The organism is Burkholderia sp. LA-2-3-30-S1-D2 (assembly GCF_001523915.2).
Lineage (GTDB): Bacteria > Pseudomonadota > Gammaproteobacteria > Burkholderiales > Burkholderiaceae > Burkholderia > Burkholderia diffusa.
This window is the reverse complement of record NZ_CP013383.1, coordinates 1,089,968-1,147,638: the sequence shown is the minus strand read 5'-3', so window position 1 is coordinate 1,147,638 and position 57,671 is coordinate 1,089,968. Positions and strand designations below refer to the sequence as shown.

General features: G+C 66.0%; 48 protein-coding genes, 2 pseudogenes and 2 other annotated features (3 of these 52 only partly in view). Of the genes and pseudogenes, 23 read left to right on the top strand and 27 right to left on the bottom strand.

Annotated elements, in window-relative coordinates; translation table 11 throughout:
* Window positions 1-853 (top strand): IS3 family transposase gene (locus tag WS66_RS05360; protein ID WP_108064622.1); it begins 385 nt to the left of the window's first position. Within the gene, window positions 1-853 belong to an annotated coding region that runs on past the window's edge; the region does not span the whole gene.
* Window positions 1-13, top strand: a sequence feature (AL1L pseudoknot); it begins 104 nt to the left of the window's first position. Its footprint overlaps the gene before it by 117 nt.
* A gap of 300 nt (window positions 854-1,153) precedes the next feature.
* On the opposite strand, the gene WS66_RS05355 is transcribed toward WS66_RS05360, so the two are convergent.
* The 3 genes from WS66_RS05355 to WS66_RS05345 form a co-directional block, all read right to left on the bottom strand.
* On the bottom strand, window positions 1,154-1,453 hold the full coding sequence (locus tag WS66_RS05355) for an ArsR/SmtB family transcription factor (RefSeq protein WP_082728813.1): 300 nt from the start codon (window positions 1,451-1,453) through the stop codon (window positions 1,154-1,156).
* Window positions 1,454-1,592: 139 nt separating this feature from the next.
* A complete protein-coding gene (ilvB, locus tag WS66_RS05350) occupies window positions 1,593-3,458 on the bottom strand; it encodes a biosynthetic-type acetolactate synthase large subunit (RefSeq protein ID WP_082728814.1) in 1,866 nt (621 codons plus the stop codon).
* A 368-nt stretch (window positions 3,459-3,826) separates the two neighbouring features.
* On the bottom strand, window positions 3,827-4,396 hold the full coding sequence (locus WS66_RS05345) for a DJ-1/PfpI family protein (protein WP_059599027.1): 570 nt from the start codon (window positions 4,394-4,396) through the stop codon (window positions 3,827-3,829).
* 514 nt (window positions 4,397-4,910) lie between these two features.
* Here WS66_RS05345 and WS66_RS05340 point away from each other — a divergent pair.
* Window positions 4,911-5,942, top strand: coding sequence for a GlxA family transcriptional regulator (locus tag WS66_RS05340; RefSeq protein ID WP_059599028.1), 1,032 nt, complete (start codon window positions 4,911-4,913; stop codon window positions 5,940-5,942).
* Entirely contained in the window at window positions 5,939-6,469 is a 531-nt protein-coding gene (gene mug / locus WS66_RS05335) for a G/U mismatch-specific DNA glycosylase (RefSeq protein ID WP_059599029.1), read from the top strand. Before WS66_RS05340 ends, mug begins: the two co-directional genes overlap by 4 nt.
* Here mug and WS66_RS05330 read toward each other — a convergent pair.
* Complete coding sequence (locus WS66_RS05330) at window positions 6,430-7,362, bottom strand: LysR family transcriptional regulator (protein ID WP_059599030.1); 933 nt, start codon at window positions 7,360-7,362, stop codon at window positions 6,430-6,432. The genes mug and WS66_RS05330 overlap by 40 nt on opposite strands.
* A 430-nt stretch (window positions 7,363-7,792) precedes the next feature.
* On the opposite strand from WS66_RS05330, the gene WS66_RS05325 reads away from it, so the two are divergent.
* The 9 genes from WS66_RS05325 to WS66_RS05280 all read left to right on the top strand — a co-directional run bounded on the left by WS66_RS05325 (window position 7,793) and on the right by WS66_RS05280 (window position 18,913).
* The gene (locus WS66_RS05325) at window positions 7,793-8,479 is read left to right on the top strand and encodes an antibiotic biosynthesis monooxygenase family protein (protein ID WP_059599031.1); all 687 of its coding nucleotides are present in this window, start codon (window positions 7,793-7,795) and stop codon (window positions 8,477-8,479) included.
* A gap of 52 nt (window positions 8,480-8,531) precedes the next feature.
* On the top strand, window positions 8,532-10,157 hold the full coding sequence (locus WS66_RS05320) for an MFS transporter (RefSeq protein ID WP_059599032.1): 1,626 nt from the start codon (window positions 8,532-8,534) through the stop codon (window positions 10,155-10,157).
* A gap of 11 nt (window positions 10,158-10,168) precedes the next feature.
* Window positions 10,169-11,245 (top strand): HlyD family secretion protein, encoded by a 1,077-nt coding sequence (locus WS66_RS05315; RefSeq protein ID WP_059599038.1) that lies wholly within the window; start codon window positions 10,169-10,171, stop codon window positions 11,243-11,245.
* Window positions 11,242-12,780, top strand: a complete 1,539-nt coding sequence (locus tag WS66_RS05310; protein WP_059599033.1) for an efflux transporter outer membrane subunit — start codon at window positions 11,242-11,244, stop codon at window positions 12,778-12,780. The genes WS66_RS05315 and WS66_RS05310 overlap by 4 nt, the downstream gene beginning before the upstream one ends.
* A 569-nt stretch (window positions 12,781-13,349) precedes the next feature.
* A complete protein-coding gene (locus tag WS66_RS05305) occupies window positions 13,350-13,649 on the top strand; it encodes a hypothetical protein (protein WP_236872925.1) in 300 nt (99 codons plus the stop codon).
* Complete coding sequence (gene arsD / locus WS66_RS05300; protein ID WP_059599035.1) at window positions 13,646-14,491, top strand: arsenite efflux transporter metallochaperone ArsD; 846 nt, start codon at window positions 13,646-13,648, stop codon at window positions 14,489-14,491. The genes WS66_RS05305 and arsD overlap by 4 nt, the downstream gene beginning before the upstream one ends.
* A gap of 9 nt (window positions 14,492-14,500) precedes the next feature.
* Window positions 14,501-16,264, top strand: coding sequence for an arsenical pump-driving ATPase (gene arsA / locus WS66_RS05295; protein WP_059599036.1), 1,764 nt, complete (start codon window positions 14,501-14,503; stop codon window positions 16,262-16,264).
* A gap of 81 nt (window positions 16,265-16,345) precedes the next feature.
* Window positions 16,346-17,428, top strand: a complete 1,083-nt coding sequence (locus WS66_RS05290) for an ArsO family NAD(P)H-dependent flavin-containing monooxygenase (protein WP_059599037.1) — start codon at window positions 16,346-16,348, stop codon at window positions 17,426-17,428.
* Window positions 17,429-17,792: 364 nt separating this feature from the next.
* Window positions 17,793-18,913, top strand: a protein-coding gene (locus WS66_RS05280) for an IS3-like element IS407 family transposase (protein ID WP_108064606.1) whose coding sequence is annotated in 2 segments (ribosomal slippage) — window positions 17,793-18,051 and window positions 18,051-18,913 — 1,122 coding nt in all. Because the reading frame shifts where the segments join, the coding sequence is not laid out codon by codon here.
* A 245-nt stretch (window positions 18,914-19,158) separates the two neighbouring features.
* Here the strand turns inward: WS66_RS05280 and WS66_RS05275 are convergent.
* Window positions 19,159-19,356, bottom strand: a pseudogene (locus WS66_RS05275) (IS3 family transposase); the annotation flags it as partial.
* 87 nt (window positions 19,357-19,443) lie between these two features.
* On the opposite strand from WS66_RS05275, the gene WS66_RS05270 reads away from it, so the two are divergent.
* Window positions 19,444-20,579 (top strand): IS3 family transposase gene (locus WS66_RS05270; RefSeq protein WP_442859285.1). Its coding sequence is split into 2 segments (ribosomal slippage): window positions 19,444-19,708 and window positions 19,708-20,579, totalling 1,137 coding nucleotides; the frame shifts between segments, so codons are not numbered across the junction.
* A 61-nt stretch (window positions 20,580-20,640) separates the two neighbouring features.
* On the opposite strand, the pseudogene WS66_RS05265 reads toward WS66_RS05270, so the two are convergent.
* The 3 genes and pseudogenes from WS66_RS05265 to WS66_RS05260 all read right to left on the bottom strand — a co-directional run.
* A pseudogene (locus WS66_RS05265) lies at window positions 20,641-21,683 on the bottom strand (IS3 family transposase); the annotation flags it as partial.
* Window positions 21,286-21,402, bottom strand: a sequence feature (AL1L pseudoknot). It overlaps the preceding pseudogene by 117 nt.
* Window positions 21,684-21,695: 12 nt before the next feature.
* A complete protein-coding gene (locus WS66_RS33550; RefSeq protein ID WP_159086516.1) occupies window positions 21,696-21,923 on the bottom strand; it encodes a hypothetical protein in 228 nt (75 codons plus the stop codon).
* 448 nt (window positions 21,924-22,371) lie between these two features.
* Window positions 22,372-23,241 carry a LysR family transcriptional regulator gene (locus tag WS66_RS05260; RefSeq protein WP_059607304.1) on the bottom strand — a complete coding sequence of 290 codons (870 nt, stop codon included), beginning with the start codon at window positions 23,239-23,241 and terminating at the stop codon, window positions 22,372-22,374.
* A 111-nt stretch (window positions 23,242-23,352) separates the two neighbouring features.
* Between WS66_RS05260 and WS66_RS05255 the strand changes: the two genes are divergently transcribed.
* Entirely contained in the window at window positions 23,353-24,339 is a 987-nt protein-coding gene (locus WS66_RS05255; protein WP_059607325.1) for a zinc-dependent alcohol dehydrogenase family protein, read from the top strand.
* A gap of 303 nt (window positions 24,340-24,642) precedes the next feature.
* Here WS66_RS05255 and WS66_RS05250 read toward each other — a convergent pair whose 3' ends face one another.
* The 3 genes from WS66_RS05250 to WS66_RS05240 form a co-directional block, all read right to left on the bottom strand.
* A complete protein-coding gene (locus WS66_RS05250; protein ID WP_236872924.1) occupies window positions 24,643-25,179 on the bottom strand; it encodes a LysR substrate-binding domain-containing protein in 537 nt (178 codons plus the stop codon).
* A complete protein-coding gene (locus tag WS66_RS05245) occupies window positions 25,145-26,713 on the bottom strand; it encodes a trypsin-like peptidase domain-containing protein (protein WP_059607302.1) in 1,569 nt (522 codons plus the stop codon). The genes WS66_RS05250 and WS66_RS05245 overlap by 35 nt, the downstream gene beginning before the upstream one ends.
* 238 nt (window positions 26,714-26,951) lie before the next feature.
* Window positions 26,952-27,827, bottom strand: a complete 876-nt coding sequence (locus tag WS66_RS05240; protein ID WP_059607300.1) for a LysR family transcriptional regulator — start codon at window positions 27,825-27,827, stop codon at window positions 26,952-26,954.
* 131 nt (window positions 27,828-27,958) lie between these two features.
* On the opposite strand from WS66_RS05240, the gene WS66_RS05235 reads away from it, so the two are divergent.
* Window positions 27,959-29,212: an MFS transporter gene (locus WS66_RS05235; protein WP_059607298.1), complete on the top strand. Its 1,254-nt coding sequence runs from the start codon at window positions 27,959-27,961 to the stop codon at window positions 29,210-29,212.
* A 47-nt stretch (window positions 29,213-29,259) separates the two neighbouring features.
* Here the strand turns inward: WS66_RS05235 and pdxR are convergent, their stop codons facing one another.
* Entirely contained in the window at window positions 29,260-30,732 is a 1,473-nt protein-coding gene (gene pdxR / locus WS66_RS05230) for a MocR-like pyridoxine biosynthesis transcription factor PdxR (protein ID WP_059607296.1), read from the bottom strand.
* A gap of 161 nt (window positions 30,733-30,893) precedes the next feature.
* Here pdxR and WS66_RS05225 point away from each other — a divergent pair, with 161 nt between their 5' ends.
* The gene (locus WS66_RS05225; protein WP_059607292.1) at window positions 30,894-32,093 is read left to right on the top strand and encodes a GNAT family N-acetyltransferase; all 1,200 of its coding nucleotides are present in this window, start codon (window positions 30,894-30,896) and stop codon (window positions 32,091-32,093) included.
* 23 nt (window positions 32,094-32,116) lie between these two features.
* Here WS66_RS05225 and WS66_RS05220 read toward each other — a convergent pair whose 3' ends face one another.
* Window positions 32,117-32,599: a DUF3331 domain-containing protein gene (locus WS66_RS05220; RefSeq protein ID WP_059607290.1), complete on the bottom strand. Its 483-nt coding sequence runs from the start codon at window positions 32,597-32,599 to the stop codon at window positions 32,117-32,119.
* Between the two features lie 564 nt (window positions 32,600-33,163).
* Here WS66_RS05220 and WS66_RS05215 point away from each other — a divergent pair.
* The 3 genes from WS66_RS05215 to WS66_RS05205 all read left to right on the top strand — a co-directional run bounded on the left by WS66_RS05215 (window position 33,164) and on the right by WS66_RS05205 (window position 36,044).
* Window positions 33,164-34,228, top strand: coding sequence for a 2,3-butanediol dehydrogenase (locus WS66_RS05215; protein ID WP_059607288.1), 1,065 nt, complete (start codon window positions 33,164-33,166; stop codon window positions 34,226-34,228).
* Window positions 34,229-34,448: 220 nt separating this feature from the next.
* Window positions 34,449-35,105, top strand: coding sequence for a VC0807 family protein (locus WS66_RS05210; protein WP_059607286.1), 657 nt, complete (start codon window positions 34,449-34,451; stop codon window positions 35,103-35,105).
* Window positions 35,106-35,177: 72 nt separating this feature from the next.
* Window positions 35,178-36,044: a CPBP family intramembrane glutamic endopeptidase gene (locus WS66_RS05205; RefSeq protein WP_059607284.1), complete on the top strand. Its 867-nt coding sequence runs from the start codon at window positions 35,178-35,180 to the stop codon at window positions 36,042-36,044.
* A 52-nt stretch (window positions 36,045-36,096) separates the two neighbouring features.
* Here the strand turns inward: WS66_RS05205 and WS66_RS05200 are convergent, their stop codons facing one another.
* The 5 genes from WS66_RS05200 to WS66_RS05180 form a co-directional block, all read right to left on the bottom strand.
* Entirely contained in the window at window positions 36,097-37,077 is a 981-nt protein-coding gene (locus WS66_RS05200; RefSeq protein ID WP_059607282.1) for an aldo/keto reductase, read from the bottom strand.
* A 231-nt stretch (window positions 37,078-37,308) separates the two neighbouring features.
* On the bottom strand, window positions 37,309-37,983 hold the full coding sequence (locus tag WS66_RS05195; protein WP_059607280.1) for a MarC family protein: 675 nt from the start codon (window positions 37,981-37,983) through the stop codon (window positions 37,309-37,311).
* 120 nt (window positions 37,984-38,103) lie between these two features.
* Window positions 38,104-38,904 carry an enoyl-CoA hydratase-related protein gene (locus WS66_RS05190; protein WP_059607278.1) on the bottom strand — a complete coding sequence of 267 codons (801 nt, stop codon included), beginning with the start codon at window positions 38,902-38,904 and terminating at the stop codon, window positions 38,104-38,106.
* A gap of 38 nt (window positions 38,905-38,942) precedes the next feature.
* On the bottom strand, window positions 38,943-40,265 hold the full coding sequence (gene paaK, locus WS66_RS05185) for a phenylacetate--CoA ligase PaaK (protein WP_059607276.1): 1,323 nt from the start codon (window positions 40,263-40,265) through the stop codon (window positions 38,943-38,945).
* A gap of 59 nt (window positions 40,266-40,324) precedes the next feature.
* Entirely contained in the window at window positions 40,325-41,881 is a 1,557-nt protein-coding gene (locus tag WS66_RS05180) for a 3-hydroxyacyl-CoA dehydrogenase (protein ID WP_059607273.1), read from the bottom strand.
* Window positions 41,882-42,426: 545 nt separating this feature from the next.
* Between WS66_RS05180 and WS66_RS05175 the strand changes: the two genes are divergently transcribed.
* A complete protein-coding gene (locus WS66_RS05175) occupies window positions 42,427-43,515 on the top strand; it encodes a calcium:proton antiporter (RefSeq protein ID WP_059607271.1) in 1,089 nt (362 codons plus the stop codon).
* Window positions 43,516-43,608: 93 nt separating this feature from the next.
* On the opposite strand, the gene WS66_RS05170 is transcribed toward WS66_RS05175, so the two are convergent.
* From WS66_RS05170 to WS66_RS05135, 8 genes are all read right to left on the bottom strand, one after another.
* Window positions 43,609-44,742, bottom strand: coding sequence for a transporter substrate-binding and LysM peptidoglycan-binding domain-containing protein (locus WS66_RS05170; RefSeq protein ID WP_059607270.1), 1,134 nt, complete (start codon window positions 44,740-44,742; stop codon window positions 43,609-43,611).
* A gap of 20 nt (window positions 44,743-44,762) precedes the next feature.
* Complete coding sequence (locus WS66_RS05165) at window positions 44,763-45,533, bottom strand: hypothetical protein (RefSeq protein ID WP_059607268.1); 771 nt, start codon at window positions 45,531-45,533, stop codon at window positions 44,763-44,765.
* A 631-nt stretch (window positions 45,534-46,164) separates the two neighbouring features.
* Entirely contained in the window at window positions 46,165-47,019 is an 855-nt protein-coding gene (locus tag WS66_RS05160; protein WP_059607266.1) for an amidohydrolase family protein, read from the bottom strand.
* Window positions 47,016-48,038 (bottom strand): NAD(P)-dependent oxidoreductase, encoded by a 1,023-nt coding sequence (locus tag WS66_RS05155; RefSeq protein WP_059607264.1) that lies wholly within the window; start codon window positions 48,036-48,038, stop codon window positions 47,016-47,018. The genes WS66_RS05160 and WS66_RS05155 overlap by 4 nt, the downstream gene beginning before the upstream one ends.
* Complete coding sequence (locus WS66_RS05150; protein WP_059607262.1) at window positions 48,035-49,111, bottom strand: LacI family DNA-binding transcriptional regulator; 1,077 nt, start codon at window positions 49,109-49,111, stop codon at window positions 48,035-48,037. The genes WS66_RS05155 and WS66_RS05150 overlap by 4 nt, the downstream gene beginning before the upstream one ends.
* A gap of 8 nt (window positions 49,112-49,119) precedes the next feature.
* Window positions 49,120-51,003: a TRAP transporter large permease gene (locus WS66_RS05145; protein ID WP_059607260.1), complete on the bottom strand. Its 1,884-nt coding sequence runs from the start codon at window positions 51,001-51,003 to the stop codon at window positions 49,120-49,122.
* 3 nt (window positions 51,004-51,006) lie between these two features.
* Complete coding sequence (locus WS66_RS05140; protein WP_059607258.1) at window positions 51,007-52,035, bottom strand: TRAP transporter substrate-binding protein; 1,029 nt, start codon at window positions 52,033-52,035, stop codon at window positions 51,007-51,009.
* Window positions 52,036-52,274: 239 nt separating this feature from the next.
* Window positions 52,275-53,183, bottom strand: coding sequence for a LysR substrate-binding domain-containing protein (locus WS66_RS05135; RefSeq protein WP_059607255.1), 909 nt, complete (start codon window positions 53,181-53,183; stop codon window positions 52,275-52,277).
* Between the two features lie 113 nt (window positions 53,184-53,296).
* On the opposite strand from WS66_RS05135, the gene WS66_RS05130 reads away from it, so the two are divergent.
* The gene (locus WS66_RS05130) at window positions 53,297-54,235 is read left to right on the top strand and encodes a 2-hydroxyacid dehydrogenase (protein ID WP_059607324.1); all 939 of its coding nucleotides are present in this window, start codon (window positions 53,297-53,299) and stop codon (window positions 54,233-54,235) included.
* Between the two features lie 70 nt (window positions 54,236-54,305).
* Complete coding sequence (locus WS66_RS05125) at window positions 54,306-55,682, top strand: MFS transporter (RefSeq protein WP_059607253.1); 1,377 nt, start codon at window positions 54,306-54,308, stop codon at window positions 55,680-55,682.
* 36 nt (window positions 55,683-55,718) lie between these two features.
* Here WS66_RS05125 and WS66_RS05120 read toward each other — a convergent pair whose 3' ends face one another.
* Complete coding sequence (locus tag WS66_RS05120; RefSeq protein ID WP_059607251.1) at window positions 55,719-56,687, bottom strand: LysR family transcriptional regulator; 969 nt, start codon at window positions 56,685-56,687, stop codon at window positions 55,719-55,721.
* Between the two features lie 365 nt (window positions 56,688-57,052).
* On the opposite strand from WS66_RS05120, the gene WS66_RS05115 reads away from it, so the two are divergent.
* Window positions 57,053-57,671, top strand: partial view of an HPP family protein gene (locus WS66_RS05115; protein WP_059607250.1) — the 5' portion only. The gene runs 557 nt beyond the window's last position; 619 of the gene's 1,176 nt are visible here — the first part of the coding sequence; the start codon lies at window positions 57,053-57,055; its stop codon lies beyond the right edge, outside the window.

The window sequence follows — 57,671 nt, the reverse complement described above, 5'->3', positions numbered from 1 at the left end:
GCGGATTGCCCCGTCGGGCTACCGACGCCATGCTGCGCAGCTTCGCGATCCGTCCAAACGCTGCGCCCGCGCCAAACGCGATGAGCTTCTGCAGCCGGAGATCAAGCGTGTCTGGCAGGCCAACATGCAGGTCTATGGCGTGCCGAAGGTCTGGAAGCAGATGAACCGTGAGGGCATCTTGGTCGCACGCTGCACGGTCGGGCGGTTGATGAAGCTGCAGGGCTTGCGAGGCGCAGTTCGCGGCAAGCGAGTTCGCACGACGACTCCCGATTCGAGCGCGCCGTGCCCGCTGGATCGGGTGAACCGGCAGTTCAAGGCTGAGCGACCGAATCAGCTTTGGGTGTCGGATTTCACCTACGTCTCGACATGGCGGGGCTGGCTTTACGTGGCGTTCGTCATCGACGTGTTCGCCCGTCGTATCGTTGGCTGGCGCGTCAGTTCGTCGATGACCACGGACTTTGTTCTGGATGCACTTGAACAGGCGCTGTACGCTCGCCAACCGGGTGACGACGGGACATTGATACATCACTCCGATAGAGGGGCGCAATATGTCAGCATTCGGTACAGCGAACGGCTGGCTGAGGCCGGCATCGAGCCGTCGGTCGGCAGCCGGGGCGACAGCTACGACAATGCGCTGGCCGAAACGATCAATGGCCTGTACAAGACGGAACTGATTCATCGGCGCGCCCCTTGGAAAACGAGGGAATCCGTCGAACTGGCAACGCTGCAATGGGTGGCCTGGTACAACCATCATCGGTTGATGGAACCGCTCGGCTATATCCCGCCCGCTGAGGCTGAGGCAAACTACTACAGGCAACTCAGAAATGCCGCTGACTTGCCTGCATTAACTTAAACCAACCGGCCTCCACGATTCCCGGCGCGGTTCAGTACACGAGTGTCAGCAAAGGCCGAATTGCGCGCTTAGCTCGTCCGTCAGGTTCCAGAGTAATGCAGCCGTTCCAACGGCGGGCTTCCCGGCTCGCTGAACGGCCGCACTTGGCCGAACGCGGCCGTCCGCCGCCCTGCGACGCGCGACCGACGCAGATCGACCCGAAGCGGATCTTCAGTGTACTTGCCTGGAAAGTCCGCAAACAGATGTATAAGAGCCGCCGACGTTAGACACTCGTCTGTCCGCGATGCACCAACGATCTCGTCAAAGATGCAAGTAGACATGCTTGCCGAACGCGCGTATTACCTCTTCATTACGAGACACAAAAATCCACTGACCCACTCGGTTCGAAACGAGAAGCCCGGCGTCAATCAACGTCGCGATATGTGCAGATACCGTAGACTGCGATAGACCGCTACGTGCATGGATCGCATTCGACGGCACGCCATGACGAAAGTCGACGACTCCTCTCGCGAATCCTCGATCCGGCGTTTTCAGCCACGCCAGAATTTCGCGCCTCAAGGGGTTTGCGAGCGCCTTATGAATCAGATTTTCGTCAATCATGATGTTCGACCAGGATCGGGATAGAAGTCGGCGATATGAAGCAAGGCGGGGGGGGCTGGCATACGATATGCTCCGCCCCGACCGCTCTGCTTCACGTTCGTGCACGCGTTAGGTGCCGCAGCGCCAGAGTGCAGCAGCATCAGAACATATCGGTCCGGTTCGGGGGGCCTTCGTGGTGCGCTCCACGCTCGATGCCCGCTCGGGCCGCGATAAAGGGCCCCGTGACCATCGTCGAATAGCTTTGACCCGGCCCGACCATTGGAAATACATCGGCATCCGGGTCGATCCTTACATCGAGGAAGGCTGGCCCCTCAAACTCAATGAATGCCCTAAGCTTCGCCTCCAATTCACTGATCGTATCGACGCGGCAAGCGAATTCGAATCCATCGGCCCGAGCCGCCATCACGAAGTCTTTTCGATGAAGCGCCTTGTCGCTCACGAACATCCGTCCATCAAAGAAGAGCCGCTGCCACTGCCGGATCATCCCGTCGCCGCAGTTGTTGAGAAGCAGCACCTTCACGGGCACACCATACGTACTCGCCGTCTCGAGTTCGCCGACATTCATCCGGATGCTGCCGTCACCGTCGATATCGATTACCAGGGCATCCGGCCTCGCCAACTGCGCACCGATCGCAGCCGGTAGCCCGAAGCCCATCGTGCCCATGCAGCCCGATGTGAGGAAGCTGCGCGGCTCGACGAAATCGAAATACTGAGCGGCCCACATCTGATGCTGGCCTACTCCAGTCGTGACGATCGCGCGCCCGCCCGTCATCTCGCTGAGTTTCTCGATCACGTACTGTGGCTGAATCGCTGACTTGTTCCGGTCGAAATTCATCCCGTGGCGGCGCTTGAGTTCCGCGACTCGATCTAGCCAGTCCGCGGAGCTTTGCACGATCCGGTCATGCGTTATCAACGACCGCAACGCGTCCTTCGCATTGCCGATGTGACTCCACTGCGCCCGCTTGACCTTGTTGATTTCCGCCTCGTCGATGTCGATGTGAGCCACATGCCGTGCGCGTGGCGCGAATCGATCAGGGCGGCCGCCCACGACCCGATCGTCGAACCGGGCACCCACTGCGATCAGGAAATCGCAGTCTTCGACCGCGTAGTTCGCGCAGGCGGTGCCATGCATGCCGAGCATGCCGAGCCCCAGCTCATATCGTGCGGGTATCGCACCGATGCCCATCAGCGTGGTCACGACGGGGATCCTGTAGCGCTCGGAAAACCGCAGCAGCTCGCCTGCCGCTTCCGCTGCGACAATGCCGCCGCCCGCATAGAGCAGCGGGCGCCGGCTCTGCGCCAGCAGGTCGAAGAATGCCGCACGCTTGTCGTCGTCCAGACGGGCGCCTTTTGCCACCATTCGAAGTCGATCCGAGTACCCGCGAAACTGCAATGTACCGTGGCCGAGATAAGGTCCCACCCAGTTCTGAACGTCCTTAGGCACGTCGACGACCACCGGTCCCGGACGGCCGGTGCGAGCGATTTCGAATGCGCTTCGCAGCGTCTGCTCCAGCTTCGCCGGATCGGTGACGAGAAATACCTGCTTTGCGCACGCCGACATGATGTTGAAGACCGGCGCTTCCTGAAACGCATCGGTGCCGACCATCGCGCGCGGAACCTGTCCGCAGATCAGGACGACGGGAACCGAATCCCCGTTGCAGTCGGCGATCGGCGTGACCGCATTCGTCGCGCCCGGGCCGGACGTCACCATGAACACGCCCACTTTTCCGCTGGCACGCGCGTAGCCGGCGGCCATGAAGCCTGCAGCCTGCTCGTTCGCAGGAACGACGAACCGGATCTGGCGCTTGGGCCTTGCCTTGTGCAATTCGTTGAAACGAAACACGGCGTCGTATGTGGGCAGGATTGCACCGCCGCTGTATCCAAACAGCGTATCGACGCCCTGTTCGGCGAGCACCCGCAGGATGATGTCCGCGCCGGACATCAGTTCGCCGGCGTGAGCAGGTGGCGGAAGAATCTGCGACGTAACAGCGGGATTCCGGGACATGGCTGCCTCGTAGGGAAATGGGCGCCGACCGCGTCGGCGACCGATGACGATGAATGATTTGCCTTCCAACTCGAGAACAGCGTGCGTTCCAAACCCGTTCACGGACGATCGTTCCAACGAACTCGTTGTATCAGGCCCGACTCATCGCGCACGTTCGTGCGCGCACACGTGAAAGAATTGCGAAGGAGTCAAGATCATTCTGCCAACGATCGAAGCCGTCGGTGCGCGGATGAACCGCGCTTGCAGGCCAAAATGAGCGTTTTCCGGGCCACGGCGGGTTGCGACGCGATGCGCCTGCTCATCGACGCGATGTCCCGGACCGAGCGCGCGTGACCGATGGCACCCGCTCGTCCGCCACTTCAGTGCGGTTACGCCAACAATCTTCTGGCAATGCGCTCGACGACGCGCTGGCCCAGATCCTCGCCGACGAGCGCCAGGGCAACGCGAATGCCGGCGTGCACGCCGTCCGCCGAATAGACGTTGCCGTCCTTCACGCAATGCTGGCCGGCGACGACGTTCACCTGCGAATGCTCGTCGGCAAGACGCTGTCCGCCGCCCGGATGCGTGACCAGCCAGCGACGATCGGCAAGGCCGGCACGTGCGAGCAGAAACGCTCCGTTGGATACCGTCGCGAGCTTCCGCACGTGACATCCGGTTTCGTGAAGCCAGTCCACGAGCGCACGATGCTCTCGCTCCGGACCGTCGAACGGAGAACCGGGTATCACGACGATGTCGAATGATGCGGCCGCGTCCGCCAGGCACGCTGTCGTGCCCACCGCGGTTCCGTTCGAACAGACGACGGGCCCGGGCACCGGTCCGACGAGGTGCTGTTCGTAGACGATCCGGCCGCACCGGCGATTCGCTTCCTGAAAAACATCCATTGGACCGCTTGCCTCGAGCAGCCGAAAGCCGGCATACAGCATGATTCCGACATCCATGACACATTCCTCCGCAAACGTATTCCGGGCGAGGCCACGCTTTCGACGCCGATACCGGTCGCAGACGGGCCGCGTCGTTCCTTCGAAACAGCGGCGCCACGTGACGCGTTGCGAGCGATACGACGATTCGGTTCCGTGCCCATCTACGGCGGCGTCGTTGCCTCGCGCGTTGCCGAACCCAGTCTAGTCAGGCGGAGCGGGAGCGGAAACCCGGACATGCAACCTTGCGCGGCCAATCGCGGCGAGATTTCGGCCACGTCGCGTCGCCGGTTTCGGCGCCCGACACACGGCTGCCGCTCCACAAACGTCGGAGCACGCCGGCACGGCTTACATTCAGCCTTCTTCCTGCGCCGCAAAAGTCAATTACCGGACCGTGTGTCCACGCGGTCCGTCCGTTGCGGTAATCTGGCGCAACGCTCGTCACCAGGTCGCCGCGCCGGCTCGAAACGCGATGCAGCAGTCGCGGTACGTGGTGCCTCCGCGCGAGCGGGCTCTTATTTGCTGAAGGTCAGGAATGAAAGTCGCCATTGTCGTCTTCGATGGTGTGCAGGCGTTGGATGTCGCAGGCCCACTGGACGTATTTGCGGAAGCCAACACGTATCTTCCTGTTCATCAGAGGTATGAGGTTTCCCTCGTCGGAAAGAGGGCCGGCACCGTGACGTGTTCGAACGGAATGCAGTTGTCCGTTCAGTTCGGCTTCGGGGATCTCGACGCGCAATATGACCTGATACTGGTCGCGGGCGGCCCGCAATTGCCGGACGCCTGCCCCTCCGGCGACGTCCTCGGCTGGCTGCAGTGCCAGGCACGGGGCGCGACGCGATTCGGCTCCGTGTGCAACGGAACGTTTCTGCTCGGCCATGCGGGCCTGATCGACGGCAAGGCCGTGACGACGCACTGGGCGGTTGCAGCGCGCCTCGCAAACGAGTTTCCGCTGGCCAGCGTAAAACCCGACAGCATCTTCATCCGGGACGGGCGACTGTTTACGTCCGCCGGCGTGACGGCAGGCATCGATCTTTGCCTGTCATTCGTATCGGAAGACTGGGGACACGAGATGGCCGTACGCATCGCGAAGCAACTGGTCGTCTATATTCAGCGCGAAGGCGGGCAGTCGCAGTACAGTCCGTTCATTTCGGCCGGCAAGGACGAGGACCCGATCATCGGCAAGGTCCACCAGTACGTGACCGACCACATCGCCGATACGCTGTCGATCGAGCAGCTCGCGAGCGCCGTGTCGGTGAGCCGCCGGACCTTCTCGCGGCTGTTCGCCAAGCATGCAAAGGTGACGCCGTCCGCGTTCGTCGAACAGATTCGCGTCGATACCGCGAGGACATTGCTCGAAACGTCGGATGCACCGCTCAAGACCGTCGCGTTCAAATGCGGCTTCCACAGTGCCACGCACATGCGCGCGACGTTCGCGCGGCGGCTCAACGTCACGCCGCAACAGTACCGGCAACGGTTCAGGAGCACGGCCGATTCGAATCGGCACGCGCAGGCCGGTGCGGGAGACGCGGCCGGTTCGCATTCGCAACGGCAATTGCATCCGTGAGTCACGCCAATCCGGTTCAGCCGCTCTCGGACATTCTCGAACGCGGGTTGTCGGTGATCTTTTGCGGCATCAACCCAGGGCTCGGTTCGGCCTCGGCGGGCCATCATTTCTCGAACGCAAGCAACCGATTCTGGCGCGTCGTTCACCTGGCCGGTTTTTCGCCCGAACGGATTCGTCCCGATGACGATCGCACGCTGCTTCGATATGGTTGCGGGCTCACCACCGCCGTTTCGCGTGCGACGGCCCGTGCCGCCGAATTGTCGCGATCGGAGTTCGAAGCGGCCGCATCGGGATTCGAGCGGAAGATCCAATACCATGCGCCGCGGTACGTCGCGTTTCTCGGCAAGACCGCCCTTGCGGCGATGTCCGGCAAGCGCGACATCCAGTGGGGCGCGCAATCCGATACGTTCGGCGGTGCGCGTGTATGGGTGCTGCCGAATCCGAGCGGCCTGAACCGCGCGTTCGACCTCGATTCGCTGGTGGCCGCCTACCGCGAGCTCCGTGTCGCGATCACGTCCGTGCCCTGAAGTTCTGCATTGTTGCGCAGCGTGTGGGTAACGAAATCCGCGAAGGCCCGGACCTTCCCGCTCGCGCCTCGCCGCTCGACATGGAGCAGGCTTACGGGAATCGGCTCGTGCTCGAACGCCGTCAGGATTGGCCGAAGCCTGCCGTCGCGCACCTCCGGGGCAGCCTGATACGACAAGAGCTGGGTCACGCCCACGCAATCGACGGCAGCCAGAACGGCGGCGGGAACCAGATCGACGATCATCCGCGGCCGAAGTCGAACGGGCACTCGCGAACCGTTGTCGTGAAACACCCACTCGAGCGGAAGCGACACGCCGGTGCATGACACGCAGTCGTGATGGAGCAGGTCGCGCGGATGCGCGGGTTCTCCGTGCGCAGCGAGATAGGCAGGCGCTGCATACGTTCGCCGCCGAACGACACCCAACGGAAGCGCGAATACCGAAGAGTCACCCAAGTGGCCGATCCGGATAGCAATATCGACACCCTCCTCGAGCAGCCGCGTGGTCCGGTCGACATACACGGCGTTGACGTCGACATCGGGATAACGCAATACGAATGCATTCACCAGCGGCGCGATGAATCGCTGGCCGAACAGCACCGGGGCTGAAATGGTCAGCGTGCCCACGGGGTTTTCATGATCCGTGGCGATATTCACCTCCGCGTCCGCGATCACGTCGAGCACCTTGCGGCACGCATCGGCGTACGTCGTGCCGGCATCCGTCGCCCGCACCGAGCGCGTCGTGCGCGCCAGCAGTTGCGTGCCGATTCGGGTTTCGAGCGAATGGACCGCCCGCGAAACCGCTGCCGTCGACAAGCCGAGCTTCTCCGATGCGGCGGTGAAGCTGCCGCGGTCGACGACGGCCACAAAGACTTCCATCTCGCGCAACTTGTCCATTCCGCCTCCCGACGCGGTCGATTGAATCCCTAGGTCGCGATTGTATGCGCGCGATGCTGCACGTCGAGCTTTCACGCGTTCGGGTGACCCAAAAGCGCGTCAGGATGGCCGCAATCGATCCATTTTCATTCGGCATGAAGCAGGCCGATCGTGCCACCCACGGTTCGCCGATGCCAGATCGTTGCGGCCGGACGGCAACAGCGTCTTTCCGGTCGTGCAGGTAATGAAGACGTCCATTGCGGCCGTGGCGCAATTCGCTCACTCATTGGCCCAAAACCGAAACTGCCCGCGCTATGAGAGCGCCACTTCATCTCCGACAATGAACTCCATCACCGCGTGGCCGCGACAGCACGACGATACCGGCCCGCATCAAAGGCGCCGCGCGCATTGCGCATTGCGCCGTATCGCTAACCGAATGAGGGAGTCCGCCATGTTTGCTGCAATGCTTGAAGTCAAGCCGATACCGGAACAGTTCGATGCCTATCTCGGCATGGCGAAGATGCTTCGGCCCGAACTCGAGAAGATCGACGGGTTTGTCGACAACACGCGCTATGGAAGCCTGACCCGGGACGGATGGCTTCTGTCGCTGTCGAGCTGGCGCGACGAGAAGTCGCTGGTGCGCTGGCGAACCTCGACGAAGCACCACACCATTCAGCAGGTCGCGCGCGATCGCATATTTTCCGACTACCAGCTGCGCATCGGCCAGGTCGTGGCCGATACGTGTGTTCCGGCAGGCCAGGTCCTGCAGGAACAGCGCCTCGACGTGACCGAGGTCGGCGCAGGCACGGCCGTCACGCTGCTGGACGCGACGTGCGCGCCGGACTGGCCCAGGCAGGCAGGTCCGCGAGCGGTTGCCGGATGGTTGGGGCTCGACACGCAGGCGCACGGCCTCGTTGCATGGGACGCGTTCGACGCGCTATTGACGCCCGGCGATGTGATCGTCGTCGCGACCTGGCGCGACCAAGCTGCCGCCGCCGCGTTCGAACGCGGAGCGAATCTGCGTTCCGATACGCGCGTTCGGCATATCCGCATCGTGCGGGAGTACGGCATGTTCGATCGCCGGGAAGCGCCGCAGTACTTCGACGAAGCGCGTCGCCATGAACCGGCCGCACGCTGACGGCGTCGCGCCCATGCCGTCATTTCTCCAATCTCAGTAGCCAAGGGATCCTATGAGTTCCGCCAACCCTTCGACGACCGGAACGAGCGAGCCGCTCGGAGTACCCGCACCGGCGCACGCGCCGGTGCGGAGCACGCAGACGCCGGTGCAAACAGGCTCCGGTCACGCTGCATTGTCGCCGCGTGTCGCTATCGGCCTGACCGGAATGCTGTTCGCGTCGTTGCTGGCGATACTCAACGAACAAGTCACCGCAGCGGCGATGGCCGACATTCAAGGCGCACTGTCGATCGGACATGACGACGGGACGTGGCTGACCGCGCTGTTCGAAGCCGCCAACGTGGCGACGATGGTGTTCGCCCCGTGGTTTGGCATGACCTTCACGCTGAAGCGATTCACGATCGGCGCCGTCGTCGCCACGTTGATCTTCGGCATGCTTTGCCCGATCGCGCCGACCCTGCCCGCGCTGTACGTGCTGCGCGTGCTGCAGGGCGTGGCGGGCGGCTGCCTGCCGCCGATGCTGATCATCGTCGCGCTGCGCTATCTGCCGCCCAACGTAAAGTTGTACGGGCTAGCAGGCTACGCGCTGACCGCGACGTTCGGGCCCGCGCTCGGCACGCCGCTGGCTGCGTTGTGGACGGAGTATGTCAGCTGGCGCATGGCCTTTCTTCAGATCGTGCCGCTCGGGATCGGCAGCTGTGTGGCGATTCAGTTCGGCCTTCCGGCCGATCCGCTGAAACTCGAACGGTTCGGTTCGTTCAACTGGATCGGATTCCTCACCGGCTTTCCCGGCGTGGCGATGCTCGTGATCGGTCTTCTGCAAGGCGATCGCCTCGACTGGCTGAATTCCGGCTTCGTCTGCGCGATGTTTTCCGGCGGGGCGCTCCTGCTTGCGGTGTTTTTCGTCAACGAATGGTTTCACCCCCTGCCCTTTTTCAAGCTGCAGATGCTCGGCCGCCGCAACTTCGCGCACGGCCTCCTCACGCTCACGGGCGCTGTGGTTCTGCTGGTCGGCGTTGCTGCGATACCGGGACAGTATCTCGCGAAGGTTCACGCCTACAGAGCGCTGCAGACGGCTCCGCTGTCGCTGCTGGTCGCGCTTCCGCTGCTGATCACGCTGCCGTTGACCGCCGCCGTGCTGAACCTCAGGCAGATCGATCGCCGCTGGGTGCTCGGTATCGGCCTTGTCCTCATGGCAACGACCTGCGCGATGGGCAGCGTGATGACGTCCGAGTGGATTCGCGACAACTTCTACCTGCTTCAGTCGTTACAGATCGCGGCCCAGCCGATGGTGATCCTGTCGATCCTGATGGGCGTGACGACGGGCTTGCCGCCGACCGAGGGCCCGTTCGCGTCGGCCATGTTCAATTCGCTGAAGACGTTCTCCGCCGCTGCGGCGACTGCGCTGATCGAAGGTGTCGGTACCGCTCGCGAACGCTTCCATTCGAACGTGCTGGTGGACCGCCTGGGCAACCACATGGCGATGACGGACCAGAGCATCGACAGCCTTCATGATTTCGGCGAACTTGCGCACCGAGTCCACGAGCAGGCGTTCGTGCTGACGTCGGCCGATCTTTATCGCGTGATGGCGGGCGTCGCCGTTGCACTTCTTTTCCTTGTTCCGGTGTTGCCCGTGCGGATCTATCCGCCGTGGACCATTACGCCGCCTCCTTCCCGTTGATGGACGAAATCATGTCGACCGCCACCCGTTTTCCGTTCAAGACCACTTACGTTGCCGCATCCCTGGTCGCGGCAGGCATGGCCGTATGGGGCTGCGCACGGCTCGTTTCCGCACCCGAAACCGAATCCACAAACGACGCCTACGTGCAAGCCGACTTCACGCTCGTGGCGCCACGCGTCGCCGGCCAGATTTCCGATGTCCTGGTGGACGACAACGAGTCGGTGAAGGCCGGCCAGTTGCTGGTACGCATCGACGATCGCGACTTCCGCGCAGCATTGCTGAGTGCCCAGGCCGATGTGGTCGCGGCCAAGGCGGCCGTGGCCAATTTCGACGCCGAGATCGCACGGCAGCCGTCGCTCGTCGAGCAGGCGCGCGCGACGCTGCGGTCCGACGATGCCAGTATCGCGTTTGCGCGGGCCAATGCATCGCGCTACCAGAATCTCTCGGAAGCTGGTGCAGGGACGGCACAGGAGCAGCAGCATGCTGCGACGACGCTTGCCGAGCAGCTTGCACAGCAAGCGCGCGATCGGGCCGTGTTGACGGCGACCGAGCAGAACCTCGACGTCCTGCGCGCCGGGCGCGACAAGGCGGCAGGGGCACTGGCGCGTGCCGAGGCGGCACTGGAACAAGCGACGCTCAACCTGTCCTATAGCGAGATCCGCGCACCGGTCGACGGCAAGGTCGGGCGACGTTCCGCGCGTGTGGGCGCGTTCGTGACGCCCGGCGCGGCGATTCTCGCGATCGTTCCGCTCCGGGACGCGTATGTCGTGGCCAACTTTCAGGAAAACCAGATTACCAACATGCGGCGCGGTGCCGGCGTACGCATCAAGGTCGACAGCTTTCCGGACGTGGTGATTCGAGGTCACGTGGACGGTCTCGCGCCCGCGACCGGCGTAAGCTTCGCGCCCATCGCGCCCGACAACGCGACGGGCAATTTCACCAAAGTCGTGCAACGCGTACCGGTCAAGATCACGATCGACCGCGGACAGCAGGCAGCGTCCGCACTGAGCGTCGGGCTTTCCGTCGAAGCGGAGGTAGCTGTTGGCAAGCATCGCGATGCGCCGACGGCGGGAGGGAACGGGAAATGAATACGAACGAATTCTCCGTCCGCGAGACTGTACTGGCGATACTCGCGTGTCTCGTGATGGCGGGATGCACGTTGGGTCCGGACTTCGAGCGTCCGAAAACCTCGACCCCCGATGTCTTCAGCCGCACGGAAGCGGCGCAAGCATCGAGCAAGACCGTCGAATCGCAATTCAATGCAGATTGGTGGACGCTCTTCGGCGATCCGGTGCTCGACTCGCTGGAAAAGCAGCTCGCCGACGCGAACCTGGACGTGGCGGTGGCGTCGGCGCGCCTGCGCCAGAGCCGTGCGCAACAGCGGGTCGCCGGTGCCGCGGAACTTCCTTCCATCGTCGGCGCTGCATCGTACGACCGCGAGCGTGGAAGCGAGAACGGGATATTGTCGTTGCTTGGCGTCACGCCGACACAGACGCAACCGCAATCGGCATCGGGAACCTCGCCGGTCGGCGTGGCAGCATTGCCGGGGTCCAAAGGTTCGCCGGCCTACAATCTGTATCAGTCGGGCTTCGACGCGTCGTGGGAGATCGACATCTGGGGCCGGGTTCGACGTGGCGTCGAAGCGGCGACCGCATTGAGCGACGCGTCATACGAGGACCGCAATGCGGTGCTGCTGTCGGTCCGGGCCGAGCTTGCGCGCGACTATATCGAGTTGCGCGATACGCAGTCTCAGCTTCGTATCGCGCGGCAGAACCTCGAGATTGCCCGGGACGCGGTAAACCTCGCGCACGTTCGCGTACGCGAAGGGGTCACGACGGAGCTGGACGTCGCAAATGCGTCAGCACAGGCCGAATCGATTGAAAGCCTGATTCCGACGCTCGAAGCGAAAGGCGAGACGACGATCAACGCGATTGGCGTGTTGCTCGCCCAGGAGCCGGGGGCGCTGCGGCATGCGTTCGGCGAGTCTCGCGACGTTCCGCCGCTCCCCGAGCAGGTGCCGATCGGATTTCCGTCCGAACTCGTGCAGCGCAGACCGGATATCCGGCGAGCGGAGGCACAGGTGCATGCCGCGACGGCGTCGATCGGAATGGCGAAGGCCGACTTCTATCCGCGCATTTCGTTGAACGGCAGCGCGGGATTCCAGAGCCTGCAGCTGTCGAGCCTCGCCAACTGGGCATCGGGCCAGTTCGTGATCGGACCGTCGATTACACTTCCGATCTTCGAGGGCGGGCGTCTCAAGGGAATGCTCCACCTGCGTGAAGCGCAACAACAGGAGGCTGCGATCAACTACCAACGTACCGTACTCGAGGCATGGCGGGAGGTGGACGACGCGCTTGTCGTCTACGCTGCCGAACAGCGCCGGCGCGATCGGCTCGTATCCGTGGTAACGCTGAACCAGCGCGCGCTCGCGATCGCACAGCAACGGTACAAAGCTGGCGCGGTCGATTACCTCGACGTACTGAACGTGCAGAAGCAGCTGGTGGCGGCGCAGAGCAATCTCGAGCAGAGCAAGGCAACCGCCGACACTAACCTCGTCACGCTGTGCAAGGCGCTCGGTGGCGGCTGGGAATCCACATACTCGATTCGGGACGCTGATCGCTGACAAAGCGCTCAGGTGGACAGGTTCCGCTTGTTTTGCCTTCGCATCCGGTTGTGTCGTTTATCTCAAAGTGTTGCGTTCACTTCTATCCCGACGCCTCTAACAGAGACGACTCGCGTGCAGCGAGAGTGGCGCCGGTTGGCCAATCACCGTTCAAGCGGAGACGTCTGCTTTCGATCGAAGAGCAGCCCTTGAGGCGGCTGATGCCAATGGCCGGATATGGGCCGGTTGCGGTCAAATGCAACTGATCGCTGCCGACCCAAATCCGTCCTTCTGCAAGCACTGAGGCCGATGACGGCTTTGGGCCTATAAGGGAACGTCCGCACGGTCACATCGCAGATGACCGTCACCTCACTTCTACGAAGAGCGATGTTGTCCGGTGTAGTGCTCTTGCGCATACGTCGGTAGTCGGTCCCCGCACTGTTCTGGTCGCACAGAAGACGGCTTTCCATGATGGCAAGGGCAGTCCGGTCCTCCTTGACGTGCGTCAAGACGCGTACCGTCGCCACTCTGCAAGCTGAGGCACGACAATGGTCGAGCCAGATGGTCTATGACAGAACGGAGAGCCTGACGTGAAAGATATCGATCGGGAAATCGACAAACTCTGGAAACGGATTAACCGCATGCCGGCCTTCGCTCCCCGTCGCCACGAGAACGACAACACCGTGACATGGGCGCTGGCAATCGCCCAGCTTGTCTCGTGGGGAACCATCTGCTACGCCGTCTCCCTTTTCGCCGCGACGCCGGCGCCCCTCTACGACCCGGTGTTTGCCGTTACCACGTGGGACTACCCTGGCAGCCTCCGCACAAAAATCACCTTGATCATCCGGCAGCCACTTACACACCGTGAACGTAAGGGAGAATTGGCATGAGCACGCCCGTTGATGAGATTCGCCGGGCAGTCGCCACAGACTTCGGCGGCATCCTCGCGTTGCTGGACCTGTGCGGGCTACCCGCGAGCGACCTTACGGCGCAAAGCCTCGACGGCTTCCACGTTGCCGTACGGGACGCCGGGATCGTCGGGGTGGCCGGACTGGAGCAAGTTGGCGATGCGGCCCTTTTGCGTTCGGTCGCCGTTCACCCGCGGCTGCGCGCATCCGGTCTGGGTGGCCGACTTATCGACGCATCCATTGCGCTGGCGCAAACGCGATCGCTGCGCGCGCTATACCTTATTCCGAACGATGAATCCGCCCTCAATTTTTTTGCGCGCCGCGGATTCACACGCATTGAGCGAACCCTCATTCCCGAAGCGATCCGCGGTCTGCCCGAATTCACGCATCTTTGTCCGCAGACGCATCCGAGCTTGTGGAAGTCGCTGAATTCCAATTGCTCCAAGGTGCCTGCCATGAAGAATCTCGAAGTGTTCGATCCCGCCATGTGTTGCTCGACCGGCGTTTGCGGCGTAGACGTCGACCCCGTACTGGCGCAATTCGCCGCCGATCTGAAGTGGGTCGAGGCGCACGGCGTGACGGTGGCCCGCTACAACCTGGGCCACGCGCCGCAGGCGTTCGCCGCCAACGCCGCGGTGGTCAAGGAAATGGAAGCCGGCATGGAGCGGCTGCCGATCCTCGTGGTCGACGGCCATATCGTCTCGACGGGGATGTATCCGTCGCGCCAGCAGCTTGCGCAGAAACTCGGCATTGCGCTGACGACGGAGGAAAAGCCTCATATCAAGGCCGGCAGCTGCTGTTCGCCGGGCTCGGGCTGCTGCTAAGGAGCGCTCATGTCCCTTCCTGAAACGCAGACCCGATATCTCTTCTTCACCGGAAAAGGCGGCGTCGGCAAGACATCGCTTTCCTGTGCCACGGGCCTTGCCATGGCCGATGCCGGCAAGCGGGTGCTCATCGTCAGCACTGACCCGGCCTCCAATCTCGACGAGGTGCTCGGCGTCCGCCTGAGTCAGTTGCCGACCGCGGTGCCGGGCGCGCCGGGCCTGTTCGCGTTGAACATCGATCCGGAAGCGGCCGCGCAGACCTACCGGGAACGCATGGTCGAACCGTATCGCGACGTCTTGCCTGCCGCGGCGATCCGCAACATGGAAGAGCAGTTTTCCGGGGCGTGTACGGTCGAGATTGCTGCCTTCGACGAATTCTCCAAACTGCTCGGCGACCCCGCCGCAACGGCCGATTTCGATCACGTGATTTTCGACACCGCCCCGACCGGCCACACGCTGCGCCTGTTGACGCTGCCTTCGGCGTGGAACGAGTTCATCTCGTCGTCGACGGGGGGCGCCTCGTGCCTCGGACCGTTGGCCGGACTGGAGAAGCAGAAAGCGCTCTACGCGGCAACGGTCGAACGGCTGTCGAGCGCAGCCCAGACCACCGTCGTGCTGGTGAGCCGGCCCGAAGTCGCAGCACTGCGCGAAGCGAATCGCACGCGGCACGAACTGGCCGACCTCGGCATCTGCAACCAGGTGCTGGCGATCAACGGACTCTTCTACACAGATCGTAACGACGACGCGATTGCGACCGCCATGGCCCGGCGCGCGCAACAGGCACTGGCCGACATGCCGCACGAACTGGCGGGCTTGCCGCAGACGCGCATTCCGTTTCTGCCGCGCGGCACGGTCGGGCTGGATGCGCTGCGCGACATGGCGCATCCCGAACGCGTGCGCATGCCGACCGAACACCGGATGCCCGACACCGCCTTGCCGCCGGGCCTGGGCGGGCTGGTAGACGAGTTGTCGGCCGCGGGCCACGGCGTGATCATGACGATGGGTAAAGGCGGCGTGGGCAAGACCACGGTAGCAGCCGCGATCGCAGTTGCGTTGGCCGGGCGCGGACACGACGTGATCCTCTCGACCACCGATCCGGCCTCGCACGTGGCCGCCACCGTCGATGGCGTCGTGCCTCGCCTGAGCGTCACACGCATCGACCCGGCGCGCGAAGTGCAGCAGTACACCGAAGAGGTGCTGGCCAAAGCGGCATCGCACCTCGATGCGGGCGGCCGGGCAATGCTCGAGGAAGATCTGCGCTCGCCCTGCACGGAGGAAATCGCCGTCTTCAGGGCCTTCGCGCGCACGGTCGATCAAGGCAAGTCCGGCTTCGTGGTGCTTGACACCGCGCCGACCGGGCACACCATTCTGCTGCTGGACGCTGCCGAGGCCTATCACCGCGAAGTGATGCGCACACAAGGCGACATGCCGGAGTCGGTCCGTCAACTGCTGCCGCGCCTGCGGGACCCGGATTACAGCCGCATCCTGATCGTCACGTTGCCGGAAGCCACGCCGGTTCACGAAGCGGAACGCCTGAGCGCCGACCTCGCGCGCGCGGGAATTACGCCGTACGCGTGGGTCATCAACGAGTCGTTGCTGGCGAGTGGCACGACCGACCCGATGCTGTGCCAGCGGGGCACTTACGAGGTGCCGTTCGTCCGCCGCGTGGCGGACGATCTGGCGCAGCGCACCGCACTCATTCCGTGGCTCGCCGAGGCACCGGTCGGGCCAGCTGGCCTCGAGCACGTGATTACGTCGCGGGTGGCCACGTAGTGCAGTGCACCGCCCACCGCCTTTGAGCTCAATGGGCGGCGTGACCGCCGGAATCCGAATCATGAGATGGGACGAAAGCGGATGCCTGTAGACATTGATGTCGTGGTAATCGGCGGTGGCCAGGCCGGGCTTGCCACCGCCTACTTTCTGCGTCGCGCGGGGCTCGACTATCTCGTGCTGGATAACCAAAGCGCCCCAGGAGGCGCCTGGCGACATACCTGGGACTCGCTACACCTGTTTTCGCCGTCGCAATGGAGTTCGCTGCCAGGCTGGCAGATGCCCGTATCACACGACAGGTACCCGTCGCGCAACGAGGTTATCGACTATCTGGCGCGATATGAGGAGCGTTATCACATCCCTGTCCGACGCCCCGTTCATGTCGAATCCGTTTCACGCGTTCAGGGGGGGTTGCTGGTCAGTACCGATCGCGGGGAATGGCTCGCCGGGGCGATCGTGAGTGCGACCGGTACGTGGAGCGCGCCGTATGTCCCCGACTATCCTGGACGCGAGATCTTTCGCGGTCGTCAGATGCATTCGGCTCAGTATCGCAATCCGGACAACCTGCGCGGACAAGACGTGCTGGTGGTGGGCGGCGGCAACTCGGGCGCGCAAATCCTGGCGGAGGTATCGACAGTCTGCAACACCATGTGGGTGACGTCGCAGGAACCGGTTTTTCTTCCAGATGACGTGGATGGCCGGGTTTTGTTCGAACGCGCGACAGCCAAATGGCAGGCTCTTCGCGATGGGCACACGATGACGGCGCCGGTAGGTGGTTTGGGCGACATCGTCATGGTGCCACCTGTACGGGACGCGCGTGCGCGTGGCGTTCTGCGCGCAATGCGTCCGTTCAGCCATTTCGATACACATGGCGTCGTCTGGGGCGACGGCACGCATTCCCGCATCGATGTCGTGATCTGGTGCACCGGGTTCCGCCCCGCACTCAAACATCTTGATCCGCTACAGATCAGCGATGCAAACGGATTGCCGAGGACAGACGGGACGCGAGCCATCGACGAGGAACGCTTGTGGTTTGTCGGTTACGGCGAGTGGTGCGGCGCCGCCTCTGCCACGCTCATCGGTGTAATGCGTAGCGCTCGCGACGCGGCGGGGGAGATAGCCCGATATCTGCGCGCTATACAGCCGCGCAGCACATCGGCACCGTAGCCGGTGATAGGGGCATCGCAAATGAGGCATCGCCCCTTTTTTCTGCCACGCCACGTCTCGGTCATGTGGCAGGCGGCGTGGATCGAGGCCGGGCCGCAGTTACCAAGATATCAGCACACGCTCGCACGGCCATGTGGAGTCGCTGGCGAATGAGCGGTCGTGGCCGGCTGCGGTCAAAAGCAACCGACCGCGGCCGACCCGGAGCGGACGTTCGGTGTTCTCGAGAGCGGTCGTTGGGAGATGCGTCGAAACTCGTAGGTAAGTATGCGGGGCGGCCCCATCTTGATGGGATGTTCTGACCTGCCCCCTACAAACAGGGCCAGCCGGAGTCTAGTAAAGTTCGTTTTCGGAGAAGAAGACGGACATGAAGAAGCGCTTTACGGAACAGCAAATCATCGGGTTTCTGAAGGAAGCCGAAGCCGGTATGGCGGTCAAGGAACTGTGCAGGAAGTACGGGTTCAGTGACGCGTCGTTCTACACCTGGCGCGCGAAGTTCGGCGGCATGGAAGTCTCGGAAGCCCGCCGGCTCAAGGACCTCGAGGTGGAGAATGCCCGGCTGAAGAAGCTGCTGGCCGAAGCAATGCTCGATATGGAAGCGTTGAAGGTCGTCGTCAAGGGAAAGCCCTGAGCCCGCAAGCCAAACGCGAAGCAGTGTCGGCGATTCGGGAGAAGGTCAATATCTCCGAGCGCCGCGCCTGCCGGCTTGTCGGGCTTTCTCGCAGCGTGCTGCATTACGACGCGAAGCCGGACCACGAGAATGAGCTGCTAGCGGCGCGTCTGGTGGAATTGGCACACGAACGTCGTCGATTCGGCTACCGTCGACTGCACGCCCTGGTGGAGCGCGAAGGCACGCACGCCAATCACAAGCGCATCTATCGCCTGTACCGTGAGGCAGGGCTGGCTGTGCGGCGCCGTCGCAAGCGCCATGGCGTCATGATTGAGCGCGAGCAACTGGCATTGCCGGGCGCGCCCAACGAGGTGTGGTCAATCGATTTCGTGATGGATGCGCTTTCCAACGGCCGTCGCGTGAAGTGCCTGACCGTCGTCGACGACTTCACGAAAGAGGCTGTCGACATCGTCGTCGACCATGGCATCTCAGGCTTGTATGTCGCTCGGGCATTGGACCGTGCAGCTCGCTTCCGTGGCTATCCCAAGGCGGTGCGAACAGACCAGGGACCCGAATTCACGAGCCGCGCGCTTGACCAGTGGGCATATGCGAACGGCGTCACGCTGAAGTTGATTCAGGCGGGCAAGCCAACGCAAAATGCGTACATCGAATCGTTCAACGGCAAGTTCCGCGACGAATGCCTTAACGAGCACTGGTTCACGACGCTCGCGCACGCTCGGGCTGTCATCGCGGCATGGCGTCAGGACTACAACGAGCAAAGGCCGCACAGCGCACTGAACTACCTTGCGCCGTCAGAGTTTGCGGCGAAACACCGGGCAACCGCGGATGCTCCTGCCGCTTTCCAGGAGCTGGTTTAACAGGACTTTGCTAGAAGCCCATTGGCCCTATTGAAGGGGGCAGGTCAGAATGAGGCCCATATGTCGACTAACTGCTTCTGGCCGAACCCGGTCTGTTGGCATCGGGGTGGCGGCCGACTGACGGGTGCCGACACAAGGGACAGTGGTACTTCTCTGAAGCGGCCATTCACTGAGAGGCGAGCCTTCCGGTGACCGGGTGTTCCGAGCTATTTGAACCGCGCCGGGAATCGTGGAGGCCGGTTGGTTTAAGTTAATGCAGGCAAGTCAGCGGCATTTCTGAGTTGCCTGTAGTAGTTTGCCTCAGCCTCAGCGGGCGGGATATAGCCGAGCGGTTCCATCAACCGATGATGGTTGTACCAGGCCACCCATTGCAGCGTTGCCAGTTCGACGGATTCCCTCGTTTTCCAAGGGGCGCGCCGATGAATCAGTTCCGTCTTGTACAGAGAGGTGGCCGCGCAAAATCGGACAGCGGGATAAGTGGAACGGCCGGGGCCTGAGCCAGCGATAATGCAGGCAAAGGAACCGAGGAAATGACGAAACGAACCCGACGCACGCACTCAGCGGCGTTCAAAGCGAAAGTGGCCCTGGCGGCTGTCAAGGGCGAGCGCACGCTGGCCGAACTGGCGCAGCAGTTCGATGTGCATCCGAACCAGATCACAGAATGGAAACGGCAGTTGCAGGAGCGCGCGGCCGACGTGTTCGGTGCGGCTGGCCCGGTGTCTAGCGAGCCACCGGTAGACGTGAAGACCCTGCACGCCAAGATCGGCCAACTCAGCCTGGAAAATGATTTTTTAAGCGGCGCGCTCACCAAGGCGGGATTGCTGAGCGCAAAGCGATGATTGACCGTGGCCATGCGTTGCCGGTTTCGCAGCAAGTCCGGCTGGTTGGTATCGCGAGATCGAGCGCGTATTACCGGGCGCGGCCTGTGGGCGAAGTCGATCAACGGCTGATGCGCCGGATCGACGAACTGCATCTGGAGTTCCCGTTTGCCGGTGCCCGGATGCTGGCGCGCTTGCTGCGCCGGGAAGGCTACGAGGTCGGCCGGCGCCGCGTACGCACGCAAATGAAGCGCATGGGCGTGGAGGCGCTGTACTGCAAGCCGAACACGAGTCGGCGCAACGCGCAGCACAAGGTCTGGCCGTATCTGCTGAGCGGCATGAAGATCGAGCGGGCCAACCAGGTCTGGGCACTCGACACGACCTACGTTCCCATGGCGCGAGGCTTCGTGTATCTGACGGCGGTGGTGGACTGGGCCAGTCGCAAGATCCTCGCGCACCGCGTGGCGATCACGCTGGAGGCCGTGCATGCCGTTGAAGCGCTGGAAGAAGCGTTCGCCCGCCATGGGCACCCCGACATCGTGAACACCGATCAGGGCAGCCAGTTCACGGCGGGAACATTCACCGAGGCGGTGCTGGGCCGAGGCATTCGACTGTCGATGGACGGCAAAGGTGCTTGGCGCGACAACGTGTTCGTCGAGCGCGTGTGGCGCAGCATCAAGTACGAAGAAATTTATTTGCGAGCCTACGAGTCGGTAAGCCATGCCCGGCGCTCCATTGGCCAATACATTGAGCTGTACAACCGCAAACGGCCTCATTCGAGCCTGGCGGATCAGACGCCCGATGAGGCATACTTCGCGACGCTGCCTGCGATCAAATCGGCAGCATGATCGCCCTGGACGCTCCACTTAAAACTCTCAGAAAACTGTCCGAACGAGCGAGGCCACCTCTCAGGCCATTGATCGTTTCGGCCAGCGCATTGTCGTAGCTGTCGCCCCGGCTGCCGACCGACGGCTCGATGCCGGCCTCAGCCAGCCGTTCGCTGTACCGAATGCTGACATATTGCGCCCCTCTATCGGAGTGATGTATCAATGTCCCGTCGTCACCCGGTTGGCGAGCGTACAGCGCCTGTTCAAGTGCATCCAGAACAAAGTCCGTGGTCATCGACGAACTGACGCGCCAGCCAACGATGCGACGGGCGAACACGTCGATGACGAACGCCACGTAAAGCCAGCCCCGCCATGTCGAGACGTAGGTGAAATCCGACACCCAAAGCTGATTCGGTCGCTCAGCCTTGAACTGCCGGTTCACCCGATCCAGCGGGCACGGCGCGCTCGAATCGGGAGTCGTCGTGCGAACTCGCTTGCCGCGAACTGCGCCTCGCAAGCCCTGCAGCTTCATCAACCGCCCGACCGTGCAGCGTGCGACCAAGATGCCCTCACGGTTCATCTGCTTCCAGACCTTCGGCACGCCATAGACCTGCATGTTGGCCTGCCAGACACGCTTGATCTCCGGCTGCAGAAGCTCATCGCGTTTGGCGCGGGCGCAGCGTTTGGACGGATCGCGAAGCTGCGCAGCATGGCGTCGGTAGCCCGACGGGGCAATCCGCAAGACCTTGCAGATCGGCTCGACCCCGAAGGTGTCGCGATGCTGATCAATGAAGGCCTTCAGGACTTGAAACGGCGGTCGAGCTCCGCCTGGGCGAAAAACGCGCTCGCCAGCTTGAGAATCTCGTTGGTCCGGCGCAGTTCCTTGACCTCGCGTTCCAGGGCCTTGATGCGTTCACGCTCGGCCGTGCTCACGCCATCGCGCTCCCCGCGGTCGACCTCGTCGCGTTTGACCCAATCCAGCAGCGTCTGCGGCGTACAGCCGATCATCGGCGCAATCGATTCGACCGCTGCCCACATCGACGGGTGTTCGCTACGCTGTTCGCGTACCAGACGCACTGCGCGCTCCCGCACTTCCGGGGAAAATTTGCTTGCCTTCTTGTTCATGACTCGATTCTCTCAAGAATACGAGCCTCCACAAAATCCGGTGCGGTTCAGGTCGATAAGGAAGCTGATCGGTCGATAATTCTCGCTAAACCAGCAAGCAATCGTGTGATTGACCGCACTGGACAACTGATAGATCGTCGCGTCGCGCCGATACAGACGAAGTTCGAGAAAGCGCTTGTCATTCAACTGGCGTTGCAGTGAAGCGATATGCTCGAGCAACCGATTGAACTGCGTTGTCAAGGCGGCCACCTCTCATGGGTTCGTTGTTCGCGGACAGTCTGAATCAGCTTCGATGAGGCTATTTGTCTCGTGACTTGCTGGATATCGAACTGTCTCCGTTCGGTCTGAATCCGGCCAAGAATGCAAACACGCCAGTGTTCGATTGTCAGCGATCCGCGCTGAGGTGTCGACCGTCTGCTTCTGGCCGAACTGCGCCATACGATGCTGTCGCGCCGCTCGGGTGAGCCGGCGATGTCCGAGCGGCGCATCTCGACCCATAAGGGCACTTCGAGTTGCCATGTACGAATTGGCCGGCTCCTGGCAACAACGGTCATTCGCACGGCCGGGCGCGAGCAAACCCGTATAGCCACTGGAGGACAATTGTTGCGATAACCCGGGGGCATTCTTTGAAAGGCGGTCCAGCGAAGCTGGACGTACATCGCGCGGAGGCATTGATCGCCCGCCTCACTCAAAGGTTCGCTAGCGAATCAATCGTTGCATCCAGAAGTGCGCGCAGTCGCGCGACTCGACGTAAATCGCGGTGAAAGCCAAGCCAAACATCGCGACCCGGCGGGGCTTCGCCTAAATCGACTCGTCGGATGCCCGGCGTCGCATCACCCAGCGGACAGGGCAGCACTGCAAAGCCAGATCCTTCGGCACACATGCGCGCCTGTACTCCACGATTGTTGCTGCCGAACACGATCCTGGCCCGGGGCAGCATGCGCTTGACCCACTCGACGTCGGACAGCGAGCTGAACTCGCTGTCCATGCTGATCAGCGTGTAGCCGTCACCGTCCCCGCGTGTCGGCGGGACGAGATCGACGTGCCCGTACAACGCATAATCGATATGCATCAGCTTGCGCTGGATGACGTCGGGTTCGTCGAATGGCGTGATGCGGAATAGCAGATCCGCCTCGCGCCGCGCGAGGTTGTAGAGGCGCGAATCCGTGACGAGTTCCAACGAGATGCCCGGGTACTTCGCTAGAAAGCGCGCGAACACGGGGGTGAGTATGTGCACGCCGAACCAGTCCGACGAGGAGACACGGAGCAGACCCGTCAACTGGGTCTCTTTCCCGGTGAGCGCGCGCGTGAATCCAAGCGCTTCCTCCTCCATTCGCTCGGCATAGGCGAGCGCCGTAGCACCCTCATCCGTCAGCACAAAGCCATTGCTCGTGCGCTGGAACAGCATATGTCCGAGCGCGTCTTCGAGTGCGCGCAACCTGCGCCCCATGGTGGGCTGGGTCTGGCCCACGCGCTTCGCTGCCGCCCCCAGCGTGCCGCAGCGGGCAATCGCCAAAAAAATCCGGACATCGCCCCAATCCAGGTACGGGTCATTCATTTTTGCATGGACTCCGTGCTAAAACTTTGATTTACATGCGTTATAGCATACGTCACGATGAACCCATCGACCCATTAGCTCAACGGAAAGACAACCCGATTGGAAACCACCATGACTATGCAAGCGCTCGTCCTCAGCCGCTACAACGGCCCGCTCGAATTGACTGAAATCTCGATGCCTGAACCCGCACACGGCCAGGTGCGCGTGCGCATTGCCGCAAGCGGTCTCAATCCGCTCGACACCAAGATCCGCGCTGGCAGCGCGGCGCATGCGAAGCATCCGCTCCCGCTGGTGCTCGGCATCGATATGGCTGGCGTAGTCGATGCCGTCGGGCCGGGCGTGACCGCTTTCCATGTCGGCGACGAGGTCTACGGTATGACGGGCGGCGTCGGCGGCATTCAGGGCTCGCTGGCCCAGTATGCGGCGTTGGATGCCGATCTGCTTGCGATCAAGCCCTCCAACTTATCGATGCGTGAAGCCGCGGCGCTACCCCTCGCGTTCATCACTTCCTATTCCGGCATTGTCGATCGGGCCCATCTGCAAGCGGGCGAAACGGTGCTGGTGCAAGGTGGAGCAGGCGGTGTCGGACATATCTCGGTGCAACTGGCGCGCGCACTCGGTGCTCAAGTTTTTGCAACAGCAAGTTCACGCGACCACGATCTCGTTGCGCGGCTCGGCGCTAAGCCAATAGACTACCGGTCGCAATCCGTCGAACAGTATGTCGCATCGTTGACGCACGACACTGGCTTCGACCTCGTTGTCGACACCGTCGGCGGCCCATCGCTCGATGCTTCGTTTGCTGCGGTCAAGCATTTTGGCCATGTTGTCAGCGCGTTGGGTTGGGGTACGCATGCGCTGGCGCCGCTGTCGTTCCGAGAAGCCACGTACTCTGGGGTCTTCACCCTCTATCCGCTCCTGACGGGCATGCATCGCGCGCATCACGGAGCGATACTGCGCGAGGCCACACGGTTGGTCGAAGCCGGCAAGCTCACTCCGAATCTCGATCCGCGCCGGTTCGACCTGCGATCCGCAGAATGCGCCTACGACGCCATCACGAACGCTACCGCACGCGGGAAGATCGTCGTGGACGTCGCGTGAGATCGAACGTGTCAGCTTCGCTGTGTCGATTCACGACTGTCCGACACGGTTGGTGCAGGCGCCCCTCAAGCAAATCGTCACTATCCGATGCGGACATTCGAGTGTCCGTCGCGTCGCGCGAGCGAATGACGGAACCTGGCCGGCTGCGGTCAAAAGCAACTGACCGCTGCCGACTCATCCGGGACACTCACATAGCGCACCTCGAATGTCTGTTCACCGCATGTCACGAGCCGCACCTACTAGCGACGCCCTAATCGGGAATCTCACCGCTGGCGCACTTTGAAAGTCAGTGACTATCGCAAGTTAGCCTAGGTTTTCCGACCCTGATGGCGCGGGCATCCCGGCCAGGATGCCCTCGGACATCGCACGCTGGAAGCGGTCGACCAGGAAGTCCAGTAGCACCCTCACGCGTGGAGTCATATAGCGATTTCGGTTCAACACGGCATATATGCCGGGCTCACCTTCGACCCACTCCGGCAATACGACCTGAAGTTTGCCTGCACGAATATCCGCTGCGGCATCCCATATTGTCTTGCGGGCTATGCCAAACCCGGCAAGTGTCCACGCACGTGCCAAGGCGCCATCATTTGTTTCCCATGCGTTTTCCATTGCTACGGTGTGATTCCAACGCTTGCCTTCGGACACGAAGTGAAATTCGTTCAACGGGCCTGCAGCCGTAACCAGAACGACAAACTGATGGGCAACCAGGTCAGCCGGGATTCGCGGCGTGCCGTGATTGGTCAGATATTCGTGAGTGACGCCTCTGGCCGCACACCGACGCTCTTCCCACCCTCCCGTCAACACCCTACCGCGCACGCACCGACACGAACTTCCGCGCATTCTCGCGCTGGATCAGCACCGCGATCACACCGCCTTTCGCTTCGAGCGACTGCACGTCGTCCGGCGTTTCGAGCAGCGTGTCGTTGAGCTCGAGCACGACGTCGCCCGGACGGATGCCCGCGTTCGCGGCCGGCCCGCGCACCGCATCCACCATCATCCCGACTGCGAGCCCGGTCGAACGCCGTTCGGCGTCGCTCAGCGGATGCATCGTCAGCCCAAGCCGATCGCCGCTGTCAGCCGGCCGAGGTGCCGCCATCGCCACGCCGGCGGCACCGCCCGCGCCAACCGTGCCCGCGCTGCCCGTCGCACCCGCGTTGTCGATCGCGTCGCCGGTCGCCGCGCCGGTGACCGTCAGCATCATCGGCGCGCGGTTGCGGATCAGCCGCACCGGCGCCTTTGCACCTGGCGGCAATGCGGCGGCCAGGTCGTTCAGTTCGGCCGACTGGCCAATCGGCTTGTCGCCGAACTTGACGATCACGTCGCCGGGCCTCACGCCCGCCGCGGCGGCCGGCGAGCCGGGATCGACGCCGTTGACGAGCGCGCCCGCCGGACGCGGCAGGCCGAACGCAGCGGCCAGCCCGACGCCGACGTCCTGTACGTCGACGCCGAGCGCGTTGCCGGACGACGCGCGCTGCGCCTGCGCATTGGCGCGGCTCTGTGCCTGCACCTGCGCACGCACCTTCACGGCGAGCGCAATCGGGATCGCGAACGTCGTGCTCGCGTACCGGTCGGCGCCCGTATAGACCTGCACCGCGATACCGATCACGTCGCCCGCGCGGTTGAACACGGGGCCGCCCGAGTTGTCGGGATTCACCGCGATGTCGGTCTGGAAGAACGGAAACGCGCTGCCGTCCGGCAGTGCATGCGACGTCGCGCTGATGATGCCGGCCGTGACCGTGTTGCCAGAGCCGTCCGGCGCACCCATCGTCATCACCGGTTCACCGGCGCGCACCCTCGACGAATCGCCGATGCGCACGACCGGCAGCTTCGTCGCGTCGACGCGCAGCACGGCGACGTCGCTCTGCGGATCGACGGCCAGCACCGTCGCCTGCAGGTCGCGACGATCGGCCAGTCGCACCGTGACATCGGTCGCATCGTCGACGACATGCGCGGACGTGAGGATCAGCCCGTCGGCGCTGACGATGAAGCCCGAGCCGCTGCCCGACAGCGTGCGCGGCGACGTATCGGGCGCCGGCGCCAGTGGACCTTGTGCGGACGCCGGCGGACCGCCGCGGCGGAAGAACGCGGCAAGCGGATCGTCGGAATCGAGAATCGCGAAGGACGGGCCACCGGCCTGCTGGTCGGGCGCGGCGGTCATGATGGTGACGACCGCCGGGCCGTAACGGTCGACGATCGCCGGGAAGTCGACCGGCATCGAGCGAGGCGATGCGGCGAGCCGGTTCTTCATGACAGGCGGTGTGGCGGGCGGTGCGACGGCTCCGGCAACAGTTGGCGATGGCGACAGCAACGAGGCGAATACGCCCCCGATCAACGCGGTGCGAAGCACGGCGCGAGCAAGCGTCTGGCAAACCACGGTGCACCTCCCCCGGCAGTCGCGGCGCCGCCCCACGCGCGGGCGCCCGACAAGTACCGGTACACCCCTCCATTTATAGTCCAAGCGGCATCCGGAACATACGAATCGAAACCCGCATGCCGGGTCGTCACGCGACGGCGGAGCCGCGACAGCGTTCGGTCCGGGCAAAGTTCACGGTTCGTCAATCAGAATATCCACCCGATACCGCGGCGATGCGCACGACGACGTGCGTCCCGCGCTACCAGGCCAGCAGCAGAAAGTTGCGCACCACCGCCGACGGGTCGTCGCGTCGCGACGCAATCGCGAGCCTCGCGCGCAGCCCGTTGCCCGCGACCTGCCGATACACGACGCCTGCGACCCGCACCTGCGTGATCGCCTTCGGCACGATCGACACGCCGAGCCCGGCCGCGACGAGCGTCACCGCCGACGCGATTTGCGGCGCGGGCTGCGCCATGCGCGGCTGGAAGCCGGCGGCATTGCACGCCGCGACGATGTCGTCGAACAGCGCACTGCCCGCTTCGCGCGGCACCTGCACGAACGCCTCGTCGGCGAGTTCCGCCAGATCGATCCGACGCCGCTGCGTGAGGCGATGCGCGACCGGCATCGCGACGAACATCGGCTCCTCGTCCCAGTCCGCTGCCCGCAACGTGTCCGCGATACGACGCTCCGGACGCACGATCGCGACATCGAGCCGCCCGGCTTCCAGCGCCTCGAGCAACACGCCGGAGGTCGCCTCCTGCAACGTCAGGTCCGTATCCGGAAACGCTTCGCGAAAGCGGCGAATCAGGTCGGCCACTTTCGAATTGAAGGCCGCCGTCCCGGTGAATCCGACCCGCAGTTGCCCGATTTCCCCACGCGCGGCCCGTTTTGCCGCCCGCGCCGCCCGCTCCGCATCGTCGAGCACGCGCCGTGCCTCTTCCGCGAACACCTCTCCCGCAACGGTCAGCTCGGCACCGCGTGCGGTCCGCCTGAACAGCTCCACGCCGAGTTCGTTCTCGAGCGCCTTGATCTGCTGGCTCAGCGGCGGCTGCCCCATGCCGAGCGCCTCCGCAGCCTTGGTGAAGTTCAACGTGGCCGCCACGGCCAGGAAGTATCGGAGATGTCGAAGTTCCATGTGATCTCGGTCGACGGAAATGGCGATCCAGCCATTCGCAAAAGGTATTGCTACGGTTCATTTCATATATTGGACATATATATGACCGTGCGCAAGAATTCGGCTATTCCGCAGCCCATCGGGTTCATACCATGTCGAATCCAGCGATTTCGTCCGCCGCGACGCGCGCCCCGAGCGCCGCGCCGGATGCGCTGCCCGCCGGCGTGTCGCCCCGCTCGGCGGCCTACAAGCGCATCGCACTGGCACTCTTCCTGGCCGGCTTTTCCACCTTCTCGCTGTTGTACTGCGTGCAGCCGCTGCTGCCTGCGTTCGCGCGCGAGTTCAACCTGGGCGCGGCGTCGAGCTCGCTATCCCTGTCGCTGTCGACGGGGATGCTGGCGGTCTCCATCCTGTGCGCCGGCGCGCTGTCCGAACGCTTCGGCCGACGCGGGCTGATGTTTGCGTCGATGACGCTCGCGGCACTGTTCAACGTGCTCTCGGCGATCGCGCCGAACTGGAACCTGCTGCTGATCTGGCGCGCGCTCGAAGGTTTCGCGCTCGGCGGCGTTCCGGCAGTGGCGATGGCCTATCTGGCCGAGGAAATCGCCGCCGACGGGCTGGGCCTGTCGATGGGTCTTTATGTCGGCGGCACCGCGTTCGGCGGCATGATCGGGCGAATCGGGATGAGCGTGCTCGAGGAGTATTTCTCCTGGCGCACCGCGATGCTGACGATCGGGATCATCGACCTCATCGCGTCGGTCGCGTTCGTGATGCTGCTGCCGCAGTCGCGACGCTTCGTGAAGCGAACCGACCTGACGGTGCGTCACCATCTGCGGCTGTGGAACGCGCAGTTGCATCATGCACGGCTGCCGTTCGTATTCGCGGTCGGCTTCCTCATGATGGGCGCGTTCGTGACCGTATACAACTACGCCGGGTTCCGGCTGACGGCCGCGCCGTTCAACCTGAGCGCGACCGCATGCGGGCTGATCTTCGGCGCCTACCTGTTCGGGATGGTGTCTTCGTCGGGCGCCGGCGCACTCGCCGATCGTCTCGGGCGCGCGCCCGTCCTCATCAGCGGCATTCTCGTGTTCGCGGCCGGCCTCGCGCTGACGCTGTCGCATTCGCTCGTCGCGATCATCGTCGGGATCGTGCTGATCACGATCGGCTTCTTCGTCGCGCATGCGGTCGCGAGCGGCTGGGTTGGCCACCTTGCGGGTTCCGCGAAGGGGCATGCCGCGTCGCTCTACCTGCTGGCCTATTACCTCGGGTCGAGCGTGCTGGGCTCGGTCGGCGGCACGTTCTGGCAACACGGTGCGTGGTCTGCGGTCGCCGCGTATGTCGCGGTGCTGCTCGTGCTCGGCCTGGCGGCTGCCCGCCGGATCATGCGCGAGGAACGCGTGCGGTAAGTTCCGATTCGCCCGCTTCGCCTCCCGGCAATGCGCAGCGACGCGACTCAATCGCCCGCGACCCGATGCGCGATCGTCGACAACGTCCGCAGCATCGGCGCGAACGCATCGGCCGACGTATTGCCGAACCCGAGCACGAGCCCGTTGGCCGCCGACGTCGCATGGATCGAAAAACCCGACAGCGGAAACGGCCCGATGCCGTGCACGCGCGCCGCCTCGACGATCGCGCGGTCGCGATAGCGTGCCGGCAGCCGCAGCGCCAGATGCAACCCGCACGGGCCGCCCTCGACCTGATGCGGCACGGCGAACGCGTCGTCCAGCGCGGCGAGCAGCAAGCGCCGCCGGTCGCGGTACAGCCGGCGCATCCGCCCGAGATGCCGCCCGTACTCGCCCGTCTCGATGAAATCGGCGAGCGCGAGCTGCACGTGGCGCGTCCCGCCGCGCAGCATCTCCGGCAACGCCGACCGCACCGCGGCCAGCAGCGCGTCGGGCAGCACGAGAAAACCGATCCGCAACGCCGGAAACATCGTCTTGCTGAACGAGCCGAGATAGACGACCGGCGAGTCGGCCGCGAGCCCGTGCAACGCGCCGATCGGCTCGCCGGTATGCCGAAACTCGCTGTCGTAATCGTCCTCGATGATCCACGCGCGATGCCGGCGTGCGGCGTCGATCAGTGCAAGCCGGCGCGAGATCGACAGCACCGCGCCGGTCGGGAACTGGTTCGACGGCGTGGTGTAGACGAGCCGGGGCGGCCGCTCGCGCCAGTTCGCGTCCTCCGCGCGCAGCCCCTCCGCGTCGACCGGCACCGGCACGACATCGAGATCGGCCGCCTGCATCGCGGTGCGCGCGCCGCGATAGCCGGGCTCCTCGACCCAGACCGTGTCGCCCGGGTTCGTCAGCAGTTGCGCGCACAACGCGATCGCACCCTGCGCGCCCTCGGTGATCACGATCTGCTCGGGATCGCAGCGCACGCCGCGCGTCACGGCCAGATGGCGCGCGATCGACTCGCGCAGTGCGCGCTCGCCGAGCGGGTCGCCGTACGCGAGCAGGTCGCGGCCGGCGCGGCGCAATGCACGGTCGATCGCGTGCCGCCACGCATCGACCGGGAAATGCGACAGCGCCGGCACGCCCGGCCGGAAGCCCTCCGATTCGCCGGTGCCGATCAGGCTCGGACGGATCCGGCCGAGCCGCTGCGCGACGGCCGGCGGTGCGGCCCGCCGACGCGGCGCGGCCGGCCGCGACAGGCCGACCACGCGCGTGCCGCGACGATCGGATTGCAGGAAGCCTTCGGCGACGAGCTGCTCGTAGACCGCGGCCGTCGTGTTGCGCGACACGCCGAGCGTCTCGGCCAGCGCACGCGTGCCGGGCAGCCGCGTGCCGGCCGGCATCGCGCCGCCGAGAATCGCATCGCGCACGCGGCGCAGCAACTGCCGCTGCAAGGAAGGCGCGCCGGCCGTGCGCGCGAGCGGCGCGTCGAGCGGCAGCAGTGGCGCGGCACCGGAAGGAATGGCAGTCGTCATCGGAATATCGCGGCGTGGAAGTCTCGGTGCATGGCGCCATCGTCGCGCCTTCGTGGCACCATAAATTTGCCATCGTCTGGCGCTTCTCATGGTACCTCGCCGGGACTACGATCGTCTGCATGCCGGCATGTCGCCGGCCGCCAACCGAAGCGAGATCGACCTTGTCCACGCTCACCAACGACTTCCAGCAGCCCATCGGCCACCCCGTTCCCGACTGGTCCGCGCGCGCGCGCCCGGAGCGCATCGTGCTCGAGGGCCGCTACTGCCGCCTCGAACCGCTCGACGCCGACCGCCATGCCGCCGACCTGTACGCCGCATATGCGCAGGCGCCCGACGGCGGCGACTGGACCTATCTCGCGCACGGGCCGTACGCCGACGAGTCGAGCTACCGCGACTACGCGCGCGGCGCGGCGGCGAGCGCCGATCCGCTGCACTACACGGTGATCGACCGCGCGACGAACCGCGCGGTCGGCACGCTCGCGCTGATGCGCATCGACCCGGCCAACGGCGTAATCGAGGTCGGCTCCGTCACGTTCTCGCCGCGGCTCAAGCGCACGCCGATTTCGACGGAAGCGCAGTACCTGCTGATGAAGTACGCGTTCGACACGCTCGGCTACCGCCGCTACGAATGGAAGTGCGACGCGCTCAACGAGCCGTCGCGCAAGGCGGCCGCGCGGCTCGGCTTCCGTTACGAGGGCACGTTCCGGCAGGCGATCATCTACAAGGGCCGCAATCGCGACACGGCATGGTTCTCGATCATCGACGGCGAATGGCCGGACGTGCGCGCCGCGTTCGAAGCCTGGCTCGCGCCGGAAAACTTCGACGCCAGCGGTACGCAACGCGAGTCGCTCGTTACGATCCGCCACGCGCGGGCGCGTGCGCGCGACGCAGCCAGCCGTGCGAACGACGCGACGCGCGTCACGGTCCGACCGCTCGTCGCCGCCGACGAAGCCGCCTGGCGCCCGCTGTGGCAGGATTACCAGCGGTTCTACGAGACAGCGCTGAGCGACGCCGTGTTCGCGACGACATGGGCGCGCCTGATGGATCCCGCCGAACCGATGTTCGCGCTCGGCGCCTTCGATGCGTCGGGCACGTTGGTCGGCATCGTGCACGCGATCTATCACCGCTCATGCTGGACCGAAGGGCCGTACTGCTATCTGCAGGACCTGTTCACGGCGGCCGACGCACGCGGACAAGGCGCGGGCGGTGCGCTGATCGAGGCCGTGTACGAGCGGGCCCGCGAAGCCGGCGCGAGCCGCGTGTACTGGCTCACGCACGAAACCAATACGACCGCGCGCGCGCTGTACGACAAGCTTGCGACCAACGCGGGGTTCATTCAGTACCGGAAAGATCTCAAGTAACGCGCGGGTGCAACCGGTCGCGCTCAGCCCAGGGCGTCGACCGGATCCGTCGCCTCGCCGCAGGCTGGTGCAATGTGACACGCGGCGCCGGCCGCAGGCGGCACCGACGCGGGGTGGATCATCTCGTCGCCGTTGACGGGCACCGGCCGCCGCACCGGCCGGTACACCGGTTCACCCGGCTCGATCGCCTGCCCCGAGATCGCGCAGCGGCCCGCCTGCAACGCGACGCGCAAGCGCCAGCGTTGCTCGCCGTAATGGCAGCGCCCGCTTTCGCTCCAGCGCACCAGCAAGCCGTCGTCGCCAGCTTCCAGCACCGACACGAACAGTTGCGGCCGCAACGGTGAAACGCCAGGTGCGACAGGCTCCGGGGATGACGCACGACCGGCGCGCTCCGACGGCCGGGCCATCCCGACCTCTGCCGGCAGCGGCATCGCGTCCCGCTCGTCGGCTACCAACATGTGGTACGAGACGTACCCGCAGATCAGGCTTTCGATGAAGTTTGGCATCCTGGACGACCTTCAGTGAAGATTGAAACGAGCCTCGCCGCGCTCGGCCCTTCGCGCAGCAGCGCCGGCCGATTCGGTCATGCGCCGCCTCCGGTGCCACCGCCGCGTACGCATGCGATCGGACATTGCCGCAGATGATACAAATTGAACTTGACTTCAAGTAAAGGGGGGGGTGCGCGCAACGATGCGTTTCACCGATCGGCACAATGGGCTGGCACGACGGTGGTGGAAGCGCAGCCACCCAGCCACGCGTCTCGCGTTTCGTCTCAATCAGCTGAGACGAATGTCCCGGTGTCTCACCCGCCCCAGCCCGTCGCAAGCGCAGCAAATTTCATGCGCGATTCGCTCTGCACCCCCTCATGCCCGCGAATGGCCAGCTGCTGCACCGCACACCTCCCCTCCGGCTCCGTCACCACCCGACCGCCCGTTCAGGCTGGCCCCGTTCCTGCATGTCGGTCGCTCGCGCAATCGCGCGACGGATGCATCGGCCCATTGCCGCGCGTCCGACAACAACCTGACGGAGACAGCAACGTGAGTACACCGGCACCGAACACCGCTCCCAGCATGAAGGCCGCCGTCTGGCACGGCCGCAACGACATCCGCGTCGAGGAGGTTCCCGTTCCGGCGCATCCGCCGGCCGGCTGGGTCCAGATCCGCGTGCACTGGTGCGGGATCTGCGGCTCCGACCTGCACGAGTACGTCGCCGGGCCCGTGTTCATCCCCGTCGACGCGCCGCATCCGCTGACGGGCCTGAAGGGACAGTGCATCCTCGGCCACGAATTCAGCGGAGAAATCGCGGCGCTCGGCGCCGGCGTGACGGGCTTCGCGGTCGGCGAGCGCGTGACGGCCGACGCGTGCCAGCATTGCGGCACCTGCTGGTATTGCCGGCACGGGCTGTACAACATCTGCGAGAACCTCGCGTTCACCGGGCTGATGAACAACGGCGCGTTCGCCGAATTCGTCAACGTGCCGGCCGAACTGCTGTACAAGCTGCCCGACGACTTCCCGACCGAGGCCGGCGCGCTGATCGAGCCGCTCGCGGTCGGGCTGCATGCGGTGAAGAAGGCCGGCAACATCGTCGGCCAGACCGTCGTCGTGGTCGGCGCCGGCACGATCGGCCTGTGCACGATCATGTGCGCGAAGGCCGCGGGCGCCGGACGCGTGATCGCGCTGGAAATGTCGGCCGCGCGCAAGCAGAAGGCGCTGGAAGTCGGCGCGACGGTCGTGATCGACCCGAAGGCGTCCGACGCGATCGCGGAAGTCAAGGCGCTGACGGGCGGCTACGGTGCCGACGTGTCGTTCGAGTGCATCGGGCACACGGCCACCGCGCAGCTTGCGATCGACGTGATCCGCAAGGCCGGCAAGTCGGTGATGGTCGGCATCTTCGAGGAGCCGACGTCGTTCAACTTCTTCGACATCGTGTCGACCGAGAAGGAAGTGATCGGCTCGCTCGCGTACAACGGCGAATTCGCGGACGTGATCCGCTTCATCGCGGACGGCCGCATCGACGTGCAGCCGCTGATCACCGGACGCATCAACCTCGGCGACATCGTCACGCATGGCTTCGAGGAACTGGTCAACCACAAGGACCGGAACGTGAAGATCATCGTCCAGCCCGCGACCGCCTGACGAACCTCGGACCGGCCGATGACCGCCGCGTGCCGGACGCACGCGGCGCCGAACGGTGCCGGGGCAACCCTGTCGCCGCCGCGACGGCCGCCCGGCCGGTACATGTTCCCGCCCGTTCTCGGTGCGCGCACAACGGCACCGGGCGCGGGCGCGCGGGGTCGGACTTCGATATACTCGAAGCGACATCACCGCCCCGCGCGCCGCCCGCGCACCCGCTTCCGTGAAACCACGAGCCGGCCTGATCCTCGAACTCGTCGTCAACCTGCTGCTGCCCTGGGTCGCATACCGGGTGGCGCATCCGTATTTCGGCGAAACCGGTGCACTGTATGCGTCGGCGATTCCACCGATCGTCTGGTCCGTCGTCGAATTCATCCGCTCGCGCCGCATCGATGCGGTGGCTGCCGTCGTGCTGCTCGGCATCGCGCTGTCGATCGCCGGCATGGCGCTCGGGGGCAGCGCGCGCACGTTGCTGATGCGCGAATCGCTCGCGTCCGGCACGATCGGCGTCGTGTTCCTGCTGTCGTTGTTCCGCGATCGTCCGCTGATCTTCTATCTCGCGCGTGCGACGGTGGCCCGCGAGATGGCCGGCGGCGCCGCGCGTTTCGAGGCGGTCTGGGCCGAGCAGCCGGGGCTGCGCCAGATGCTGCGGCTGATGACCTTCGTGTGGGGCGCGTGCATGACGCTCGAGATGCTGCTGCGCCTGTGGATGGTCGTCACATGGCCCGTCGAGCGCGTGCTCGTCGTGTCGCCGATCATGGGCTACACGGTGTTCGGCACGCTGCTGCTGTGGACCTTCTGGTACCGGCGGCGAATGCGCGAGCGCAACCGCGTCGACATCCCTGGCCGCGACGGCGTCACCGAAATCGCCGGCCGCTGACTGCCCGCCCCGCGGCAGGTCACGGCCGCTAGGGTATGATGCGCGGCGTTTCGTCCGACCCTGCATCGCCCCATGTCTCTCTCGCTTCTCCCGTGTGCCACGATCTGGCTCGCGCTGTTCGCGGCCGCTGCATTCGCGTGGCAGCGCCCGCTGCACGTCCTGAGCGTCGCCCTCGCCGCGCTCGGCTATGCCGCTGCGCTGGCGTTCGGCAAGCTCGAGCCGATCGTGCTCGCGCCGATCGCGCTGCTCGTGGCCGCCGCCTGGGGCGTCGCGCCGGGCCGTCCGTTCGCGGTGCGGATCGGCGCGCATGTCGTGTTCGCCGCGCTCGCGATCGCGTTGACCCTGCACCTGATCCCCGGCTTCCACAATCCGCGCGTGATCGCGCCGACGCGTTTCACGCCGGATGCCGTGCCGTTCACGATGTATCTGAATTTCGACAAGCCGCTCGTCGGCCTGTGGCTGCTGTGGGCGCTGCCGTGGATCGCGCCGGACGTCCCGCCGGCGCGCGCGTTGCGCACCGGTGCCGTGGCGGCCGTCGCGACGGCGGCCGCCTGCCTGGCCGGCGCGCTCGCCTTCGGGATGGTCGGCTGGGCGCCGAAATGGCCGGCGTCCGGCTGGATGTGGCTCGTCAACAACGTGCTGCTCGTCACGCTCGCCGAGGAAGCGCTGTTCCGAGGTTACGTGCAGGGTGGACTCACGCGCGTGCTCGGACGGTTCGGATGGGGACCATGGGCCGCGCTTGCGATCGGCGCGGTGCTGTTCGGCGCCGCGCACGCGGCCGGCGGCTGGCCCTGGATCGTGCTCGGCACGGTGGCCGGCTTCGGCTACGGTCTCGCCTGGCGGCGCGGCGGGCTGCTCGCGTCCGCGCTCGCGCATGCGGGGCTGAACGCGATCCACTTCGGGCTGTTCACCTACCCGATGCTCGCCGCCGCGCGCTGAACGCCGTGCGCGACGGGGCGGCGGCGGCAGCCCGCCGGTTTCGCGCGGTTGGTCAGTTGAAGCCAGCCACCGCGTGCGGCACGTAAGGGCCTTCAAGCGCCGCGATTTCGTCGTCCGTCAGCTTCAGTTGCAGGGCCCCGAGCGCATCGTCCAGATGCTGCGGCTTCGAGATGCCGACGATCGGTGCGGTGACACCGCGCTTGTGCGCGACCCACGCGAGCGCGACCTGCGCACGCGGCACGTTGCGCGCGGCGGCGATCGCGGCAACGGCCTCGACGACCGCGCGATCGGCATCGGCCGTCGCGTCGTAGAGCCGTTGGCCGACGTCGTCGCTCTGCTGCCGGCCGGACGACTCGTCCCAGTTGCGCGTCAGCCGGCCCCGCGCGAGCGGGCTCCACGGAATCACCGCGACGCCTTCGGCCTCGCACAGCGGCAGCATTTCCCGCTCCTCCTCGCGATACAGCAGGTTCAGATGGTTCTGCATGCTGACGAAGCGGGTCCAACCATTCAGCTTCGACGTATGCAGCGCCTTCGCGAACTGCCACGCGAACATCGACGACGCGCCGATGTAGCGCGCCTTGCCGGCCTTCACGACGTCGTGCAGCGCCTCGAGCGTCTCCTCGATCGGCGTGCCGTAATCCCAGCGGTGGATCTGGTACAGGTCGACGTAGTCGGTGCCGAGCCGCTTCAGGCTCTGGTCGATGTCGGTCATGATCGCCTTGCGCGACAACCCCGCGCCGTTCGGCCCCGGCCGCATCCGGTAGAACACCTTGGTCGCGATCACGACGTCGTCGCGCTTCGCGAAGTCGCGCAGCGCGCGGCCGACGATCTCCTCCGACGTGCCGTCCGAATACATGTTCGCGGTATCGAAGAAGTTGATCCCGGCCTCGATCGCGCGCTGGATGATCGGGCGGCTTTCCGCTTCCGGCAGCGTCCACGGATGCGTGCCGCGTGACGGCTCGCCGAACGTCATGCAGCCCAGCACCAGCTTCGACACGTCCATCCCGGTCGACCCGAATTTCACGTATTCCATCGCGCGCCTCGTCATTGAAGTGGGGTGACGGCCGGATGCGCGCCCCGGTTCGCCGCGCCGGGCGCGAACGCCGGGGGCATGCATCCGCCGGACGTCGCATGGTATCCCGCGGCGCGCAAACGCGTATCGGTGCGCTCGCGCTGCCGGCCAAGGCCGGACGGACGGACGAACGCCCCCCGCAGCCCGGACACGTCGCTCGGGCCCGGGTTGCGCGTCCAATGACGAACGAAGTTACTTGATCTGGTCGGCGAGCGGCTGCAGGAATTCGGAGAAGCCGGTCAGCATGATCTGCACGCCGATGCACAACAGCAGGAACGCCGACACGCGCTTCGCAACCTTGGTGCCTTCGGTGCCGAGATAGCGCGAGAGTAGCGCGGCACGGCTGTAGGTCAGCCAAATGACGACCGCGACGAGCGCGGAAACCGCGATCGACACGATGCTCGACAGCATGAACTCCGACAGCTTGTGCGTGCGATTCGCGTTCAGCGCGATCGCGGTGGCGATCGAGCCGGGGCCGACCGTCAGCGGCATGGTCAGCGGGAAGAACGCGCGGGTCATGATCGCATTCGCATCGATCGGCTTGATCGGCGTATCGCCGCCGCCCGCCGGCCCGTCGGGCTCGTTCAGCATCTGCCAGCCCGCCACCGCGACCGCGAAACCACCGCCGATCCGCAGCGCTTCCATCGAGATCCCGAAGAAATGCAGCACCGGCGTACCGACGAAGAAAGCGACCAGCAACACGATGAACGCGTTGAACCCGACCTTCTTCGCGAGCAGGTTGCGCTCGTGCACGGTCAGCGCCTCGGTGCGCTCGAGAAACAGGAACGCGATGCCCATCGGGTTGATGATGCCGATCAGGCCGGTGAAGCCGAACAGGATCTCGGAGATAAGGCGATTGACGATCATCGGAAGCGAAGAAGCGGTCAGGGCTGGGCCGGCGGCGCGCCGGGGGTCACGCATTGTAGAGCAAGCGCCCGCGCCCGCGACGCAAATCGCGCCGCGGGTCCGACGGGCCGCGCCCCGCCCTTATTCGGCGACCGGCTCCCACGCCGGCGGCCGCTTCGCGAAGAACGCGGCGAAGCCCTCCTTCGCTTCCGGCGTCGCACGCACGTGCGAGATCGTCTGCGCGGTGAACGCCGCGCGTTCGTCCGACGGCGGATACTCGCCGATCGCATCGAAAAAGCGCTTGATCTCCATCAGTGCGGTCGGGCCATTGCGGCTCAGCTCGGCGAGCGTCTTGTCCAGCGCCGCGTCGAGTGCGTCGGGCGGCACGGCCTGGTGGATCAGCCCGATCGCGACGGCTTCGCCGGCCGCGAGCTGCGTCGCGGTCAGCGCGAGCCGGCGCGCCTGGCGCTGGCCGACCGCCTCGACCAGATACGGGCCGATCACCGACGGCAGGATCCCGAAACGTGCCTCGCTGACCGAGAAGCGCGCGTGATCGCTCGCGATCACGATGTCGCAGGCCGCGCACAGGCCGACGCCGCCGCCGAACGCGTGGCCCTGCACGCGCGCGACCGTCGGCTTCGGGCACTGCCGGATCGCCCGCATCATCGCGGCGAACCGCTCGGCGTCGCGCAGGTTCGCGGCCGCGTCGTTCGCGCTCGCGCGCTGCATCCACTGCAGGTCGGCACCCGCGCAGAACGCGCGGCCGTCCGAGCGCAGCACGATCGCGCGCACGTCGTCGCGCCCGCCGAGCGTCGTGAACGCGTCGGTCAGCTCGGCGATCATCGTCTCGTCGAACGCGTTGAGCACGTCACCGCGCTGCAGCGCGACGGTCGCGATGCCGCGCGCATCGACGGCGACAGCCAGGGTCTTCAATCCATCCATCGAACAGGTTTCCTCAGGTAGAACGGCAAACATCCGAATTACGCGGCCTGGCGGCGGTCGATCACGCGCCGGGCCTTGCCGGTCGCGCTCGCGGGAATGCCGCCAGCCGCCAGCACCGTCACGCCGGACGACACACCGACCATCGTCTTGATCCGGTGCTGCAACTCGCGCGCGAGCGCCGCGCGATCGCTTTCGGTGACCGACGCGGCCGCTTCGGAGCGCAGTTCGACCGCGAGGTCGAGCCGGTCCATGTGACCGTCGCGCGACAGCGTGATCTGGAACTGGCCCGACAGCTGCGGCAGCGCCACGACGATCTCCTCGATCTGGCTCGGGAACACGTTCACGCCGCGCACGATCAGCATGTCGTCGGAGCGGCCGGTGATCTTCGCGAGACGGCGCATCGTGCGCGCGGTCGGCGGCAGCAGCGCGGTGAGGTCGCGCGTGCGGTAGCGGATCACCGGCATCGCTTCCTTCGTGAGCGACGTGAACACGAGCTCGCCCTGGCTGCCGTCCGGCAGCACTTCGCCGGTGACGGGATCGATGATCTCCGGATAGAAATGGTCTTCCCAGATCACCGGGCCGTCCTTCGTCTCCACGCATTCGCATGCGACGCCCGGGCCCATCACTTCCGACAGCCCGTAGATGTCCAGCGCGTCGATGCCCACGCGCGTCTCCACTTCCTCACGCAGCGCCTGCGTCCACGGCTCGGCGCCGAAGATGCCGATCTTCAGCGACGATTCGGCCGGGTCCATCCCCTGCCGCACCATCTCGTCGATCAGGTTCAGCATGTACGACGGCGTGACGAGAATGATCTTCGGCTCGAAATCGCGGATCAGCTGCACCTGCTTCTCGGTCTGGCCGCCCGACATCGGCACGACCATGCAGCCGAGCCGTTCCGCGCCGTAGTGAATCCCGAGACCGCCCGTGAAGAGCCCGTAGCCGAACGCGTTGTGCAGCGTGTCGCCCGGGCGGCCACCGGCCGCGCGGATCGAGCGCGCGGTGACGTTCGCCCAGGTATCGATGTCGCGCGCGGTGTAGCCGACCACCGTCGGCTTGCCCGTCGTGCCGCTCGACGCGTGCACGCGCACGACCTGCTCGCGCGGCACCGCGAACAGCCCGAACGGATAGTTGTCGCGCAAATCGTTCTTGGTCGAAAACGGGAATTTCGCGAGATCGGCGAGCGACTTCAGGTCGTCCGGATGCACGCCCGCCGCATCGAACGTGCGGCGATAGTGCGGGACGTTGTCGTACGCGTGGCGCAGCGACCACTTGAGGCGCTCGAGCTGCAGCGCGTGCAGTTCGTCGCGGCTGGCGGTCTCGATCGGCTCGAGGGCGGCGGCGGGATGCGTCGGGTGAGTCATCGGGGTGCTCCTCCAATGGAGTGATGTCGTTATCGTGTTCGGGGTAACGGGGCCGGCGGCTACGACCGGAACGTGCGGCCGGCCGCGTGCAGCATGGCGATGCGTGGCGACACGCGATAGCGGTCCTCGCCGTAGCTCGCCGCGAGATTCGACAGCACGCGATGCACGCGGCCGATGCCGATCGCATCGGCCCACACGAGCGGGCCGCACGGGTAGTTCACGCCCTTCTCCATCGCGAGATCGAGATCGGCGGGCGAGCACACGCCCTGGTTCACCGTGTCGGCCGCCTCGTTCGCGAGCATCGCGACGGTGCGCATCGCGACCATGCCCGGCACGTCCGCGACGCCGACGACGCGAAAACCCGCCTGCTGGAACAGGCCGACCGCGTCCGCATAGGCCGCATCGCTGCACTGGAGCGCGCGCGTCAGCGCGACGAGCCCGGCCTGCGCGTAATCGCGGGCAAGATCGACCAGCACGAGATCGGCCACGCCGGTTTGCGCGGCGCGCGCGGTCGCGGTGCGGCCGTCGGTCAGCGCGATCGACGCGCGGCCGGCCACGGCCAGCAGTTCGTCGGCATGCGCGCCGCTCTGCCGCGCGCCCGCGATGCGTTCAGCGAAGCGTGCATGCAGCGCGGCGGCCGGGCCGTCCTGCGCGAACAGCGCGACGTCGGCCGGCGCGTCGCGCGCCGCTTCCAGCTCGGGCGCGGGCGGCGTCGCGCCGTCGGCATATGAATAGAAGCCGCGCCCCGACTTGCGTCCGAGGAAGCCCGCGTTCACGAGCTCCTGCTGGATCAGCGACGGCGTGTAGCGCGGGTCATTGAAGTACGCGCGAAATACGGACTCGGTCACCGCGAAGTTCACGTCGTGGCCGATCAGGTCCATCAGCTCGAACGGCCCCATCCGGAAGCCGCCGGCTTCGCGCATCACCGCATCGATCGACGCCGGCGTGCCGCCCTGCTCGTTCAGCACGCGCAGCGCCTCCGCGTAATACGGCCGCGCGACGCGGTTCACGATGAAGCCCGGCGTCGACTTCGCCAGCACCGGCCGCTTGCCCCACGCGGCGGCGGTGTCGTACAGCACCTGCGCGACTTCCGGCGCGGTCGCGAGCCCGCTGACCACCTCGACGAGCGCCATCAGCGGCGCCGGATTGAAGAAATGCAGGCCGGCCACGCGTTGCGGCGCTCGCAGCCCGGCCGCGATCGACGTGATCGAGATCGACGACGTGTTGGTCGCCAGCACGCAGCGATCGTCGACATGGCGCTCGAGCGTCGCGAATATCTCGCGCTTCACGTCGAGCCGCTCGGCCGCCGCCTCGACGATCAGCGCCGCGCCGGCGAACTCGTCCAGCGCGCGCACCGCGCGAATGCGGCTGCCGGCCGCCTCCGCTTGCGCCGGCTCGAGACGGCCCTTCTCCGCGAGCCGCGCGAACTGCGCGCGGATGCCGGCAAGCGCCTTGTCGCACGCGGCTTCGTTCAGGTCGTACAGCAGCACCGCATGGCCGGCCGCCGCGGCAACCTGCGCGATGCCCGCGCCCATCGCGCCCGCGCCGATCACGCCGACGACCGCCGACGGCGCCAGCGCGCCCGAATTCACCGAATGTGCAGAAGAAACAGCCATCGCTTGCGATCCGTCATGAAGTGGAGGTGCGAGCGATTATAAACCGACCGGTCGGTAGATTTATGTCAGGGCGAGCCCGAATTTGTCGTGCAAGAGACCGTTACGGAAACTGTAAAACTCAAAAAATCGAACGGTCCGGGCACTTTTTGCAAATCGAAAGGTCAATGAAAGCGTTCGAATATGAGATAGTGCCCCCGAACGCCTGATAAAATTCGACAATTCGCCGGATTTCAGGGGGAAACCGCGTGTCACGACGTTGCCGTCCATCGTCCGCGCCCTTTCGGGGTCGGTTCAATACCGCCCGGCATGCCTGTCGTCACGTGCGAGTGACCGCCTCCGGCACTCGGTCGCATCGAACCGTTTCATCCAGCGACGGGCCTCCGCCCGCCCGCGCCCCTCGCCGCCTTACGGCGGCGAACCCGTGGCAGCGCAGTTCCGTGCTGCCGCGCATCGGCTTCATCATCCTCGTTCGGCGGATCATCCGGCCGGGCTTCGTCAACCCGTGACGGCGCGTCGCGCGCCGTCACTCGCATAGGAAACCGTCCATGCCGCTCTCGTCCAACCAGCTCCCGCGCTGGACCCTCTGGGCCCCGCTTGCCGCATGGCTGGTACTCGCGCTGTCGCGCGTCGTGCCGGCCGAAGGCCTCGTCATCGCCGTGTTCGCCGCCGCGCTCGCCGGCGCCGTGTTCGCCGCCGTCCACCATGCCGAAGTCGTCGCGCACCGCGTCGGCGAGCCGTTCGGCACGCTCGTGCTCGCGGTCGCCGTGACCGTCATCGAAGTCGCGCTGATCGTGTCGGTGATGCTCGGCGCAGGCCCCGAGAAATCGGGCCTCGCGCGCGACACCGTGTTCGCCGCCGTCATGATCATCTGCAACGGCATCGTCGGCCTCTGCCTGCTGGTCGGTGCGTGGAAGCACGGCGAACAGGATTTCCAGGGGCGCGGCGCGAGCAAGGCGCTCGCGGTGCTCGCGTCGCTGTCGGTGCTGTCGCTCGTGATGCCGAACTATCTGAACGCCGCGCCGGGCCCGTTCTTTTCGAAATCGCAGCTGGCGTTCGCCGGCGTGTCGTCGCTCGTGCTGTACGGCGCATTCGTGTTCGTGCAGACCGTGCGCCACCGCGACTACTTCCTCACCGAGCACGACAGCGCGAACGAATCGGTGCACGCGGCGCCGCCGAGCGGCCGCACCGCGCTGACCAGCCTCGTGCTGCTGTTCGCGAGCCTCGTCGCGGTCGTGCTGCTCGCCAAGCTGCTGTCGCCGGCCGTCGAGCATGCGGTGATGAAGCTCGGCGCGCCGGAAGCGGCGGTCGGCATCGTGATCGCCGCGCTCGTGCTGCTGCCCGAAGGGCTCGCGGCCGTCACCGCCGCGCGCGCGAATCGCCTGCAGACCAGCATGAACCTCGCGCTCGGCTCGGCACTCGCGAGCATCGGGCTGACGATTCCGACCGTCGCGGCCGTGTTCATCTGGGTCGGCCAGCCGCTCACACTCGGCATCGGCGCGATGGAAACCGTGCTGCTGTCCCTGACGCTGCTGGTCAGCACGCTGACGCTCAGCCAGGGACGCACGACGGTACTGCACGGTGTCGTGCATTTGTCGCTGTTCGCAGCCTACCTGTTCCTGTCGATCACGCACTGATGCAAAGCGGCGCGCGGCACGGCGAAAACGATCCGCCGTGCCGCGCGCCGTACTTCACCTTCCCCGCTTCACCTTCTTCGCTCCACGCCGCGCCTACCGGGCCGGAATCACGAGATGCTGGCCAGCCAGGATCAGGTTCGGGTTCGCGAGGTTGTTGCGGCGCTGGATCTCGCGATAGCGCTGGCCGCTGCCGAGCTTGCTCGCCGCGATCATGTTCAGCGTGTCGCCCGCCTTCACCAAGTACGTCTTTTCGCCCGACGCGGCCGCGGTCGTCATCGTCTGGTCGCTGACGAAGTACTTGCGCAGCAGGTCCAGATACTGCGGCGACTGCTTGAGCTTCGCGATCGCGGCGTTCAGGTAGATGAGCAGGTCCTGGTCGTCGGCACGCACGCCGATCTTGTACGCGATGTTCGAGCCGTCGAGCTTGGTCACCGCGAACTTCAGGTCGGTGCCCTTGATCGAGCTGACCGCGAACGGATAGTCGTAGATGAACGCGTCGACCGCATGGCCGTCGAGGCTCTTCGCGATGAACGCCGGGTCGGAATCGTCGACCTCGACGAACCGGACGTTCGGATACTGGCGCGTGACGAATGCACGCACGTCCGGGTCGCCCTTCAGGATGCCGACCGTCTTGCCGGCCAGATCGTCGGCCGAGCGGATCGCGGAGCCTTGCCGCACGATCAGCGAATAGCCGAAATCATCGACGTACGGCACCGAGTAGACGACGCCAGCCGGCGTGTTGTCCGGGAACGTCAGCCCGTCCATCGCGACGTCGACGACATGGTTGCCCTTCGCATCGGTGTCGAGCAGCTGCTTCGGCACGCCCGGATACGTGTCGACTTCGTGACGCGTATCGACGACGACCGGCTTGCCGCCGTGCGAGAACGACGGATCCGAGAACAGCAGCCGCGCGAATTCGACGTTGAAGCCGTGCGGCGCGCCCTTGTCCTCGCCGAAGAACGGCTCGCTCGGGTTCTGCACCGAGACGCGCACGACGCCGTTTTCGGCGATCGATTTCAGCGTGCTCGTCTGCGGCGTGAAGCCGGCCGGCAGCACGTTGGAGGACGTCGACGTCTGCGCGGGCTGGCCCGCGTCGCCTGCCTGCGCGGACGTCGCGCCCGGCGCCGCATCGTGCGCGGGAATCAGTGTCGACAGGCCGCCCTGGTGGACGATCCATACGCCGACGAGCACCACCAGAAACACGACTGCACCGAGAAGTTTTTTCATGGTTGCGTGCCTGCGGGAAGTTATTGTTGTTTCGACGGCAATGCAGCGGCCTGTGCCGCGTCGGGGCCGGGCACGGGCGTGCCGTTCATCACCGCCTGCTGTTGCGCCTGCTTGACCTCGGGATTGTCCAGCAGCGACGTCTCCATTTCGGAAAATGCCTTGTTCACCGAGCGCATCACCGAATCAACGGCCACGTCGGTCTTGATCTGCTCGAACGTATCGGCCGTCTGCCGGCCCGCGAGCTTGTTCATGTGCTGGGCCGCCTGCGACATGTCCCACATCGCCTTCGCGCGGTCGATCGCGGAGGCGAAATTCTTCAGTTCCGCCTGCACCTGCTTGTAGCGGCTTTCGCGAAACGCAAGCAGTTGCTTCATCGTGTCGAGCTGCGCGCGAAAGCGTGGCGCGTCGTCCGGATACTGCTTCTCGAACAGCTCGGTCTTGTTTTCGAAGTTCTTCACTTCGGTGCGGAAAGCGGTGATGCTGTCCGCGAATTTCTGCGCCGCCTGGCGCTTTTCCGCGAGCTGGTTGATGAGCGTCTCGATCGGATTCGACTGCGCTTCCTCGACGATCATCTTCACCTTCTGGTTCGCGAACTTCATCGCGACGACAGGCGCGAGATAGATCGCCCCGAGGCCGATCACGGCCGCCGTGATCAGCGCGATCATCCCCTTCAGGACGAACAGCGCGGCCGGTGCCGCGATCGCGACGCCGGCGATGATGATCGCCCATTTGATCAGCTTTGCCTTGCCACTCCCCGAACTGCCGTTTGCTTCATTCGAAAGCTGCGACATGAGTTTTTCTCCTTGAACCTCGAACTGAACTGCGTGCGTAAGCATGCGTCATGCTCAATCGAAATGCTTCGGACTCCGGTGCCGCCGCGCGCGCGGGAGGGTTGACGGCACGATGCGTGGACGCGCGGCGGCGGCGTCACGACACGCCGGTGTAAGCGTCATGCGCGATACGGTATTCGGGCGCGACGGGCTGGCGCGCGACGCGCCGGCGCCGATCGGCACGGCTCATCGTCGCGGCCAGCGCGCGGACGGGAAAGTGTACCGATGCACGGTACGAAACGGGATGACGGATACGTGACGCGACGGGCGTCGGGAAAATCGTGGCGGGTCGGCGGCTGCGGCGCCGGGATTCCGGTACGAGTGCGTGAAGGCTCATCGTTGTTCTTGTGCGCGTCGCTGATGCGGGAACGCGCGGCCAGCGCGCCCCGCTCCAAATGCACGCACGTATCCTGCGCCGACCGGCATGCAGCGTCAAGCGGTCGGCACGGCGGCGCGTTGCCTTTTCGCGATCGAAAGCGTGCGCGGCGCGTCAGCTTTCCGAACAGTAAGGATGTTGCCGACGCCGCGACGCATCGCGCGCGGTCGGGATGGATTTGCATCGAAGCGCGGCCCGCGGCCGGCCGACAGGATCTTACGTCGCGGCGCCGATCGAGGTGTCCGCATCGAACCCGTACAGCACCGCGGGATTGTCGACGAGTATCGCGCGGCCGACCGCCTCGTCCGCCGCGCAGGCGTGCAACCAGCCGAGCAGGTGCGCATCGTCGGGTACCGGCGACGCGTTCGGATGCGGCCAGTTGCTGCCCCACACGCAGCGCGCCGAATGTTCGCGCGCGAGCACGGCGGCAAGGCGTGCGACGTCGTCGTAACCGGGCGCACCGGATCGTGAAGTCTCGTAAGGCGCGGACAGCTTCACCCAAACGTGGCCGCGATCCAGCAGGCGCCGCAATGCGACGAACGCCGGCGCACTCGGAGCCACCGGCGTCAGGAACTTGCCCGTGTGATCGATGACGACACGCGCCGGCAAGGACGTCAGCATCGCCTCGACGTCGGGCAGCGTCCGGCCATCGAGCTGCAGGTCGATGTGCCAGCCGAGCGGCGCGATTCGCGTGGCCATCCGCTCGAGCTCGTCCCATCGCGCGACGCCGCCCGACAGCGTCATGAACCGCACACCGCGGATGCCTCCCGCGTGCAGCCGTTCGAGCTCAGCGTCCGGCACGTCGACCGGCAACGTCGCGACGCCACGCGCCTGCGGGCCGAGCGCGGCCAGCGCATCGAGCGTGCAGCGGTTGTCGAACCCATAACCGGTCGGCTGCACGACGACCACGCGCGCGAGGCCAAGCGCGCGTTGCACGCGGCGATACGCGTCCACCGGCGCATGCGGCGGGCGGAACGTCGCCGTCGGCGCGAGCGGATACGCATCGTCGTAAATGTGAATATGGCAATCGCATGCGGGCGACGGCCGTGTACCGGCCAGGTCGTGCGTCATCGCGCGCCCGGCGCGGCGGATGCGTCGACCGAGCGCCAGCGTGCGAGCCGCGTCGCGTGCGCGGCGTTGACCGCTCCGTTCGGCACGCGTGCGTCAAGCAGCGCGGCGAGTTGTTCGACCGTCTCCATTGCCTGGTGCTCGACCGCCGGCCGCGTCAGTCCGCCGATATGCGGCGTGGCGATCACGCGCGGATGCGCGGCGAGCTCGGGCGTGGGCATCTGGTCCGTCGCCCGGCCGACATCGAGCGCGCAACCGGCCAGCCTGCCGCCGTCGAGCGCGTCGGCCAGCGCCTGCTCGTCGACGAGCTCGCCGCGCGACGCATTGATGAAGCACGCGCCCGGCTTCATCGCGGCGAACGCGCCCGCGTCGAACAGGTTCGCGGTGGCGGGCGTCGCCGGCGCGAGGCACACGACGTAGTCCGCATCGCGCAGCAAGGTCGTGCGGTCGACCTGTTCGATCGACGGCGTGTCGACCCGCACGTACGGATCGCACACGAGCACGCGCATCCCGAACGCCGTCGCGATCGGCGCGAGATGGCGCGCGATCTGTCCATAGCCGACCACGCCCAGCGTGCTGCCGCGCAATTCGCGGCCCATCCGCGGCAGCGGCGGCGTGCCGCGGTGGTACGTAGCGGCATAGGCGCCGATCCCGCGCGCGAGGTCGATCATCGCGCCGATCACCCACTCCGCGACGGCCGGCCCGAAACCGGGGCTCGCCTGCGTGACCAGCACGCCGAATTCGCTCGCCGCGTCGACGTCGACGGTACGAATGTCGACCGCGCAGCGCAGGAACGCGGCGAGCGCCGGCAGCTCCGCGAACAGCGCGCGCGGCGCCGGCGTCTGCCGGTACGCGATCATCGCATCGCATCCTTGGGCGGCGGCGATCAGCTCGTCCGTGCCGAGCTCACGGTCGAGCGGATTGCACGTGACGTCCGCGAACGCCTGCAGCGCGCGCAGCGCCTTCGCACCGAAGTAGTAATCGAGCATCCCGGACGGATGGGTCACGTAGACGCGCGTCATGCGGGGGCTCCGTTCGATTCGACCGCATGCGGCGGCGGCGGCGCGACCGATGCGCGCTCGATGAGCGTGACGCCCGGGAACACGCACTGCCCGGGCTCCGACAGGTCGCCGTCGTGCCGCATCACGCGCCGCACCATCTCCGCGGCCATGTCCGTGACGGGCAGCTGCACCGTGGTCAGCGCCGGCCACGAGATCGCCGACAGGAAGTGGCCATCCATCCCGACGACCGACACATCGTCCGGCACGCGCAATCCGCCGTCGCGCAGCCCGGCCATCAGGCCCAGCGCGAACAGGTCGTTGACCGCGACGATGCCGGTCGGCCGCGCAGGATCGGCCGCGAGCGCGGCGCCGAGCGCACGCCCGACCTCGACGATCACGGCGTCGCCGTATTCGTTCGCCGGACCGCCATCGAGCACTTGCGCATCGGCGCCCGCGTCGCGCGCTGCCGCGAGAAAGCCGCGAATCTTGTCGCTGCGGCTCACGGTGACGCCGGCCACCGTCGCGAATGCGAGCCGCGTATGGCCCGCGGCGACGAGGCAGTCGGTCGCGAGCCGCGCGGCCGCCTCGTTGTCGGCCGTCACGTGATCGACCTTCGATTGTGCGCCGGGCGTTGCGCGGCGGTCGTAGCTGACGACCGTCATCCCGCGTTCGGCCGCACGTTCGAGGTGGCTTTCGTCGGCAAGCGACGAGATCACGATCACGCGCCGCACGCCGTGCGCGAACAGGTCGTCGAAGAACGACGCCTCCTTGCCCGCGTCGCGGTACGTGTTGCCGATCAGCACGCGATGGCCATACTGCTCCTGCGCGCAAGCCTCGATCTCGCGCGCGATGTAGCCGTACATCGGATTCGCCATCGACGGCACCAGCAGCCCGACGAGCGGCGTCTGTCCCGTCTTGAGCTGGCGCGCCAGCGTGCTCGGCCGGTACTGCAGCGCATCCATCGACGCCTTCACGCGTTCGAGCGTCTCCGGCTTCATCTGATCGGTGCGGCCGTTGAGCACGTTCGAAACCGTGCTGACCGAAACGGCCGCATGACGGGCCACGTCCTGAATCGTACTCATGTCGTCTTGCAATGAACGGGCTACAGGCCGAAACGGGCCGGCAGCCACAACGAAAACGCCGGTGCGAAGATCAGCGCCACGAGGGCGACCAGCAGCACCAGCAGGTATTTCACCATCGGCCGCGCCACGCGTGCGACCTCGGTCCCCGTGATCGCGCAGGTCGTGAACAGCCCGAGCCCGACGGGCGGCGCGAACAATCCGAGCCCCATCGCCACCACCACGACCGTACCGAAATGCAGCGGGTTGATGCCGAGCTGCAGCGCGATCGGCGCGAGCAGCGGCCCGAAGATGATCAGCGCGGGCGCGCCTTCGAGCACGGCGCCGAACACGATCATCAGCAGCGCCGCCAGCAACAGGAACGCCGTCGAGCCGTACTGATGGGCAAACGCTGTCATTGTGCCCGAGACGAGCGCGGGAATCTGCTCGATCGACAACGCGAACGACACGCTCGATGCCGCCGCGACGATGAACAGGATACCGCTCGCCATCGACGCCGCACGCACGAACACGCGGCCGACCGAGCGCCAGGTCAGTTCGCGGAACGCCGCCCAGCCGACCACCAGCGCATAGACCACCGCGAACGCCGACACTTCCGTCGACGTCGCGATGCCCGACGTCACGCCCTTGCCGATCATCGCGACCATGATCAGCGCGACGAGCGCGCCGCCCGCGAGCGGCAGCCACGCGCGGCGTTCGACGAACACCGCGTCGATGTCGATCCGGCGTCCGCAGATCACGGTCACGACCGCCAGCGACGCGGCGAGCACGGCCGCCGGCACGATCCCCGCGACGAACAGCCCCGCGATCGAGATGTTCGCGACGAAGCCCATGATGATCATGTTCACGCACGGCGGAATCGTCTCCGCCATCACCGCGCTGCACGCAAGCAGCGCCGCGGTTTCGTCGGGATCCTGCCGCGCGCGGCGCACGGCCGGCATCACGACGCCGCCCACCGCCGCGATATCGGCCAGCTTCGAACCCGACACGCCGGAAAAGCACGCCGTCGCGAAGATCACGATCAGCCCGAGCCCGCCGCGCACGCGCCCGAAGATCCGCAGCAACAACTCGACGAGCCGCGCGGACATCCCGTTCGACTCCATCAGCAAGCCGGCCAGCACGAAGAACGGCACGGCGAGCAGCACGAAGTGATCGGCACCTGCCATCACCTGCTGCGAGTAGACGAGCAACGGCAGCGTCGGATCGGCGAGGAAGTAAAGCAGCACCGAGAACGCGAGCACGAAGCCGATCGGCACGCCCAGCACGAGCCCGCCGACGAAGCCGGCGATCAGCAGCGCCCCCGGCGCGATCGCGTGCTCGGGCCGCAGCGCGTTCCAGCCGTACACGGCGCCTGCGAGCACGGCGCAGCACGCAAGCGTGCCGAGCACGCGACGGCGCGGCGCGTTCAGTGCGTTCGCGAGCGCGAACACACTCATGAACAGCGCGCCGAACATCATCGGATACACGTTGATCCATCCCGGCAGGCCGCCGGTCGTCAACTGATCGTACGAGTCGCCGAGCAACTGCCACGACGACGCCAGCAGGTTCAGCGACACCGCCGCGACGATCCAGTGCCCGATCTGCACGAGCGCGCCCTGCCAGCGTGCCGGCAGCCAGCCGCGGAACAGGTCGATGCCGACGTGCTGACTGCGGCCGAGCACCGTCGCCGCGCCGAAGAACACCAGCACGATCATCAGCGCGCTCGCGACCTCCTCGGCCCAGTCGACCGGATCGTGCAGGAAATAGCGGAAGACGACCGACACGAACACGACCAGCACGTCGACGGCCAGCACGGCGGCCGACACGTATTCGATCCAGCGCATCGCCGCATCCAGCGCGCGGGCGGCGCGCACGGGGCGCCCTGGGTCGACGGCCGGCGCGACGCTCGAAACGGAACCTGTATCCATCGCTCAACCCCGCGCGGCGGCAATCGCCGGAAACAGCGGCGCGGTCGCCGGATACTGCTTCGCGAATGCCATGTAGAGGCGGTCGTGCATCGCCTGCCGCAGCGCCGTGCGCTCGGCATCCGCCATCGGATGAAACGTCATCCCGTGCTGCTTCAGCGCTGCCTCCGCCTGCACGGCCTTCTGCGTCGCGATCGCGCGCTGCTGCGCGGTCGCGTCGGCCACCGCGCGGTCGAACGCCGGGCGCAGGTTTGCCGGAATCCGCTCGAGCGCGCGCCGCCCCATCACGACGGTCATCGCCGCGAACACGTGGTGCGATTGCCAGCAAGACTTGACGACCTCGTCGAAGCGGCTCGCGAGCACGGTGGCCGGATCGTGCTCGAGCCCGTCGACGACGCCCGTCTGCACGGCCATGTAGAGCTCGCCGAACGGAATCGGCGTCGGCACCGCGCCCATCACCCTGAAGGTGTCCATGAATGCCGGCGTCGGCAACACGCGCAGCTTCGTGCCCTTCACGCCCTGCAGCGCAGTCACCGGCTGCTTCGTGAACACACAGCGCCCGCCGAAGTGCGAGCCCCAGGTCAGCACGGAGCAGCCCGCGCGCTTTTGCAGCAGCGCGTTCAGGCTGGTGCCGACCTGGCCGTCGAGCACCTTCGCGACGTGCGCATAACTATCGAACAGGTAGCCGAGATCGAGCATGCCGAGCTCCGGCGCGACCGTGGCCCAGATCGACGAGCCCGCGATCATCATGTCGATCGCGCCGATCTTCACCTGCTGCGCGACGTCGCTCTCCTTGCCGAGCTGGCTGTTCGGAAAGTAGTCGACCCGAATCGCGTCGCCGACGCTCGCCTTCAGGTTCGCCGCGAGGCGCTCGTACCACACGTAGTGCGCGGCGTTCTGGTCGGCCGGCATCGACGACGAGCAGCGCAGCGTCACGGTCTGCGCCGCGCGGCCGATTTCCGGCAAGCCGCCCGCGACCGCGAGCGTGGCGGCGGACGCCGTTTGCAGAAAGCGCCGCCGGGTGAAGGTACTCATGGCCGTCTCCTTTTCAATCGCGTCTTCCGACGCGGCTGTATCGATTTAGTGTATCGATACAGTAATACGACGACCGATGAGGGCGAAATGCGGGTTTTCCCGTGATGGGCATGAAAAAACCGGGATTGCTGGTGGCGATTTCGGGCCGGAGCGTCACACGTAGCCGGCGCATTACGGTCTCTCGGGCCCCTGGCGTGCGTCAGGCGTGCCGGCGGATATCGTCAGACAACTGACTTTTTCTAAACGACGACGCCGTCCGCCCCTTCCGTCAGAAACTGCCCGACCATCGCGTTGAACAGCGGCAGCGCCGGATTGTCGTTGTCCGCGCGCCACGCGAGATACAGCTCTGCGGCCACGTCGACGCCCGCGAGCGGCCGGAACACCACACCGTCGACATGCAGCTCGCGCGCCGAAGCCGGCACCAGCGCGGCACCCAGCCCGGCGCGCACCAGGCCGAGGATCGTATGCGTCTGCCCGACGTAATGCAGGTAGTTCGGCAAGCGCCCCGCGCTGGCGAACATCCCCGAGATCATGTCGTGGAAGTACTTGCCCTCGTTCGGCGAATACGCGATGAACGGCTGCCGGTCCAGTTCGTCCGGGCCGATCCGCTCGTACGCCGCCAGCGGCGTGCCCTGCGCGACCGCGACGAGCATCGGCTCACGCTGCACGAGCCGGTATTCGAGCGGATGGCGCGCCGCGCGCTGGCGCACGAAGCCCGCATCGAGCATGCGCGACGCGAGCGCGTCGATCTGCACGGTCGACACCATTTCGCGCAGTTCGACGTCGACGTCCGGCAGCGCGTGCGCCGCATGCGCGAGCAGCGCCGGAATCATTCGGTACGCGCTGACGGCCGTGAAGCCGAGCGTGATGCGGCCAGCCCCGCCGTGCGCGACGCGCTGCGCAGCCTGCTCGGCCCGCGCGGAAAACTCGAGGATGTGCCGCGCATCGCGCAGGAAGCGCTCGCCGGCCGCGGTCAGCCTGACCTGCCGACTGCTGCGTTCGAGCAGCGCGATGCCGAGCGCATGTTCGAGCAACTGGATCTGCCTGCTGAGCGGCGGCTGCGTCATGAAGAGCCGCTTGGCCGCACGGCCGAAATGCAGTTCCTCGGCCACGGCGACGAAGCAACGAAGCTGGTTCAGTTCAATCATTCAAATCGTGAATCAATCAATAGTCTCTTGATGTTAGACCGATATCGATACGGTTCCTATACTCGGTTGCACCTGATGCGCGGCCCGTGCCGCGCACGACGACCGAGACCTTCATGACCATCGACATCCTGCTCACCCAGCCGCTTCCCGACACCATCGACGCCGAACTGTCCGCCCGCTACGCGGTGCATCGCCTGTACGCTGCCGACCAGCCGGACGCGCTGCTCGACCGCGTCGCGTCGCGCATCCGCGGCGTCGTCACGGGAGGCGCGAACGGGTTGTCCGCCGCGTTGATGGACCGGCTGAGCGCGCTCGAAATCGTCGCGATCAACGGCATCGGCACCGACGCAGTCGATCTCGACCGCGCCCGCGCACGCGGCATTCACGTGACGACGACACCCGACGTGCTGACCGATGACGTCGCCGACATGGCGATGGGGCTGATCCTGATGACGCTGCGCGACCTCGGCGCCGGCGAGCGCATCGTGCGCGCCGGCCGCTGGGGCAAGGCTGCGCAGCCGCTCGCGACGCAGGTGACGGGCAAGCGGCTCGGCATCGTCGGCCTCGGCCGCGTCGGACGCGCGATCGCGCAGCGCGCGCAGGCGTTCCGGATGCCGGTCAGCTACTTCGGGCCGCGCGAACATCGCGATAGCGGCTACCGCTACGTGCCCGACCTGGTCGCGCTCGCGCGCGACAGCGACGTGCTCGTGCTCGCGGCATCCGCCGATCACGGCAACGTGCTCGTGACGGCCGACGTGCTCGCCGCGCTTGGCCACCAAGGATTCCTGATCAATGTCGCGCGCGGCAAGCTCGTCGACGAAGCCGCGCTCGTGCGCGCGCTCGCGGACGGCACGATCGCCGGCGCGGGCCTCGACGTGTTCGCGGACGAACCGCGCGTGCCGGCCGCGCTGCTCGAACTCGAACGCGTCGTCGTACAGCCGCACCGCGCGAGCGCCACGCACGAGACGCGCGACGCCATGGGCCGGATCGTGCTCGCCAACCTCGCCGCGTGCTTCGCGGGCCAGCGCCCGCCGACCAGCGTCACGAACTGAGCGCCGCCCGCTTTCCCCGACCACGACACCAAACCAATCACCTTCGCACGACGAAGGCCAGGAGACTCGCATGCCCAATCGATCCAGCGGCAGCGCCGCCGTCGCCGCGTCGCCCGCTTCATCCACCGCGTCGCGCACGATCGGCCGCGTCCGTTACACGGTCCTCGCGCTGATCTTCGCCGTCACCGTCGTCAACTATGCGGATCGCGCGACGATGTCCATCGCCGGCACCGGCGTCGCGCACGACCTCGGGCTGACGCCCGTGCAGCTCGGTATCGTCTTTTCCGCGTTCGCGTGGGCCTATGCGATCGGCCAGATTCCGGGCGGCTGGCTGCTCGACCGCTTCGGCGCGCGCCGCGTGTACGGCCTGAGCCTGCTGCTGTGGTCGGTCTTCACGATGCTGCAGGGCACGGTCGGCTGGTTTGCCGTGCAGGGGGCCGCCGCGACGTTCGCGCTGTTCGCGATGCGCTTCATGCTCGGCCTGGTCGAATCGCCAGCGTTCCCGGCCAATTCGCGGATCGTCGCGTGCTGGTTCCCGACTGCCGAGCGCGGCACCGCATCGGCACTGTTCAATTCCGCGCAGTACATGGCCGTCGTGCTGTTCGCGCCCGCGATGGCGTGGCTGACGCACGCGCTCGGCTGGGAACACGTGTTCCTGTGGATGGGGATGCTCGGCGTCGCGCTGTCGGCGCTCTGGTTCGCGTGGTATCGCGAGCCGCACCGCCATCCGCGCGTGAGCGACGCCGAGCGCGACGACCTGCGCCAACGCGGCGCGCTCGTCGATCTCGAGGCGAACCGCGTTAGGCACCGGCAGCGCGTATCGTGGCGCGACGCATCGCAGCTGTTCCGCCACCGGAACCTGTGGGCGATCTATGTCGGCCAGTACGCCATCACGGCGCTCACCTATTTCTTCATCACGTGGTTCCCGATCTACCTGATCAAGGGACGCGGAATGACGATCATGGAGGCCGGCTGGGTCGCCGCGCTGCCGGCGCTCTGCGGCTTCACCGGCGGTGTGCTCGGCGGCGTGCTGTCGGACTGGCTGATCCGGCGCGGCGTGCATCCGTCACGCGCACGCAAGACGCCGTTCGTCGCGGGGATGGCGATGGCGACGCTGCTCGTGCTCGCGAACGGCGCGTCGTCGAACACCGTCGTGATCGCGCTGATGACGATCGCGTTCTTCGGCAAGGGCCTCGCGGCGGTCGGCTGGGCCGTGCTTGCCGATACCGCGCCGGAAGGCATGGTCGGCCTGAGCGGTGGCGTGTTCAACGGCCTCGGCAACATCGCGGGGATCGTCACGCCGCTCGCGATCGGCTATTTCGTCGCGCACACGGGCTCGTTCGCGGGCGCGCTGTGGTTCGTCGCAGCACACGGGCTGATCGGCATCGCCGCCTACGCGTGGCTCGCCGGCCGCTTCGAACGGATTCGGGTCACGCCGCACGCATGACGCCCGGCGCCGCCGGGCGAGCGAACGGCGACAGCATCACGCGCGCTGGCGGCTGCCCGGCGCCGGCTCGACCGCGAGCCGGTCGAGTTCGCGCAGATCGTTCTCCAGCGCGGGCGTGAGCGTCGTGCGCAGGTGGTCGAGGAAGGTGCGGATCTTCGCGTCGAGATAGCGGCGTGTCGCATAGACGGCATACACGCTGACCGTCTGCAGCCGGTAATCGGGCAGCACGCGAATCAGCCGCCCTTCGCGGATGTCGTCGAGCACGGTGTACAGCGCGACGCACGCGATGCCGCGCCCGGCCCGCACGGCGACGCACAGCGCATCCGGTACGTTGACCTGGAACGGTGCCGGCTGCAGCTCGTACACCGTATCCTCGTCGTCGCCACGCTCGAGCCGCCACTCACTGGCCGGCGATGCGGGCGTATCGAGGCGCAGGCACACGTGGTTCGGCAGATCATCGGGCGTCGTCGGCGTGCCATGCCGCGCCAGGTATTCGCGCGATGCCACCAGCACGCTGCAACTCGTTCCGCAAGTCTGCGCGACGTAGCCGGAATCGGGCAGCTGCGAAGCGGTCACGATCGACACGTCGTAGCCTTCCTCGACGAGGTTCGGCATCCGCTGCGCGAGCGTCAGCTCGATCGAAACGTCCGGGTTGTCTTCCTGGTAGCGCACGATCGACGATACGACATGACTCTGCCCGAGCCCCGTCATCGCATGGATGCGCATCTTGCCGCTCGGCCGCAGCAGCGCGTTGCGCGCCTCGGCGTTCGCGTAGTCGAATTCGGCGAGGATCGATTTCGCACGCTCGAAGTAGCGTTCGCCGCTTTCGGTGAGGCCGAGATGGCGCGTCGTGCGATGCAGCAGCCGCGTCTGTACGTGAGCTTCGAGATTCGACACCGCGCGCGATACCTGCGCGGTGGTCGCATCGATTTCTTTGGCGACCGCGGTGAAACTGCCGGCTTCGACAACGCGCACGAACAGGCGCATGTTTTCGAGCATGTCCATTGAATTGGCTTGGGGAGTGTCGGTGGGAAAACGTCGGCGGCGCTCGCGTCAGACGGGAATCGGGGCGTGCGCGCGAACGATGCGCAAGCGATCGCCATGCCGGGGAACGGGCGGGAGAGCGGGCATCGCGTGCGTGGTTGGGGCATATCGGGGGATTCGGTGGCCCGAATTGTACGCCGCCGCAGACAAATTTGCGCGGTTGCAGCGTCGCCAAGCTTTCATCAGATGAAAGGTTTTTGCAAGACGGACGCGTCGCGCGCCTGCAACGTCTTGATGCAGCGCGACAATTTATATCACAATGCGATATAATCTGCGCCTTCCTTGCGCTGCGTCATCCGCGTCGTCATTTTTACCGCTTATCGTCCATGTCGTCAGGCTCCTCCCCGTCGCGCCGCACATTCCGCCAATGGCTGCACAGCTTCATTCCCCATCCGATGACGCTCGGCTGGCGCGAGCGCATGCGCTCGTGCACGGGCGCGCTCGTCGGCATCGCGACGGTCGGCGTCACGATGCGGCTGCTGCCCGGCGTGCCGGGCCTCGTGCCGCTGCTCGTCGCGCCGATGGGGGCGTCGGCGGTGCTGCTGTTCGCGGTGCCCGCGAGTCCGCTCGCGCAGCCGTGGTCGATCATCGGCGGCAATCTGGTGGCGGCGACCGTCGGCGTCGCATGCGCGCAGTCGATCGCCGATCCGATCACGGCCGCCGCGGTTGCGGTCGCCCTCGCGATCGGCGGCATGTTCGTCCTGCGCTGCGTGCACCCGCCGTCGGGCGCGGTCGCGCTGACGGCCGTGCTCGGCGGCTCCGCGATCCACTCGCTCGGCTTCGGCTTCGTGGTCGAGCCGATCGCCCTGCAATCGGCGATCCTGCTGTCGGCCGCGCTCGTGTACCACGCGCTGACAGGCCACCGCTACCCGCACGGCGGCGTGCGTCCCGACGCGAAGCCGCAAGGCGCCAACGCCGCGCCGGCACGCGGCGGCTTCACGCGCG

Excerpts from the sequence above, each read along its gene's own strand:
- WS66_RS05125 (WP_059607253.1), top strand. The coding sequence starts at position 54,306 with ATGCCCAATCGATCCAGCGGCAGCGCCGCCGTCGCCGCGTCGCCCGCT.
- WS66_RS05165 (WP_059607268.1), bottom strand. The coding sequence starts at position 45,533 with ATGTCGCAGCTTTCGAATGAAGCAAACGGCAGTTCGGGGAGTGGCAAG.
- WS66_RS05180 (WP_059607273.1), bottom strand. The coding sequence starts at position 41,881 with ATGGCTGTTTCTTCTGCACATTCGGTGAATTCGGGCGCGCTGGCGCCG.
- WS66_RS05205 (WP_059607284.1), top strand. The coding sequence starts at position 35,178 with ATGTCTCTCTCGCTTCTCCCGTGTGCCACGATCTGGCTCGCGCTGTTC.
- WS66_RS05330 (WP_059599030.1), bottom strand. The coding sequence starts at position 7,362 with ATGGACAAGTTGCGCGAGATGGAAGTCTTTGTGGCCGTCGTCGACCGC.
- WS66_RS05140 (WP_059607258.1), bottom strand. The coding sequence starts at position 52,035 with ATGAGTACCTTCACCCGGCGGCGCTTTCTGCAAACGGCGTCCGCCGCC.
- WS66_RS05135 (WP_059607255.1), bottom strand. The coding sequence starts at position 53,183 with ATGATTGAACTGAACCAGCTTCGTTGCTTCGTCGCCGTGGCCGAGGAA.
- WS66_RS05215 (WP_059607288.1), top strand. The coding sequence starts at position 33,164 with ATGAAGGCCGCCGTCTGGCACGGCCGCAACGACATCCGCGTCGAGGAG.
- WS66_RS05345 (WP_059599027.1), bottom strand. The coding sequence starts at position 4,396 with ATGGATGTCGGAATCATGCTGTATGCCGGCTTTCGGCTGCTCGAGGCA.
- WS66_RS05200 (WP_059607282.1), bottom strand. The coding sequence starts at position 37,077 with ATGGAATACGTGAAATTCGGGTCGACCGGGATGGACGTGTCGAAGCTG.
- WS66_RS05355 (WP_082728813.1), bottom strand. The coding sequence starts at position 1,453 with ATGATTGACGAAAATCTGATTCATAAGGCGCTCGCAAACCCCTTGAGG.
- WS66_RS05155 (WP_059607264.1), bottom strand. The coding sequence starts at position 48,038 with ATGACGCGCGTCTACGTGACCCATCCGTCCGGGATGCTCGATTACTAC.
- WS66_RS05315 (WP_059599038.1), top strand. The coding sequence starts at position 10,169 with ATGTCGACCGCCACCCGTTTTCCGTTCAAGACCACTTACGTTGCCGCA.
- WS66_RS05260 (WP_059607304.1), bottom strand. The coding sequence starts at position 23,241 with ATGAATGACCCGTACCTGGATTGGGGCGATGTCCGGATTTTTTTGGCG.
- ilvB (WP_082728814.1), bottom strand. The coding sequence starts at position 3,458 with ATGTCCCGGAATCCCGCTGTTACGTCGCAGATTCTTCCGCCACCTGCT.
- WS66_RS05290 (WP_059599037.1), top strand. The coding sequence starts at position 16,346 with ATGCCTGTAGACATTGATGTCGTGGTAATCGGCGGTGGCCAGGCCGGG.
- WS66_RS05120 (WP_059607251.1), bottom strand. The coding sequence starts at position 56,687 with ATGGACATGCTCGAAAACATGCGCCTGTTCGTGCGCGTTGTCGAAGCC.
- WS66_RS05190 (WP_059607278.1), bottom strand. The coding sequence starts at position 38,904 with ATGGATGGATTGAAGACCCTGGCTGTCGCCGTCGATGCGCGCGGCATC.
- WS66_RS05235 (WP_059607298.1), top strand. The coding sequence starts at position 27,959 with ATGTCGAATCCAGCGATTTCGTCCGCCGCGACGCGCGCCCCGAGCGCC.
- WS66_RS05195 (WP_059607280.1), bottom strand. The coding sequence starts at position 37,983 with ATGATCGTCAATCGCCTTATCTCCGAGATCCTGTTCGGCTTCACCGGC.
- WS66_RS05170 (WP_059607270.1), bottom strand. The coding sequence starts at position 44,742 with ATGAAAAAACTTCTCGGTGCAGTCGTGTTTCTGGTGGTGCTCGTCGGC.
- WS66_RS05325 (WP_059599031.1), top strand. The coding sequence starts at position 7,793 with ATGTTTGCTGCAATGCTTGAAGTCAAGCCGATACCGGAACAGTTCGAT.
- paaK (WP_059607276.1), bottom strand. The coding sequence starts at position 40,265 with ATGACTCACCCGACGCATCCCGCCGCCGCCCTCGAGCCGATCGAGACC.
- WS66_RS05160 (WP_059607266.1), bottom strand. The coding sequence starts at position 47,019 with ATGACGCACGACCTGGCCGGTACACGGCCGTCGCCCGCATGCGATTGC.
- WS66_RS05145 (WP_059607260.1), bottom strand. The coding sequence starts at position 51,003 with ATGGATACAGGTTCCGTTTCGAGCGTCGCGCCGGCCGTCGACCCAGGG.
- pdxR (WP_059607296.1), bottom strand. The coding sequence starts at position 30,732 with ATGACGACTGCCATTCCTTCCGGTGCCGCGCCACTGCTGCCGCTCGAC.
- arsD (WP_059599035.1), top strand. The coding sequence starts at position 13,646 with ATGAGCACGCCCGTTGATGAGATTCGCCGGGCAGTCGCCACAGACTTC.
- WS66_RS05240 (WP_059607300.1), bottom strand. The coding sequence starts at position 27,827 with ATGGAACTTCGACATCTCCGATACTTCCTGGCCGTGGCGGCCACGTTG.
- WS66_RS05220 (WP_059607290.1), bottom strand. The coding sequence starts at position 32,599 with ATGCCAAACTTCATCGAAAGCCTGATCTGCGGGTACGTCTCGTACCAC.
- WS66_RS05340 (WP_059599028.1), top strand. The coding sequence starts at position 4,911 with ATGAAAGTCGCCATTGTCGTCTTCGATGGTGTGCAGGCGTTGGATGTC.
- WS66_RS05130 (WP_059607324.1), top strand. The coding sequence starts at position 53,297 with ATGACCATCGACATCCTGCTCACCCAGCCGCTTCCCGACACCATCGAC.
- WS66_RS05255 (WP_059607325.1), top strand. The coding sequence starts at position 23,353 with ATGACTATGCAAGCGCTCGTCCTCAGCCGCTACAACGGCCCGCTCGAA.
- WS66_RS05310 (WP_059599033.1), top strand. The coding sequence starts at position 11,242 with ATGAATACGAACGAATTCTCCGTCCGCGAGACTGTACTGGCGATACTC.
- WS66_RS05250 (WP_236872924.1), bottom strand. The coding sequence starts at position 25,179 with ATGCGCGGAAGTTCGTGTCGGTGCGTGCGCGGTAGGGTGTTGACGGGA.
- WS66_RS05320 (WP_059599032.1), top strand. The coding sequence starts at position 8,532 with ATGAGTTCCGCCAACCCTTCGACGACCGGAACGAGCGAGCCGCTCGGA.
- WS66_RS05175 (WP_059607271.1), top strand. The coding sequence starts at position 42,427 with ATGCCGCTCTCGTCCAACCAGCTCCCGCGCTGGACCCTCTGGGCCCCG.
- arsA (WP_059599036.1), top strand. The coding sequence starts at position 14,501 with ATGTCCCTTCCTGAAACGCAGACCCGATATCTCTTCTTCACCGGAAAA.